General features: G+C 46.0%; 47 protein-coding genes and 2 pseudogenes (1 of these 49 running past the window's edge). 28 read left to right on the top strand and 21 right to left on the bottom strand.

Going from position 1 to position 57,671, the window contains the following annotated elements; genetic code table 11:
* From QUB16_RS11485 to QUB16_RS11470, 4 genes are all read right to left on the bottom strand, one after another.
* A protein-coding gene (locus QUB16_RS11485; RefSeq protein WP_333316065.1) for a hypothetical protein crosses the window boundary here: on the bottom strand, positions 1–39 show its beginning. 798 nt of this gene lie to the left of the window's left edge; only the first 39 of its 837 coding nucleotides appear in the window; its start codon is at positions 37–39; its stop codon lies off the left edge, out of view.
* Between the two features lie 29 nt (positions 40–68).
* Positions 69–992: an alpha-1,2-fucosyltransferase gene (locus QUB16_RS11480; RefSeq protein WP_333316063.1), complete on the bottom strand. Its 924-nt coding sequence runs from the start codon at positions 990–992 to the stop codon at positions 69–71.
* A 100-nt stretch (positions 993–1,092) separates the two neighbouring features.
* Entirely contained in the window at positions 1,093–2,094 is a 1,002-nt protein-coding gene (gene galE, locus QUB16_RS11475; RefSeq protein ID WP_333316061.1) for a UDP-glucose 4-epimerase GalE, read from the bottom strand.
* Between the two features lie 307 nt (positions 2,095–2,401).
* A complete protein-coding gene (locus tag QUB16_RS11470) occupies positions 2,402–2,605 on the bottom strand; it encodes a hypothetical protein (RefSeq protein WP_333144783.1) in 204 nt (67 codons plus the stop codon).
* Positions 2,606–2,840: 235 nt separating this feature from the next.
* On the opposite strand from QUB16_RS11470, the gene gloB reads away from it, so the two are divergent.
* The 5 genes from gloB to QUB16_RS11445 all read left to right on the top strand — a co-directional run bounded on the left by gloB (position 2,841) and on the right by QUB16_RS11445 (position 13,721).
* Positions 2,841–3,614, top strand: a complete 774-nt coding sequence (gloB, locus tag QUB16_RS11465; RefSeq protein WP_333316059.1) for a hydroxyacylglutathione hydrolase — start codon at positions 2,841–2,843, stop codon at positions 3,612–3,614.
* Between the two features lie 587 nt (positions 3,615–4,201).
* On the top strand, positions 4,202–4,501 hold the full coding sequence (locus QUB16_RS11460) for a hypothetical protein (protein WP_333316057.1): 300 nt from the start codon (positions 4,202–4,204) through the stop codon (positions 4,499–4,501).
* A 21-nt stretch (positions 4,502–4,522) separates the two neighbouring features.
* Complete coding sequence (locus QUB16_RS11455) at positions 4,523–8,581, top strand: PAS domain-containing protein (protein WP_333316055.1); 4,059 nt, start codon at positions 4,523–4,525, stop codon at positions 8,579–8,581.
* 191 nt (positions 8,582–8,772) lie between these two features.
* A complete protein-coding gene (gene rplI / locus QUB16_RS11450; protein WP_333108796.1) occupies positions 8,773–9,231 on the top strand; it encodes a 50S ribosomal protein L9 in 459 nt (152 codons plus the stop codon).
* 389 nt (positions 9,232–9,620) lie between these two features.
* Positions 9,621–13,721: a replicative DNA helicase gene (locus tag QUB16_RS11445; protein WP_333316053.1), complete on the top strand. Its 4,101-nt coding sequence runs from the start codon at positions 9,621–9,623 to the stop codon at positions 13,719–13,721.
* A 93-nt stretch (positions 13,722–13,814) separates the two neighbouring features.
* Here QUB16_RS11445 and QUB16_RS11440 read toward each other — a convergent pair whose 3' ends face one another.
* Together QUB16_RS11440 and QUB16_RS11435 are read right to left on the bottom strand one after the other, a co-directional pair.
* Positions 13,815–14,420 carry an FKBP-type peptidyl-prolyl cis-trans isomerase gene (locus QUB16_RS11440; RefSeq protein ID WP_333316051.1) on the bottom strand — a complete coding sequence of 202 codons (606 nt, stop codon included), beginning with the start codon at positions 14,418–14,420 and terminating at the stop codon, positions 13,815–13,817.
* Between the two features lie 279 nt (positions 14,421–14,699).
* Positions 14,700–15,026 carry a phasin family protein gene (locus tag QUB16_RS11435; protein WP_333108801.1) on the bottom strand — a complete coding sequence of 109 codons (327 nt, stop codon included), beginning with the start codon at positions 15,024–15,026 and terminating at the stop codon, positions 14,700–14,702.
* A gap of 215 nt (positions 15,027–15,241) precedes the next feature.
* Here QUB16_RS11435 and QUB16_RS11430 point away from each other — a divergent pair, with 215 nt between their 5' ends.
* From QUB16_RS11430 to QUB16_RS11415, 4 genes are all read left to right on the top strand, one after another.
* Positions 15,242–15,598 (top strand): zinc ribbon domain-containing protein, encoded by a 357-nt coding sequence (locus QUB16_RS11430; protein ID WP_333316050.1) that lies wholly within the window; start codon positions 15,242–15,244, stop codon positions 15,596–15,598.
* A gap of 203 nt (positions 15,599–15,801) precedes the next feature.
* Positions 15,802–16,767, top strand: a complete 966-nt coding sequence (locus QUB16_RS11425) for a BadF/BadG/BcrA/BcrD ATPase family protein (protein ID WP_333316048.1) — start codon at positions 15,802–15,804, stop codon at positions 16,765–16,767.
* Positions 16,768–17,048: 281 nt separating this feature from the next.
* On the top strand, positions 17,049–17,705 hold the full coding sequence (locus tag QUB16_RS11420) for a hypothetical protein (RefSeq protein WP_333316046.1): 657 nt from the start codon (positions 17,049–17,051) through the stop codon (positions 17,703–17,705).
* Between the two features lie 10 nt (positions 17,706–17,715).
* Complete coding sequence (locus QUB16_RS11415; protein ID WP_333316044.1) at positions 17,716–18,210, top strand: MgtC/SapB family protein; 495 nt, start codon at positions 17,716–17,718, stop codon at positions 18,208–18,210.
* Between the two features lie 576 nt (positions 18,211–18,786).
* Here the strand turns inward: QUB16_RS11415 and QUB16_RS11410 are convergent.
* The 3 genes from QUB16_RS11410 to QUB16_RS11400 all read right to left on the bottom strand — a co-directional run bounded on the left by QUB16_RS11410 (position 18,787) and on the right by QUB16_RS11400 (position 21,208).
* Entirely contained in the window at positions 18,787–19,674 is an 888-nt protein-coding gene (locus QUB16_RS11410) for a PEP-CTERM sorting domain-containing protein (RefSeq protein ID WP_333316042.1), read from the bottom strand.
* A gap of 1,040 nt (positions 19,675–20,714) precedes the next feature.
* The gene (locus QUB16_RS11405; RefSeq protein ID WP_333316040.1) at positions 20,715–20,927 is read right to left on the bottom strand and encodes a hypothetical protein; all 213 of its coding nucleotides are present in this window, start codon (positions 20,925–20,927) and stop codon (positions 20,715–20,717) included.
* Between the two features lie 50 nt (positions 20,928–20,977).
* Positions 20,978–21,208: a hypothetical protein gene (locus QUB16_RS11400; protein WP_333316038.1), complete on the bottom strand. Its 231-nt coding sequence runs from the start codon at positions 21,206–21,208 to the stop codon at positions 20,978–20,980.
* Between the two features lie 376 nt (positions 21,209–21,584).
* On the opposite strand from QUB16_RS11400, the gene QUB16_RS11395 reads away from it, so the two are divergent.
* Together QUB16_RS11395 and QUB16_RS11390 are read left to right on the top strand one after the other, a co-directional pair.
* Complete coding sequence (locus tag QUB16_RS11395) at positions 21,585–23,336, top strand: hypothetical protein (RefSeq protein WP_333316036.1); 1,752 nt, start codon at positions 21,585–21,587, stop codon at positions 23,334–23,336.
* A gap of 774 nt (positions 23,337–24,110) precedes the next feature.
* On the top strand, positions 24,111–24,737 hold the full coding sequence (locus tag QUB16_RS11390; RefSeq protein ID WP_333316035.1) for a hypothetical protein: 627 nt from the start codon (positions 24,111–24,113) through the stop codon (positions 24,735–24,737).
* Here QUB16_RS11390 and cobS read toward each other — a convergent pair.
* Positions 24,734–25,531, bottom strand: coding sequence for an adenosylcobinamide-GDP ribazoletransferase (cobS, locus tag QUB16_RS11385; RefSeq protein WP_333316034.1), 798 nt, complete (start codon positions 25,529–25,531; stop codon positions 24,734–24,736). The genes QUB16_RS11390 and cobS overlap by 4 nt on opposite strands.
* A 261-nt stretch (positions 25,532–25,792) precedes the next feature.
* Here cobS and QUB16_RS11380 point away from each other — a divergent pair, with 261 nt between their 5' ends.
* The 3 genes from QUB16_RS11380 (at position 25,793) to QUB16_RS11370 (ending at position 28,072) form a co-directional block, all read left to right on the top strand.
* Positions 25,793–26,242, top strand: coding sequence for a hypothetical protein (locus QUB16_RS11380; protein WP_333316033.1), 450 nt, complete (start codon positions 25,793–25,795; stop codon positions 26,240–26,242).
* Positions 26,243–26,743: 501 nt separating this feature from the next.
* The gene (gene tgt / locus QUB16_RS11375) at positions 26,744–27,874 is read left to right on the top strand and encodes a tRNA guanosine(34) transglycosylase Tgt (RefSeq protein WP_333316032.1); all 1,131 of its coding nucleotides are present in this window, start codon (positions 26,744–26,746) and stop codon (positions 27,872–27,874) included.
* Between the two features lie 60 nt (positions 27,875–27,934).
* The gene (locus QUB16_RS11370) at positions 27,935–28,072 is read left to right on the top strand and encodes a photosystem II reaction center protein K (RefSeq protein ID WP_006634808.1); all 138 of its coding nucleotides are present in this window, start codon (positions 27,935–27,937) and stop codon (positions 28,070–28,072) included.
* A 185-nt stretch (positions 28,073–28,257) separates the two neighbouring features.
* On the opposite strand, the gene QUB16_RS11365 is transcribed toward QUB16_RS11370, so the two are convergent.
* Both QUB16_RS11365 and QUB16_RS11360 read right to left on the bottom strand, forming a co-directional pair.
* On the bottom strand, positions 28,258–28,812 hold the full coding sequence (locus tag QUB16_RS11365; protein ID WP_333316031.1) for a glutathione S-transferase family protein: 555 nt from the start codon (positions 28,810–28,812) through the stop codon (positions 28,258–28,260).
* A 119-nt stretch (positions 28,813–28,931) separates the two neighbouring features.
* Positions 28,932–29,513 (bottom strand): manganese efflux pump MntP family protein, encoded by a 582-nt coding sequence (locus tag QUB16_RS11360; protein ID WP_333316030.1) that lies wholly within the window; start codon positions 29,511–29,513, stop codon positions 28,932–28,934.
* Between the two features lie 197 nt (positions 29,514–29,710).
* Between QUB16_RS11360 and QUB16_RS11355 the strand changes: the two genes are divergently transcribed.
* Positions 29,711–30,310, top strand: a complete 600-nt coding sequence (locus tag QUB16_RS11355; protein ID WP_333316029.1) for a cytochrome b/b6 domain-containing protein — start codon at positions 29,711–29,713, stop codon at positions 30,308–30,310.
* Positions 30,311–30,689: 379 nt separating this feature from the next.
* On the opposite strand, the gene QUB16_RS11350 is transcribed toward QUB16_RS11355, so the two are convergent.
* From QUB16_RS11350 to QUB16_RS11335, 4 genes are all read right to left on the bottom strand, one after another.
* Positions 30,690–32,996: a cache domain-containing protein gene (locus tag QUB16_RS11350; protein WP_333316028.1), complete on the bottom strand. Its 2,307-nt coding sequence runs from the start codon at positions 32,994–32,996 to the stop codon at positions 30,690–30,692.
* A gap of 920 nt (positions 32,997–33,916) precedes the next feature.
* Positions 33,917–34,381, bottom strand: a complete 465-nt coding sequence (locus tag QUB16_RS11345; RefSeq protein WP_333316027.1) for a hypothetical protein — start codon at positions 34,379–34,381, stop codon at positions 33,917–33,919.
* 189 nt (positions 34,382–34,570) lie between these two features.
* The gene (locus QUB16_RS11340) at positions 34,571–35,131 is read right to left on the bottom strand and encodes a sugar O-acetyltransferase (protein ID WP_333316026.1); all 561 of its coding nucleotides are present in this window, start codon (positions 35,129–35,131) and stop codon (positions 34,571–34,573) included.
* A 153-nt stretch (positions 35,132–35,284) separates the two neighbouring features.
* A complete protein-coding gene (locus tag QUB16_RS11335; protein WP_333316025.1) occupies positions 35,285–35,959 on the bottom strand; it encodes an MBL fold metallo-hydrolase in 675 nt (224 codons plus the stop codon).
* Positions 35,960–35,992: 33 nt separating this feature from the next.
* Here QUB16_RS11335 and QUB16_RS11330 point away from each other — a divergent pair, with 33 nt between their 5' ends.
* The 5 genes from QUB16_RS11330 (at position 35,993) to QUB16_RS11310 (ending at position 43,703) form a co-directional block, all read left to right on the top strand.
* Positions 35,993–37,465 carry a site-2 protease family protein gene (locus QUB16_RS11330; protein WP_333316024.1) on the top strand — a complete coding sequence of 491 codons (1,473 nt, stop codon included), beginning with the start codon at positions 35,993–35,995 and terminating at the stop codon, positions 37,463–37,465.
* Between the two features lie 343 nt (positions 37,466–37,808).
* Positions 37,809–38,408: a hypothetical protein gene (locus QUB16_RS11325; protein WP_333316023.1), complete on the top strand. Its 600-nt coding sequence runs from the start codon at positions 37,809–37,811 to the stop codon at positions 38,406–38,408.
* A gap of 135 nt (positions 38,409–38,543) precedes the next feature.
* Complete coding sequence (locus tag QUB16_RS11320; RefSeq protein ID WP_333316022.1) at positions 38,544–39,629, top strand: DUF6745 domain-containing protein; 1,086 nt, start codon at positions 38,544–38,546, stop codon at positions 39,627–39,629.
* Between the two features lie 510 nt (positions 39,630–40,139).
* Entirely contained in the window at positions 40,140–41,321 is a 1,182-nt protein-coding gene (gene sat / locus QUB16_RS11315) for a sulfate adenylyltransferase (protein WP_333316021.1), read from the top strand.
* A gap of 207 nt (positions 41,322–41,528) precedes the next feature.
* Positions 41,529–43,703, top strand: a complete 2,175-nt coding sequence (locus QUB16_RS11310; protein WP_333316020.1) for a caspase family protein — start codon at positions 41,529–41,531, stop codon at positions 43,701–43,703.
* Between the two features lie 48 nt (positions 43,704–43,751).
* Here QUB16_RS11310 and QUB16_RS11305 read toward each other — a convergent pair whose 3' ends face one another.
* Complete coding sequence (locus QUB16_RS11305) at positions 43,752–44,312, bottom strand: Uma2 family endonuclease (protein WP_333316019.1); 561 nt, start codon at positions 44,310–44,312, stop codon at positions 43,752–43,754.
* A 339-nt stretch (positions 44,313–44,651) separates the two neighbouring features.
* On the bottom strand, positions 44,652–45,929 hold the full coding sequence (locus QUB16_RS11300) for a valine--pyruvate transaminase (protein ID WP_333316018.1): 1,278 nt from the start codon (positions 45,927–45,929) through the stop codon (positions 44,652–44,654).
* Positions 45,930–45,945: 16 nt separating this feature from the next.
* Here QUB16_RS11300 and QUB16_RS11295 point away from each other — a divergent pair, with 16 nt between their 5' ends.
* The 6 genes and pseudogenes from QUB16_RS11295 (at position 45,946) to QUB16_RS11270 (ending at position 49,659) form a co-directional block, all read left to right on the top strand.
* A complete protein-coding gene (locus QUB16_RS11295; protein ID WP_333316017.1) occupies positions 45,946–46,155 on the top strand; it encodes a hypothetical protein in 210 nt (69 codons plus the stop codon).
* 363 nt (positions 46,156–46,518) lie between these two features.
* Positions 46,519–46,656, top strand: a complete 138-nt coding sequence (locus QUB16_RS11290) for a hypothetical protein (RefSeq protein ID WP_333316016.1) — start codon at positions 46,519–46,521, stop codon at positions 46,654–46,656.
* Positions 46,643–46,912: pseudogene (tnpA, locus tag QUB16_RS11285) on the top strand (IS200/IS605 family transposase); the annotation flags it as partial. The gene QUB16_RS11290 and the pseudogene tnpA, both read left to right, overlap by 14 nt.
* Positions 46,905–48,173: a transposase gene (locus QUB16_RS11280; RefSeq protein ID WP_333316015.1), complete on the top strand. Its 1,269-nt coding sequence runs from the start codon at positions 46,905–46,907 to the stop codon at positions 48,171–48,173. The pseudogene tnpA and the gene QUB16_RS11280, both read left to right, overlap by 8 nt.
* Before the next feature lie 25 nt (positions 48,174–48,198).
* Positions 48,199–48,525, top strand: a pseudogene (locus QUB16_RS11275) (adenylate/guanylate cyclase domain-containing protein); the annotation flags it as partial.
* A gap of 294 nt (positions 48,526–48,819) precedes the next feature.
* Positions 48,820–49,659, top strand: coding sequence for a Tab2/Atab2 family RNA-binding protein (locus QUB16_RS11270; protein ID WP_333316014.1), 840 nt, complete (start codon positions 48,820–48,822; stop codon positions 49,657–49,659).
* 283 nt (positions 49,660–49,942) lie between these two features.
* On the opposite strand, the gene QUB16_RS11265 is transcribed toward QUB16_RS11270, so the two are convergent.
* A complete protein-coding gene (locus QUB16_RS11265) occupies positions 49,943–50,152 on the bottom strand; it encodes a hypothetical protein (RefSeq protein ID WP_333247010.1) in 210 nt (69 codons plus the stop codon).
* A 542-nt stretch (positions 50,153–50,694) separates the two neighbouring features.
* Here QUB16_RS11265 and QUB16_RS11260 point away from each other — a divergent pair.
* Both QUB16_RS11260 and QUB16_RS11255 read left to right on the top strand, forming a co-directional pair.
* Positions 50,695–51,567, top strand: a complete 873-nt coding sequence (locus QUB16_RS11260; RefSeq protein WP_333316013.1) for an S-methyl-5'-thioadenosine phosphorylase — start codon at positions 50,695–50,697, stop codon at positions 51,565–51,567.
* A 279-nt stretch (positions 51,568–51,846) separates the two neighbouring features.
* A complete protein-coding gene (locus QUB16_RS11255; protein ID WP_333316012.1) occupies positions 51,847–53,484 on the top strand; it encodes an FAD-dependent oxidoreductase in 1,638 nt (545 codons plus the stop codon).
* A 252-nt stretch (positions 53,485–53,736) separates the two neighbouring features.
* Here the strand turns inward: QUB16_RS11255 and QUB16_RS11250 are convergent, their stop codons facing one another.
* The gene (locus tag QUB16_RS11250; RefSeq protein WP_333316011.1) at positions 53,737–55,143 is read right to left on the bottom strand and encodes a SagB family peptide dehydrogenase; all 1,407 of its coding nucleotides are present in this window, start codon (positions 55,141–55,143) and stop codon (positions 53,737–53,739) included.
* Positions 55,144–55,151: 8 nt separating this feature from the next.
* A complete protein-coding gene (locus QUB16_RS11245) occupies positions 55,152–57,395 on the bottom strand; it encodes a TOMM precursor leader peptide-binding protein (RefSeq protein WP_333316010.1) in 2,244 nt (747 codons plus the stop codon).
* Positions 57,396–57,671: the final 276 nt, after the last annotated feature.

Below are 57,671 nucleotides of genomic sequence, written 5' to 3'. Positions count from 1 at the left end.
AGTGATAAATCCCTTGACTGCTAATTTATTTGAATTCATTAATTTACTTATTGATTTACTTATTTCCCTCAGTGTGTCCACTCCCAAAAGCTCTCACTCCAGTCATCTCGTTCGTGAAAAAGCCCTTGCCATTCATAAAAATGTACAAAATCTTTCAGGTTAATTGTTTTATTGACATCGCGGATCATGTAAAGAGGTTTATCGCCATAAAAAGAAGCCCACATAGTATAACTGCTAGGCGGCCCGACAACATAGTCGCACTCAGCCAAAGCATACATATCTTCAATTAAATTACCGCTGCCAAATCCACAGTTAAAATCATCAAACAAACTCGGATTTGGCGGAATATTAGAACAAATCAAAAACTTGATAGTTTTGCCGTCAAATAGCCTTACCACAGAATTCATGACTTCTAAATATTGCTCAGTTGTGTAAAAGTATCTCCCCTTTTGATGCTGAGCATAATCCCCTTGACGGATGTGAATTCCGACGACGATATCAGAGTTATTTTTTAAATTCAATATCACACGCTCTACATTGATTCTATATCGCTCTAATGGCGCAAAGTATGCTCTAATCGGGTCGGCGTACTTGTGTAAATAGGGGATATCTCCTACAAACCAGCCATCTCGAAATAGCCAGCCTTGAAAAAAAACAATTGAACCCTGCTTGATTGGTTCGATGTCCTGATATTTGAGCCAACTAAAAGGTTGTTTTCGGGTTATTTCTTGCGTTTTGAAGATTTTTTTCTGGCTTAAATACTTAATAAAATTATAATATTTACTTCTGACCAACTTGTTGCCTGGTGCGGTAAAATATGGAGGAGGATAACAACACAAAAAATCCCCAGCGGTTCCCACAAAGAATTCTGCATATTCGTCAAAAGCAGGATTGAGAACAGTCAAATTATGCTCGATCGCCCAAGCAATGAAATTAGCAAAAAGCAGCAGTCGGTTGCCTAGCTGTCCCGATTTAGCAGATATTATTAGCATATTGTATTTTTGGGGCGGGCGGGACGCCCAACCCTACTCCCCACAATCATTTCCTCAAACTTGGCTGTAATGGTAAGGTGCGCCCAGCGCACCTTAAAGACTAAGAGTTGTGGCGTTTTTGGTGCCACTGCCAAGCATGGGAGATAATATTCTTAATGTCGGGATATTCAGGAGACCAACCCAAGGTTTCGATCGCCTTTTTGCTGCTACCAACTAAAGCAGGAGGGTCGCCCGGACGCCGATCGCACTCAACAGCCTTAATCTCTTTGCCCGTCACTTGACGAGCCGTTTCTATCACCTCTTTCACCGAAAACCCGCCGCCATTGCCCAAATTAAAGAAATCAGATTTGCCACCATTTAACAAATATTCTAATCCCAAAATGTGAGCAGATGCCAAATCGTTAACGTGAATGTAATCCCGAATGCAAGTACCGTCAGGAGTATCGTAATCCGTGCCAAAAATCGCGATCGAATCTCGTTTCCCCAAAGCCGCGAACAACACCAGCGGGATCAGGTGAGTTTCTGGATTGTGATCCTCTCCTAACAACCCGTTCGGGTCAGCCCCAGCCGCGTTAAAATAGCGGAAACAAACAGACTTGAAATCATACGCAGCGTCAAAATCCGACAAAATCCGTTCTACCATTAACTTAGTAGCACCGTAGGGATTGATCGGGTTTTGCGGGTGGTCTTCTGTGAGCGGAATTTTCTGCGGTACACCGTAAGTCGCGCAAGTAGAAGAAAACACAAATTTCTTCACCCCAGCAGCGATCATTGCTTCCAAAAGCGTAATAGTGCCGATGACATTGTTGCGATAATATTTAGCGGGGTCGGTAACAGATTCGCCCACGTAAGCGTAAGCAGAAAAGTGCATTACAGCATCAATCTTGTGCGTAGCAAACAAGTTGTCTAGAAGAGTGCGATCGTTCGTGTCGCCAACTACTAACTCCACCTGCAAAGCCCGATCTACTAAATCTCTGTGACCGTAAACTAAATTATCCAAAATCACCACACCGTAACCGGCGTTTTTCAGCGCTAATACCGCGTGAGAGCCAATATATCCAGCTCCGCCCGTCACCAAAATAGTTTGTTTGTCTGCACTCATTTTATTCTGCCTGTTTACTGTAGCTGCAAGAAGTCCGGTAGGGACACTCCAAAAGCCCATTGGTGTCAACTTAATACTAAAAACCTTGATAAATCGCCCTTTTACCTAAGTCTAGATCCCCCTAAATCCCCTGATTGTTGGGGGACGAAAGAGAAGGCTCTTGTCCCACCCCCCTACTCCCCTTCTTAAGGGGGGTTAGGGGGGAGCTAAGTTTAATGGTCAAACAGCAATCTGTGACTGGGTTTGAACTTAAGTTGTCACTAATGGGCTTTTGGAGTGTCCCTACTTATCCGGGGAGTTTACAAGTTCACTCGATAAACTTGAGGCGACCAATTTGGATATAATCAAATATCCGATTGATTTGATGTCGATCCTCTTCGGAAATTTTATCATCTGACAGGATAGCCGAAGTCAAAACTAAGTGTTCCCTGCGACTGATCTTGCCAGACGCTACAATCCGATCGACTTTTTGAGAAATTGTTAAGTTCGATTTGTTGTGAGATGTTCGCATTTATTCGATCGCTTTTATGCCAAAATAGTTAAAGCCGATTGCAGTTCTTGACTCAAAAATGGTGCGTACCCGACCGCAAATCAATTTGCTCAACAGCAGAAATAACGCATCAGAGTTTTATCAGAGTTTTACTTCCCAAGATAGATATGCGGACTTAATAAATCTGCAACCAGCCTTCGGATAGCGTTCCGAGTAACTTAATTATATAATATTTTTCCTAGAGAGGCACTTTTCTATGCAGGTTTATCGGCTTCCGGTACTGTCCGACAATTACATTTTCTTGCTGCACGACCCCGATCGCCACACAGCAGCAGTCGTCGATCCAGCCGCTTCAGAGCCGGTCTTGCAGCAACTGATCTCGCTCGGAGCCGAATTAACAGCAATTTTCAATACGCACCACCACAGCGACCACGTAGGCGGCAACCAGCAACTGATCGATCGCTTTCCCCAAATTAAAGTTTACGGCGGCGCAGAAGACCGAGGCAGAATACCCGGACAGCAAGTGTTTTTACAAGCGGGCGATCGCGTTTCTTTCGCCAACAGAAGCGCCGAAATCTTCTTCGTACCCGGCCACACAAAAGCTCACATCGCCTACTATTTCCCCCCCAGCAACCCAGGGGAAACCGGCGAATTGTTCTGCGGCGACACTTTATTTGCTGGAGGCTGCGGCAGACTATTTGAAGGCACTCCCGCCCAAATGTTAGCCTCTCTGGGGCAACTGCGAAACTTGCCCGATAGTACGAGAGTCTGGTGCGCCCACGAATACACGCTGAAAAACTTGCAATTTGCCTTGAGTGTGGATGGCGACAATCCCGATTTACAGCAGCGCTTCGCCGAAGTCAAGGAAGCGCGCAGTCGATCGCAACCTACAATACCATCATCGATCGGCCTCGAAAAAAGCACAAACCCATTTTTGCGCTGGGATTTTCCCAACCTCCAATCAGCCGCCAACACCTCCGATCCAGTGCAAACCTTCGCTCGATTGCGCGGCATGAAAGACCAATTTTGACTAAAAAAATGGGATACAAGCCCCGTCATTTTAGGACGGCTTTATGCTATAGTTTAATTGGTTGAAATCCCCACCTAAGATTGCAGCGATATATACTTATTTTGAGTTGAAACCGGGACTGATCCAGTAATAGGGAAAGACCCAAGGGCAATGGTTAAAATCCAACCTGGAAGCAAAACAAAGTATTGTTAATGTTTTTAAACAAAACGATACATAGTCGGGATGGGGAATCGCCACGACTCAAAATGGGCGCAGAGGGATTGTCAGACTAGCAACGGTTAGCAGAACCCGATGAAGCGTCAAGAATCACCGCTCCTTCAGGACGGTGAGTATTTCAACACTGCAAACAATAAATATCACAATATCGAGCCATAATTCATTGGGGGGGCTTTCCCACGGTTTCGGTATTGATAAGAAGGTGCATCACTTGAGTTGACATATAGCCTTTCTCAGTCACATGGGGTGTTCTTGGGCATTGGGCATTGACCCGCGCAGGGCATTGGAAGAGTGCCTTATATCGTTTCCCGTTGCATCGGAATGATTTAACCGCAGAGGGCGCAGAGAACGCAGAGGGAGAGAATACAGAGATGGATAATTCCGATGCAACCGGATTTGATATTACTTTCCTGAGAACCGCTATATCTTCAATATCGCGGTTTTTCTATACTTGCTCGGATTTGAAACAGCCAGAAAATTGCCTGTCGCCTGCGATCAAGCCCGCAAATGGTTCAGACGTGAGACTCTACGATAAAATAAATTGTCTAGATATTGATATTACCGCACAACGATCGACATCCATCGGAGGTTTGAATTGTCACCCCGCTCAAATCAAAAGTGCCTCTGGTTATTTCCCTATTATTGACCGCGATTGGCTTTGCCCAAAGTAAAATGAGCGTTGTTAGAAACCGATGCAAAACCCACGCAATACTGAACCCCAAGCAAAAATCGACCCATCTGTTTCAACGGATTCTAACAAAGCGTTCTACCCAGCCGCGCCTTTGTCAACTGATGTAGGGATGGTTCTGCAATTGGCAGATGGTAGCATTCAGGGCTGCAATTCTCACGCCCAGGAGCTGTTGGGGATGACAGCACAACAGATGCTCTTATGCACTTCAATCAACAGTCGGTGGCAGACTCTGCGTGAAGATGGCTCGGATTTTCCCAGCCAGACGCATCCGGCGATGGTGGCGTTGCAAACCGGGCAACCATGCTCAAATGTCATCATGGGCTTTGAGCGGCCACAGGGAGAATTGGTTTGGTTGACGCTCAATTCTCAACCTTTATTTCAGGGAGATCGATCGACTCCCTATGCGGTAGTAACCACCTTCACTCCTATCGCTCAACAAAAGCCTGAACCAGTCTGTAACGCGCCCGCGCCCCAACTGTCAGACACCCTCGAAAGTATTTCGGACGGGTTTTTTACTTTGGATCGAGATTGGCGATTTACCTACCTCAATTCGCAAGCAGCGCGGTGGCTAAATCGACCCTCGCAAGATTTGATTGGCAACAACATTTGGGAAGAGTTTCCCGAATCAGTGGGCAGTTTGTTTGAGCTCGCATCTTGCACCATTCTCAAGAACGGGCAAGATGCCCGTTCCACAAAAGATGAATTTTCTTCTTGTGGAACAGGCATCTTGCCTGTTCGGGAACAAATTACGGTTAGTTTTGAATCTTTTTATCCCCCGCTCAATGCTTGGTATGCGGTACGAGCCTATCCCATCCCATCGGGACTTGCCGTTTATTTTCAAGATGTGACCGAGGAGAAAGCGGAGCGGGCTATTGTTATTAAACAAGCGCCAACTGTGCAGCAACAACTAGCAGAAATCGAGGCGATTTATGCTAGTGCGCCGATCGGACTTTGCTTCCTCGATACCGAGTTGCGGTTTGTCCGCATCAACGATCGGCTAGCAGAAATTAACGGAGTTCCAGCCGCCGCCCACATCGGCAAAACATTGCGCGAAATCTTGCCAGAACAAGCAGATGAGTTAGAGCCGCTTTACCGACAAGTTATTGAAACTAAAGTTCCACTTCAACAGCTCGAACTTCGCAGGACGAACTCAGCACAGCCGGGAGTCGATCGCGATTGGCTGTTGAGTCTCTATCCGCTGAAAGCCGAGGACGATCGCGTCTTGGGAGTGAATGTGACGGTGCATGAAATTACCGATCGCAAAGCTACTAAAAAAGAAATTGAACGGCTCAACCAAGAACTAGAGCGACGAATTAATGAACTGGAATCGATACTTGATGCTGTACCCGTTGGCATTACGATCGCAGACGACCCACAGTGTAAAGTAATTCGCGCTAACCGATTTGCCCAGTCGATGTTGATAGTGCCGGCCGATACCAATGTTTCTGGAACCGGAGAGCAAGCCTGGGCCCTTCCGTTTAGACGATTCCGCAACGGAGAAGAAATTCCGGGAGAACAACTCCCAATGCAACTGGCCGTGGCTTCCGGCGTCGAAGTGCGAGATGTGGAAATTCAAATGGTGCGATCGGACGGGGTGGCCTTTGATTGGTTGGTGAATGCGGTGCCGTTGTTTGACGAACATGGCGCAGTTCGCGGCTGTGTGGCGGCCTTTATGGATATTAGCGATCGCAAACGCACGGAAGAAGAACTGCGGCAAAAGAATGCGATTTTGAACGTGATTAACGAGTCAGCACCCACGCCAATTTTTGTCAAAAATCGAGAAGGACAGATTATTTATGCCAATCCAGCCACGCTGGAAATAATGGGCAAATCTGCTTCTGAAGTAATTGGTGGTCGCGATATCGATTTATACCCAGTAACAGAACTTGCAGTCACAGTCACGGAAAACGATCGGCGTATTATGGAATCCGGCCAAACAGAAGTCCTCGAAGAATCTCACGATGGCATTCGGACATTTCTGGTAATGAAAGCTCCATACCGCAATCAGGCGGGAGAAGTCATCGGCTTGATTGGCATCTCCAGCGAAATCACCAATCGCAAACGAGCCGAAGTCGCCATGCAAGAACAAACTAAGTTACTGCAAGTCATCATTGACAGCATTGGTGATGGTTTAATTTTAGCAAACCAACAAGGGGAGCTTGTGCTGTTTAACCGAGCCGCCGTGGGGATATTCGGTCAGCTATCGAATGAAAAATCCCATCAGGAATGGTCGAGCACCTACGGACTATTTTTGGCAGACAAAAAAACCCTTTTCCCCGACGCTGAACTACCTCTAGCCAGAGCAATCAAAGGTGAATATGTCAATGATGTAGAGGTATTTGTCCGCCGCGAAGATGCCAAAGGTCGCTGGATCAGTATGAGCGGTTATCCGGTAGTTGATGCTAGCAGCGAAATCAAAGGCGGAGTGATTGTCTGTCGCGATATCACAGAACGCAAACAAGCTTTATCAGCGCTGCAAGAAAGCGAAGAACGATTCCGCAATATGGCTAACAACGCTCCATTTATGGTATGGGTAACAGACTCCACAGGCTATTGCACTTTCTTGAGCGAAAGCTGGTATGACTTCACAGGTCAAACTGAGGAAACAGGTTTGGGATTGGGTTGGGTAAACGCGGCGCATCCAGAAGACCTAGAACAGGCCAAAAATGTGTTCTTGACCGCCAACGATCGCCAGGAATCTTTCCGCGTGGAATATCGCCTCCGGCGCCAGGATGGCCGATATTCTTGGGTGATTGATGCGGCTGCTCCCAGATTTTCCGAAAGGGGACAATTTGAGGGTTATATCGGCTCTGTTATCGACATTACAGAGCGCAAACAAGTGGAAACCGAGCGCGATATGGTTCTCCAATTAGAACAAACTGCCCGCGCGGAAGCCGAGCGAGCTAACCGCATTAAAGACGAGTTTCTGGCGGTGCTTTCTCACGAGTTGCGATCGCCCCTGAATCCGATTTTAGGCTGGTCGCAACTGCTCGTCGGTGGCAAGCTAAACGCGAGTCAAAGTGCCAAAGCCTTTGAGACTATTGAGCGCAACGCCAGACTACAATCTCAATTAATCGAAGACTTGCTTGATGTGTCTCGGATTCTGCAAGGAAAACTCAGATTGAATGTGGTTCCGGTGAATCTGGCAACCATTATTCCATCTGCTGTGGAAACCGTGCAATTAGCAGCCGAAGCTAAAAAAATTCAAATCCAAACAATCTTAAATTCTGATGTCGGGCAAGTTCTCGGCGATACAAGTCGCTTGCAACAAATTGTGTGGAATTTGTTATCAAATGCGGTGAAATTTACGCCCGAAGGCGGTCGAGTAGAAGTTCGATTAGGGCAAATCGCACGCCAAGCTCAAATTCAAGTCACGGACACGGGTAAAGGTATTCTTCCCGATTTCTTGCCTTATGTTTTTGACCATTTCCGACAAGAAGATGGCGCGACAACTCGCAAATTTGGCGGCTTGGGACTGGGATTGGCGATCGTCCGCCAACTGATCGAACTTCACGGCGGAACGGTGTTTGCAGAAAGCGCAGGAGTTGGTCAAGGAGCGACGTTTACGGTGAGATTACCGCTATTAAATGATGATTCTAGAAGGCAGGAGGAGGAAGAACGTCATGGGGCTGCTAGTCCCGATCTCTCATCCTTGCCGCTAGCTGGATTGAGAATTTTGGTGGTAGATGATGAACTCGACTCGCGAGATTTTGTCGCTTTCGTGCTTGAGGAAGCGGGTGCAGAGGTGATTTCCCTGTCATCTGCTGCTGAGGCGCTACAGTCGATCGAACTAACTGCACCGGATTTGCTCGTCAGCGACATTGGAATGCCCGATATGGACGGCTATATGTTGATCGAGCGCATCCGCACTCAGCTTGCGCCTGAGTATCGGCAGTTGTTGGCGATCGCCTTAACGGCCTATGCTGGAGAAGCGAACGAGCGTCAAGTTTTGCAAGCCGGATTTGACAAACACTTAGCCAAGCCGATCGATCCGACCCAGTTAGTTGCTACTGTAGCGCGATCGATCGTCGCCGAGCGATCGCTCGCGACGCTTTGGTAGATAAGCTTCAAGACCAGCACCTCCCCGTTTGGCGAATTTCCAACTGAATTTGCCAGTTAATAGTATGCCTGTCAACCGTCAGCAGTCAACCGTCAGCAGTCAACCGTCAACCGTCAACCGTCTCCCTTGCGATCGCCCCTCAAACTTCGCTATTATAAAAAGTTGCAGTTAAAACCCCACAACCCACGATCATGGCCAAGCGCGTCCAATTAGTTTTAAATAAAGATGTCAGCAAACTCGGCAAAGCTGGCGACGTAGTAGAAGTAGCCCCAGGCTACGCCCGCAACTATCTAGTACCCCAAGGAATGGGATTTAAAGCCACTCCGGGCATTCTCAAGCAAGCAGAGCGCCGCCGTGAAGAAGAAAGACTGCGCCAGCTAGAGCTCAAGCAGCAAGCTGAAGTCCGCAAAACCGCCCTCCAATCGGCTGGGCCTTTCATCATCTCCAAGCAAGTTGGCGAAGCAGACGCGATTTTTGGTACTGTTACCAACCAAGAAGTAGCAGAACTGATTTTCAACTCTACCAGTCAAGAAGTCGATCGGCGCGGCATCACCCTACCCGAAATTCGCCAAACTGGTACATACAAAGCTGAAATCAAACTACACGCCGAAGTTACTGCCGAAGTTGATATTCAAGTTGTTCCGATGTAATTAAGAGTCATCAGCCATCAGTCATTAGTTGTTAGTTGTTAGTCATTAGCTAACAACTAAGCACTGCTAAGTAATGACTCAATAACGCTAACTTGCAGATTGAGAACGGGAGCATCTCTGCTGAGAGTAAGAAGCATTTTTTCAGGAGTGCGAGATCGAGAGAGCGTGAGTCGGGTATAAACGCGAGCTCGTAACAGATCGCACTCCTACAAAACCTTACACTGATAATAACTAATGACCCCGCCGGAAAAACGGACACAAGCCCCGACGCTCATGAGAGTCGAACCTAAAATTTTAGGATCTTGTTCAAGCTCCCAGATTCATCTGTAGAGTAAATCTAAAATCTAAAATCTAAAATCTAAAATCGACTGACTGAGGACTATTGACTAATGAGCGATTTGATGCCGACAAATATAGAGGCAGAAGAAGCAATTTTGGGCGGGATTTTAATTGACCCCGAAGCTATTTCCCGAATTGCCGAACTGCTGCGACCGGAGTTTTTTGCCATCACCGCTCATCAAGTCATTTATCGATCGGCATTAGGGCTATTTTTACAGGGTCAACCTACCGATTTAATGACGGTAACAACTTCGCTAACCGACCGCAACCAGTTAGAGCAAGTAGGAGGACTAACTAAATTAGCACAATTAGTCGATCGCACAGTTTCCGCAGTCAACATCGACCAATATGCAGTTTTAGTAGAAGACAAATATCAGCGCCGCAAATTAATCGAAGCTGGCAACAACATAGTACAATTAGGTTACGAGACAGCCGTACCGCTAGAAACAGTCTTAGACCGCGCCGAACAAGAAATTTTTAGCATAACTCAAGAACGCCCGCAACAAGATTTAGTATCGATCGGCGAAACACTAAACCAAACATTTCAAGACCTAGAAAATCGCAATGAAGGCCTCACACTTCCCGGTATTCCGTGCGGTTTTTACGACTTAGATGCTATGACAGGAGGCTTTCAGCGATCGGATTTAATCATCGTTGCAGCTAGGCCGGCGATGGGAAAGTGCCAAGCAGCCTCTACCGTAATAGTAGAAAGTGATGGAAGTGTTTCTAGTATAGAACAAATCTATCAAAAACGTCAAGCTGAATTACTAACATTAGGAGAAGATTGGCAATTTCACCTAACTAGACCATCAGCTTTTATAGATGATGGAATTAAGCCTGTATTTCGGGTAACAACAAGACTGGGACGCTTTATAGAAACTACAATTACACACCCATTTTTAACAATTAAGGGCTGGCGGCAGTTGAGGGAAATACAAGTAGGCGATAAGATTGCTGTTCCCCGCAGGATGAATGTTTTTGGTAAAGAAACCATCCGAAACTGTGAAGTTAAATTATTGGCTTATCTAATTGGCGATGGGTGTTTGACACGCAGCGCGCCTAAGTTCACCAATGGAAATACTGCTATACTACAAGATTTTGCTGAAGCTGCTACTAGCTTCGGAGGTCTTAAGCTGCGATTCAACGATAAAGGGAGACGCGCACCAGAATATTATGTCATGGGCGATCGAGAAAGTTACACAGATAGTATAAAAAACTTTGGTTATAATTTAGAAATAATCCTTTTAAAACGAAAGTTTGACTCTAAAAAATTAGCGCTAGAATTGGAAGTTCCACCGCGATTAGTCCGGTCTTGGGTGGAAGGAAGAGCATTTCCCAATCAAGAATTATTTAGTGGCATTTGCAGAGTTTTAAGAGTAGATCCAGAACACCTAGCCGATGAGGGAATGGATGTTATTAATACAAGTCATAAAAATCCCCTGAGAAATTGGTTAGAAAAGTTAGGTCTGATGGGAAAAAATGCTCATGAGAAAACTGTACCAGAAATAGTTTTTAAATTGGAGCGATCGCAAATTGCCCTTTTCCTCAACCGTCTCTTTTCCACTGATGGGTGGGCCACCCTACTTACCAGCGGTCAATCTCAACTAGGCTACTGTTCTGTCAGCGAAGGACTAGCCAGACACGTACAGCATCTACTGCTGAGATTTGGCATCATTGCCGCCCTCAAAAAGCGTTCTGTCAAATACAAAAATACTCGCAGACCAGCTTGGCAAATCGATATTACTGACGCAAAATCAATCAAAACATTCATATCAGAAATAGGCATTTTTGGCAAAGAGGTAGCATTATTCAAAGTAAAAGAAGCATTAGAAAATAAAGAATACCAAACTAACCGCGATTTGATTCCAGTGGAAGCTTGGGAATATCTAGCATTAGCAAAAGGCAACGAATCTTGGGCAGCCTTAGCAAAACGAGCAGGTATCAAAGGTCACTCAAATATCCACGTTGGTAAACGTGCGCTGTCCAGGGAAAGATTTTTAGTTTTAGCAACGGCTTTAGATAATTTATGGCTGAAACAACTGGCAGATAGCGAGGTTTACTGGGATGAAATAGTTTCTATAGAACCGATGGGAGACAAGCAAGTCTACGACTTAACTATCCCGGAGACGCACAATTTTGTGGCTAACGATATCTGCGTTCACAATACTGCTTTCTGTACCAACATCGCCCACCACATCGCCGCCGGACAGCAGAAATTGCCGGTTGCCGTTTTCAGCTTAGAAATGTCGAAAGAACAGCTAGTACAGCGCATCCTGTCCAGCGAAGCCAAAATAGAAAGTAATCGGTTGCGATCGGGTAGAATCAGTCAAAACGAATGGGAACCAATCAGTACAGCCATTGGCAATTTATCAGAACTACCACTATTTATTGACGATACTCCCAATATTACCGTCACAGAAATACGATCGAAAGTCCGCCGCCTCCAAGCAGAACAAGGCGGAACCCTAGGATTAGTCTTGCTAGATTACCTGCAATTAATGGAAGGCAGCAGCGACAACCGCGTGCAAGAACTATCTCGAATTACCAGAAGTCTTAAAGGTTTAGCCCGCGAACTCAACGTGCCGATTATTGCCTTATCTCAGTTGAGTCGGGGTGTGGAAGCAAGGACAAACAAGCGGCCGATGATGTCTGATTTACGCGAAAGCGGCTGTCTCGGTGGCGATAGTTTAGTTACCCTGGCGGATAGTGGATTAGAAGTCCCGATTCGTGATTTAGTCGGCAAATCTGGCTTTGCTGTTTGGGGGTTAAATTCAGATACCCTGAAACAGGAAAAAGCGATGGTGACTAATGCTTTTTGTACTGGAGTCAAGCCCGTCTGGGAGATGACGACTTGCTTGGGAAATTCGATTACAGCAACAGGCAATCATAAGTTCTTTACATCAGATGGTTGGAAGCGGTTAGATGAATTAAAAATAGGCGATCGAATTGCTACACCTCGCTCAATCCCTTGTACTGAAGTGCAGACGATGGGTAATGCTGAATTAGCTTTACTAGGACACTTAATTGGTGATGGTTGTACTTTACCCCGACATACCATTCAGTACACGACGCGAGAATTAGATTTAGCTGAATTAGTTGCACATTTGGCTAGAGAAGTATTTGGTGATAAAATTAATCCCCGCATTAAACGCGAACGCGATTGGTATCAAGTTTATCTCTCCGCTAGTTATCGTCTCGCTCCCAATATTAAAAATCCGATTACTAAATGGCTCGAACAATTAGAAATATTTGGTTTACGTTCCCATGAAAAATTTATTCCCAGTTTAGTATTTACCCAACCGCAAGAATCGATCGCTCTTTTCCTTCGACACCTATGGGCAACTGATGGTTGTATCCGCACGAGTAAAGACAATTCCCACTATCCCAGTGTTTACTATGGATCTAGTAGCGAAAAACTAGCGCGGGGAGTTCGAGCGTTATTATTAAAATTGAATATTAATGCCTCTTTAAAATCCATTGATCAAGGAAATAAAGGGCGAACTCAATATCAAGTATGGGTAGGTGGCAAGCAAGAGCTAGAAAAATTTGTATATCGGATTGGTGCGGTTGGCAATTATAAACAAGAAAGTTTAGTCGCCGTCAAAATATATCTAGAAAAATCTAGAGGGGCTAATACCAACCGAGATTTAATTCCCAACCAAGTTTGGCGAACCCAAGTTAATATGGCCAGAGAACGTTTGGGTTTAACAACTAAACAAATTCAAGCAATTTTGGGCGTGCGCTATTGTGGCGACAGTTCCTATCAATGTGATATCAGTAGAGAACGAGCTACGCAGTTAGCTACTCTTCTAGAATCTGAAGAAATTCTGAAAATTGCTGTTAGCGATATCTATTGGGATAAAATCAAAAAAATAGATTTTATCGGCGAAGAAATGGTTTACGATCTAACGGTAGAGAAAGTTGAAAACTTTGTTACACAAGGATTGTACGCTCATAATAGTATCGAGCAAGACGCGGATTTAGTAATTATGCTCTACCGCGATGAATATTACAACCCTGATTCCCCCGATCGCGGAATTGCAGAAGTAATTATTACCAAACACAGAAACGGGCCCACAGGAATCATCAAACTATTATTTGACGCCCAATATACCTGCTTTCGCAATCTCGCATCTCCGAAGCGATCGTAAATCAACCAGAACATACACAAAAACCCGGTTTCTTAAAAAAAAACCGGGTTTCTAAACACCGTAAAAGTTTTACGTTGAATGAGATTGAGCTACCTAGTCAGCGATTTTCAACAATTCCACATCAAAAATCAGCGTAGCATTAGGAGGAATCACCCCGCCCGCACCGCGAGCGCCGTAACCGAGTTCAGGGGGAATAATCAACTTGCGGCGCTCTCCAACTTTCATTGTACCGACACCTTCATCCCAACCCTTAATTACTTGACCCACGCCAATTTGGAACTGAAAAGGAGAATTGCGATCGCGCGAACTGTCAAACTTCGTGCCATCCTCCAAAGTTCCAGTGTAGTGCACCACAACCTTCTGCCCGGTTTTTGGAGTCGCCCCCTTACCCTCTGTCAATTCAACATATTTCAGACCTGAATCTGTGGTGACAGTTTTCTCAGTATTAACAGTTTTCTCAGTATTATCAGTCATGTTATTGCCAGCGATAGTAGCTGGTACCTCCGGTAAAGTAGCATCAGCTACTAGCAAGCTATTTTCATTCAAAGACTGCGCTGACAACTTCTCAATAGCAGTCTCGGGTAAAAGATTGTTCAATTCGGCTGCAACTGCTTGGGACCCAGAACCGCCCATTTGAGCGACTATCAAAAACAAAAAGCAAACCAGCATTACTCCCAAGCTGACTAGAACTCCTCGCAAAATTAATCCTCCTAATACTTTTAACCGCGATATCTCAGATATCTAAGACATCTAGTACAACAAGAACTACCAAATGTTATCTGAACTTTTCCACCAAAAAACGGCAGGTACCAGATAATTTTCAAGGCCAAAGTATGAAGTCAAAATGTTTGTAATTCTACATAAATGGCTTCTACATAAGTGCCTTTTTTAGCCTTCTGCCTTCGGGTGATAATCTTATCACAAGATAGCAGCGAACTTCTCGCGGGCGTTAGCGAAGCTTGCAGAAGAGGATCGAACTCAGCGCCAGTTACGGTTTTCTAAATCCCGCATCTGACGTTCCAAACGATCGAGCCTTCCGCGCAACTCATCCATTTCCGACTGTCGGGGAACTCCCATATCTTGCAGCATATTCCGTAGTTGCCGCTGCAACTGCGTCTCCCAATTGCCCTGTTCAGACTTGAGGTGCTCCGTCATGTCATCCACAAAGGTTTTGGCTTGCTCGGAATTGATTTTGCCATCTTTGACCCATTGCTCGCTGACTTCCTGCAATTTCTCGGCCACCAGGGAGGTAGTACCAATGCCCAGCATTACCAGTTGTTTGAGTAAGTTGCTATTGTTATCCATAGATTTTTCCTAATGTTTGCCCTTTCATACCCGATCGGCTCAGGTCGCCTGCTGTCGCTGCGAAACCATCTGTAAACTTAAAGTTACATCAGCGCACACCTACCTTTCTATTTTGGAGCATCCAGCCGCCTGATGGCGAGCCGATCGCGCTAATCGGCGTTCGGAAAACCCGCTAATGAGCCTACCCACCACATTACCCCATCACCCTGCTGTCTATGCCTGATTGCCCCCGCTGTCACCAACCTGTAGACGCCCAAGCGCTCGCCTGTCCACACTGCAAAATCCCCCTCAAAGCTTTCGGTCATCCGGGTATCCCTCTTTATCGATCGAAACCCGAAGAATTTCTGTGCACTACCTGTATTTATCACGAAGACGACACTTGCAACTACCCGCAGCGTCCCTTTGCCAAAGAATGCACGCTTTATCACGATCGAGCTGAGCCACTTGTGCCACAGACGATCCCTTACAGCAGCGGCGGCTGGCCACAATCAATCAAAAATTGGTGTCAGCGCCATCTGGTTTGGTTAGCATTATTAGGTTTAATTATTATTAGCATTGCTCTCTCGATTTAATCTCACATCTTGCACCATTCTGAAGAACAGGCTTTTCGGCCTGTTCCACAAAGAGTAGATTTTCTTGTGGAACAGGCCGAAAAGCCTGTTCATAAAAGGCTTATTGACAATGGTGCAACATCTCAGTTTAATCTGATTGTACAAAGCGTAGAATAGAGAGATATCTGTTAATCTGGGTTGCTCTATTATTCTCTAAATTATTCATGAGTTACGTATTCGGCATCGACGGCGGCGGCACTAAAACAATCTGCCTTTTAATGGATGACAACCACCTTGTTTTAGGACGCGGTGAAGCAGGGCCGTCAAATTATCAAACCCTGGGAATTGAGACAGCAAAACAATCCATCCAATTGGCGATCGAACGAGCAGTTCTGTCCGCTCAGGTCGAGGCTGTAGGCAATCTCAACATAGAAGCAATTGGTCTGGGACTAGCAGGCGTCGGGCGTCCAAAAGATCGTGAAATAGTGCAATTTGTAGTGCAGAACTTGCAGTTGACGAATACTTTACCAGTAACCCGATCGTTCCTGCCCAGGAATATAGTAATTTCCAGCGACTGCGCGATCGCACTTGCGGGCGGTACAGGCCATCCAGTAGGTATCGCCGTTATTTCAGGAACCGGTTCGATTGTTTTCGGGCAAAACCGTCACGGGAAAACTAAACGAGTCGGCGGTTGGGGATATATTTTAGGCGATGAAGGCAGCGGATATAACATCGCCCTTGAGGGTTTGCAAGCTGCTTTGAAGTTCTATGACGGACGCGAAGATTTTACCGTGCTTGCGGAAAAATTTCAAAAGCATTTAGGCCTCAATAACCTAGAAGAATTGGTAGAAGTCGTTTACGGGCGCGGTTGGGGAGTCAAAGAAATTGCAGCTTTAGCGCCGATTGTCGAGGGAGCCGCAGCAGAGGGCGATCGCGTCGCTGACAGCATTATCAACAATGCTGTGGCCGAATTAACCTATTCAACAAAAATAGCCATTTCAGCGCTATTTAACCAAACAGAAGAATTTGAAATTGTGATCGTAGGAGGTGTGTGGGGCGGAGAGGCAAATTGCCGAGGTCGGTTTGAAGATGCCATAAGTGCGATCGCCCCAAAAGCTAAGGTAATTTCGCCCCGATACGAACCAGCTTTCGGTGCTGGATTGCTAGCCTTAAACGCTCTCAACAATTAATCTCGTGTCCCCAGGCTTCATGCTGAGATTTCACCTTAACTAATTAGAGGCTAAGGGAGACGATGAACCGAAATCTCTCCTTTATCCTCCTTATCTTCCCACTCTTGCCGATTTTATCTATTTTTCCAAATTTTAAAATTCTGGATTATCTACCTTATCTTCCCAACTTCTAGAATTCCAGCCTGCCATAATCAAAACATCAGATGAATGCGAAACCAGAAACAAATTTAGCAGTAGTGCGTTCCTAAGTAAACAAAAACCGAAGCAAGGAGACAATTTATATGATTACTTCTCAAAAATGGCGTTCAGCAACAGCAGCAATCCTCGCACTGGGCATTACAGTTGGAACCAGCGTGCCGCTAGTGGTAGCTACTCCCGCAGAAGCCCAACAACGAATTTCCCAATTTGATAGCATCCGAATTCCGTCGGGCAGTGTAATTCCAGTTAGCTATGAAAAAGACAAAATAGTTGTCACCCGCGAAGAAACTGCACCTTTAACTTTAACAGTAGCGCAAGACATCCGCACAGCTCAAGGCAGAGTATTAATCCCCAGAGGCAGCGAGATAGTCGGGGTACTGCAACCTGTCAGGAGAGGCAATCAAATCGGTACTCAATTTGTTGCCAGAGAGTTAATTATCAGCCGCCGCCAACGCTATCGGATTGACGGAAATTCAGGAATTATTACCAGAACCGAAAGAGTCCAAAAAGGTGCTGGCACAGGTTCACTAGCGCAAGGTGCAGCCTTGGGTGCAGCAGCAGCAGCAGCACTCGCAGGCATTACCGGGGACAAAGCGATCGCGACTGAAGAAGTATTGGGAGGCGCTGGGATCGGCGCTTTAGCGGGAGTATTGTTGGGGCGGCGCAGCGTTGACGTGCTGGTGATTCGCCCGGAACAAGATTTGGCAGTGAGATTGCGATCGGACATCGTGCTCCGCTAATATTGGAATCTTGGGATTAATTATTTGCAGTAAAACATTGTCGATCGCTAACTTGTGGTCTCCCGATAATTGGCTAGGCATACTGTTAAGGTTGTGCCTAGCCATGTTTGTTGGCGGAATTATTGGATGGGAGCGCCAACTCAGAAACAAACCAGCGGGATTGAGAACTCATATGCTAGTAAGTATGGGTTGTGCGCTGTTTGTTTTAATGCCGCTGGCAATGGGGAAAAATGAAAACGGAGGAGATGCTGTAGCGCGCGTAATTCAAGGCATTGCTGCCGGGATTGGGTTTTTGGGAGGCGGAGAAATCCTGCGGCAAAATCACCAGGAAAGAGGCAAAGTTGAAGTTCACGGCCTCACCTCTGCCGCCGCTATTTGGGTGTCAGCAGCTTTAGGAACTGCTGCAGGATGCGGGTTGTGGCAACTGGCATTAATTGGCGCTTTAATGTCGCTGTTTGTTCTGAGAGTAATTAAAGAGTTAGAGCGTCGGAGTCGTAGGAAATAGTCTCAGTGATTATATAATAATACCAACTATCCCAAATCTGGGAACAGTTATAAGTTTTTGGTTTGTTTCCTGAAAGACTGTATGCACCGGTGCGGATCTGTGAGATAGTCGCTTTTTTTGATAATTTAAGGGTAGCGACGCACCCTACAGCTACTGTTGCATGATTTTTTAGAATTAGTATAAGGTATGGTAAAATAACCGTTATAACATTTTTAGTGAGCCTTCATTCCGAGGGACTTTTATGAGGAATAAAGTCCTCCTTACCAACAAATTTGATTGCGGTCGAGCCAAGTTACCTAATATTAGCTAAGCTGTTACGCATTTAAACCATTAACGCTCTAGGTAAGGTGCGTCACCTAGAACACTGACTATACATGGGAAACGCTTATTTACGCTCCGCACCCTACTATCTTTCCGGCCCGCACCACAAAATATATAATTCCCCTGTACTCAGAAATAATATAATTATCCTTAAATAGTTTCAGACTTCAGACTTCTGCTATAAAAAGTTAATCCCAAAAATGAAGTATCCCGCCCCAGCTTAAAGCTAAGGCGGGATTTTAGTCTAAGTGTCAGTTAGTTCTTTTTGTTTTGATGCCGGCGACGTGCGACCAGTGCGCCTAAACCTAAGCCCATACCTACCATTGTGATTGGTTCTGGAACTGGTACTGGTTCAGGCTCAGTTGCGGGTGATGGTGATGGCGCTGGTGCTGGCGCTGATGCTGGTGCTGGCGCTGGTGAGGGCGTTAGTGATATTGGCGCTGGTGCTGGTGCTGGCGCTGGTGCTGGTGCGCTGGCTGTGATAGTTGGTGCTGTTGCCACTGTCTTGCTACTACCATTACGACTAGGAGCAACACCTACGCTTTTTAAGCGAGTACCAAAATCTTGCTTAGAGAAAGAAGACAAGGTTAAACCAGGAGCAGTAATTTCAAAAACTGTTTCCTGATAATCATCACCGTCAGGAATACCACCAGAAACACCAATTCTTACGCCAACATCAAACGAATTATAACCACTGCCACCCTGCATGGTTACACCATCTCCCAGGTCGGTCACATTACCTGTCATAACATTAGTTACTGGGCCACTGCTTATGCTGTGAACAGTCACACTGCTAATACCATCAGGTAGGTTGAAAAATACACCATTAATATCACCTGTCATTTGCTTTGATGATAAAGACGGTACGGATACTTTGATTTGAAGTGTCCCTGGTGTGGTAGTTTCAGATAAAGTTAATGTAGTAGTAGGGGCGGCGCTCTCCGTTTTAGTGCTTAAGTCTATCGTCACACTTTGACCGGACGCCACTGAGGGGTTGGTAGTGGTGTATGAACTACTGCTTGTTGTAGTTGTTGTGGTTGTTGGTGTGGTTGATTTTTTAGGTGGTGCTGCGTTAGCTTGTTGTCCTACTAATGGCAGAGCGATCGCAGCGATACAGATTGATTTTAAAATTAAGTTTTTCATTGGATCAAAACCCCCTTTGTTGTGGGTCGAGTGACTTGAGATGAATTTGTTTGGAACCTTTTTTTATTCCACATTTTCACTGTAACAGTGGTACCAAAATTATGCAAGTACCTAAAGTTAATCTTTACAAGGGCAATATAAACACCCAGGATTTGTCAAGATTGTGTAAACTCAGTTCCCAGCGAACTCATACTCTTCATATAGAAAAAACTAAGCATAATCGAGGAGTTTAGAGATATTTAAGCCTAGAGTCCATTGGTGACAAGTTAAGACTTAATTGCATTTGTCAATCAGTAATATTACTCAAAAAAACTGCTTTTTTAAGAGTGGAAAATTCACGATTTGACAGGGAGTAAGTATAAATATCACCCTCGGCATGATTCCTCGCTCGCCCAAATCTCAGTTTTATGCCCAAAATCCGAGTAAATATTGAGCATAATTGCTGATTGACAAATGCTTTCTTAGCTTAACTGGTTACCAATGGATAAGGTATGGTAAAACAACCGTTCTAACGTTTTTACTGAGCCTTCAGTCCGAGGGACTTTTATGAGGAATAAAGTCCTTATTACCAACAAATTTGATTGCGATCGAGCCAAGTTACCTAATATTATAGCAATCCTAAATGATTATACTCGTTACCAGGAAGAGCCTGGTAACGCATATCCGGAGGAAGAGCCTCCATAGTCTGGGCCGAGGCAGAGCCTCGCTTACATCGGTTCCCAGGCAGAGCTTGGAAGTTAACCAGTTATTGAAACTGATGCGAGGATTGCTATAGCTGTTTCACAGCAAGTGTAGTTACTCCATTTTCATAAAATTGTTTGCAGTCATCCAACCATTGTCTTTTAGGACTTCAATTCTCACTACAAACTTAACTAATTTATTAAAAATGAGTAGATGTAAATTAACACCCCGCGCTCTAAATCTACCCCAATTTTAGCTCTAAACCGTATAAAATTTAGGAGAGAATTAAATTATCATCTAAGTATATTTTCGGATACAGGAGTTAAGATATATCCAGCCCGAAGAATGAATAAAGCTGATTAACTTTCTCCCGAAAAGTTGGGCAAATGGATCGATTCCAAAGACTCTTTTCTGACGCGACCCGCCATGGCAGCTAACTGCAAGCTCATAAAAGCATTCAAATCTTCCAAATCACACTTGGGTGAGGAAAAAATTTTATGCATTTCATTTTCCGCTTCCCAACTCAGAAAACCCGCCACCATAGCTTGTTTGACAACTTCACGAATCCGCATAATAGAAATGTTACTTACTAAATTTTAACTAATCAAAAGCCAACTAATTACTAACAGGAACTTTCGGAAGCCGTCTCGCCAAAGATTTCAAATTTTTTCAGCTCGCGAGACTCTTGTTTCACTCCTCCGGACATAGCTGCTAGTTGCAAAGCCATAAAAGCATTTAAGTCTTCCAAGTCATACTTGGTGGTAGTTAACATCCGCCGCAGTTGATTTTCGGCTTCAAGGGTTAGATAGCCCAGAGCCAGAGCTTGCTGGGCGAGGTCGCGAATTAGCACCATAACACTTCGGGATTTTATTGGTTCAAGCCTAAGTATCAACTGTTTTCACAGAATCAGCAGTGACGGCTATTGCTCGATAGGTGTGACATTGTTACGGGCCACTCGTGACAGCCGGAGTCGCAGAGTGTGACTAATTATTTGCACGGTTGTGACGGAGATCACGTGGGGGATGCCAGAGGAGGAGTCGGAGTGTGGGGAGTCGGAGAGTGTCCGGGTGTCTGGGTGGGGGAGTCGGAGAGTGTCCGAGTGGGGGAGTCGGAGAGTGGGAGCATTTTTCTTCTTCCCTGGGACTAATGACTGATGACTACTGCCTTCTACCTTCAGAAGACGCTCAACGTCTATAATCAGCAAGTTAAATATTTACTGCAAGACCCATATGGAACTAGCTCATAAAGATTTGCTACAACAAATAGCCCGACTATCTGAAACTTATGCTAATTTGGCCGATCGCCTATCAATGGCAGCAAAACAACTGCAAGACTCCGGCCTTCCTCCCTCTGACAGTTTGCTGCAAGAAGTAGCCGCCTACAGCCGCAACTTTGCCGCAGTCCAAAAACAAGCTCTCGAAGCAAACAAATCCGCGATCGCCCCAGGAGAAATTACTTCCCTCAAAGACATTCAAAACTTAGTCGAGACTGTCGCAGCTTCTGAAGGTAAAGCAGAAATTCGCGATGCAGCATTGAAAGTGATCGATCGAGTATTGGCGATCGCCCACCGCGAACAAAGCGACTTCGCGCCCTTACAATCAGTTCATGCCAGAGCCCGCGAACTGCAGCGCGCAATTTCCGAATCAACCCCAACTCAACTGCATTCAGACGCAGAATCCTTAGTCAGCGGCAAACACCCAGTTTCAGCAGTGCTCGCCCTGGTGGAACAGCAAGACAAATTAGACGACGAACAGTGGGTAATCCTCGAAGAAACAGTCAGCGCCGCTTTTGGCAAACAAATAGCCGTAGCCATTTCCAGAGGCAAATTAACCATTGCTGAGATGGTAAAAGCAGCACCTGCAAAAGTCGAACCCGCATTTAAACCAGCGCCAGAACAAAAAATCAGCGCCGAACCTTTGCCAGAAGTGATTGTCATCCCGTCAGGAAATGTGGCACCGAAACAAGTTACAGTTGCGCCACAGATCCAGATTTTGGAATCCCCCGCACCTTCTGCCCCCATGCACGAGGTGATTATTGTTCCCAGCGTGGAAGTACCTAAGTCCCTCCAGACAACCGGTTCGGGGAACATTGTTTTTGGGGCACCCCGGAACCTTCAACCAGCGGTAGCAGTAGAGGGCGCTTTGGGAATCAAAGTTTTGGTGCACATTCAGGGAATTGGCGATCGAACTTTCGGTGCTCAAGAATACGCGGGTACTAAAGCTCAAGGGCGCCGCGTCGAAGGATTTCAAATTAGTATCGATCCCCCAATTCCCGGCTTAAATGTCGAGTACATGGCTCACGTCGAAGGTGTTGGCGATACTCCTTGGCTCAGCCAGGGAGAATTGGCCGGTTTTCGGGGTCAAGCGAAACGAATTGAAGGATTTGCGGTTCGGTTGAGCGGGCCGCAAGCTGATAAATACGACGTATTTTATAACGCTCACATTCAGAATATCGGCGACACCGACGTGTCCTCCAATGGCGAATATTGCGGTACTCGCGGCAAAGCTTTGAGAATAGAGGGCATCAAAGTTTGGATCGCGCCGTCTGCGAGTTCCCAAGCTGCGGCCCCTGTGGGTTTAAAAGTGTTGGCGCATATTCAAGGAATTGGCGATCGAACTTTTAGCGATCGAGAATATGCGGGTACTAAAGCTCAAGGCCGCCGCGTCGAAGGATTTCAAATTAAAATAGAGCCTCCCGTTGCCGATTTAAATTTGCAGTACATGGCTCACGTTGAAGGAGTTGGCGACACTGCTTGGATCTCGGAAGGGGAGTTAGCTGGATTCCGGGGCAAAGCCAAGCGCATTGAGGGAATTGCCGCGCGGCTGACAGGGCCGCAAGCTGATAAGTATGACGTATTTTATACTGCTCACATCCAGAATGTGGGCGATACTCCGGTTACTGCTAACGGTCAATATTGCGGCACTCGCGGCAAAGGTTTGAGGGTTGAGGGGATGACGATTTGGGTTGAGCCGAAAGCCTAAAAAGTGAGAATGAATGGAAAATTTGCATGGGATTTTCCCTTCATTTAAAACCGGGTTTTTTAACCAAAATATGCCATCACAGTCCGGGGTATTAGGTGAAAAAATCCGGTTTCTCGCCACCCAACGACAGGAATTAGAGCGCACGCTAATCTCAGAAACCGGGTTTCTGAGTGTATTTTTCGTCCTCAACCGAAATTTGTCGTATAAACCCGGTTTCTCGTCACCTGCAAAGTCTTGGCGCACGCTAATCTCACTACTATTTGTAAAATTGGTTGAAAATAATGCTTGAACAATAGGTAAAAGCTTCAAAAACAAGAGTTAAGTTTAATTAAATTTTGTATATTAAACTGGTCGGAGTTGCTTAAGCAGGGTATGAAAAAAATCAGTTAAAAATCCAGAAGCTTTGTGGATAGTGGTTTCTATGATATCATTTCCGGTTACACCGGAATGATGTTGACTGTTGACTGTTGACTGTTGACTGTTGACTGTTGACTGTTGACTCGAATTTACTATTCCGATGCTAACGGATTTGATATGACTTGCATATTTAGCCTTTTATACCGTAAATCAGCAACGCCTGTTTTTGTTGGGTAGAGTTTCGATTCGCAATGTACTCGACAAAACTGGACAACCCGACAAATAATCCGTCACTCAACTCGATGACTTATTTTCCTTGCAACACGGTGCCGTTCGAGGAGAATTGTAGCCGCGATTAATATCATTTACAGTAATTAATAGCGAAACAAAACCTATAATGGTCAACTAGAAAAAATTATGCCATACAGTCAATTTACTACGATCGCCAAAGCGAAACAAGCTTTCGGTCTCACAGTCCAAGAGGGATCTCGCTTTATACCTCCGCTAAACCCGATCGCACCCTCAGACATTCTCAGCGGTACTCTCAAAGATAGCCTCCCCATCGTCGCCACATCGGGAAGTGAAAAAGCGCGATCGGAAGGAATTATCTATCCCGTACTGCTGGAAGTGAGGCGGATTCTCGATCGCCAAATTAGCCTTTTTTCCGGCGAAGATTTCACCATCGACGAAGCTGTCGGACTGAATGGAGTGTTTGATTTTCTGCTAGCGCGATCGTCCGAAGTCCTAGAAATTGAAGCCCCCGCCGTTGTAATTGTCGAAGCTAAAAAGACCGACATCAAAAGCGGATTGGGTCAGTGTATTGCCGAAATGGTTGCCGTTCAACGCTTCAATCAAGCCAAAGAAAAAAACATCCCCATCATTTATGGGAGTGTGAGTAATGGCATTCAATGGCAATTTATCAAACTCGAAAACCAAACTGTGACGATCGACTTATCCGTCTATCCTCTGCCCCCTGTCGAGCAAATCCTCAGCTTTTTCGTTTGGATGATGCAGAATGATGCCGTTAACTCAGAAACAATTTAACCTTCCAAAGCAGCCAAAAGACACAGCAACAAAGCCTCCGTCCACTCGACTACAGCACCGTAAGTATCGCCCGTGTGGCCGCCCAAACGGTGGTTAAACCAGGCTCCGGCAAAAATTCCGATCGCACTTCCCCCCAAAGCCATCCCCACCGCCAACAGCCACCGATCGCCCTCCAAGACAACTTGCACCACGCTCAAACTCAGCAGCAACAGCACTCCGGGGATAAAATCAAAAGGAGAATAAATCGATTCCTTGTGAAAAGCTCCCTTACCCTCGGCCCGGAGATAGGGATAGCGGGCGATCGCCACCAGTTGGGCCCACCTCCCCCAACCCGCGACACCCATCAAAGCCAGCCAGCGATAGTTATTCAAGTCCGAGAGAGCGGCAGTTTTCAGCAGCACGATCGCGATCGCAGCCATCGCCCCAAAAGCCCCTGTAACGCTGTCCCGCATGACTTCCAGCCTGCGTACCGGGTCGGGTACAGCCAGCCCGTCCGCCGCGTCCATTGCGCCGTCTAGGTGCAGCCCCCCAGTCACGGCGATGCCCAAAACTACCACCAAGGCCGATCGAGTCAGAGCAGGCATTCCCAACAACTGCAACCCAACATCCCCCAGCCCCAGCATCCCCCCAATCAAAAGCCCGATCGCTGGTGCCAAGCGGGCAATGCCCCGAAACTCCAAAGTCCAAGACACCGGTACCGGCAAACAAGTATAAAAAGCGACTGCGCCTGCGATGGCAGCCCCTTGATTCCGGAAAAAGTCGCTCGTAGACCGAACCCATTTATCATCCACCATAAGATAGAAAGTTTTTCATCAGGTATGCAGTTGTCAATCGATTAGTGTGTGCCAGAATTGGACTGTAACACCCTAGTTTTTTGGATCGAGCATTCCTCCTGTCGCCCGCTCTTTTCCCCGGAAAACCTCTGTCGGCAGCGATCCCCAAGCTCCCTATCTAAAAAGACTAAACTCCAGATCCGCGTTTCCCTTCCCAAAAATTCTAGCTAACTCCCTGATTTTCAAGACGGGAACATACACTACAACAGAGGCTTTTACTCCATGAGTCACGATCAATTGAATAACAGGGTAGTTGCTCCTTGCATCATCGATACAGGGATTGTCGTCAACAAACGCGATATCAAAAGATTGCTGTTTGATTTAGGACGTGTCCGCTACCTTCACATACAAGATGGCCAGATTTATAGCGAAGGGGAAGGTTATGTACTCGAAGTCTTCGCCAACCCCCACCGTTCTACCCTGATTGCCAACCATGCGCTTTATCTGAACGTGTATAGTTTTGATTACCTGGAACTGAAACAGTCCCCGGTGGATGGTGCTTATTTTGACCTGATTCAAGATGGACGGCAGTTGCGGTTAATTCCCCTCTCCAATCCTTTGCAAGAGCAATTCGCCCGGAATTTAAATGCCGCGGCTTTGGATGCGGTTGTCGATCAGGTTCTCTCCGGGAACTGGGATCTGCAATTGGATGAGGATGATTCCCCGTTTTAATCGTCAGTCAGTCGATTTTAGATTTTAGATTTTAGATTTTAGATTTACTTGCAGCGCCGTGAATCTGGGAGTTAGAACTAAGGTCTAAAATTTTTTGCCCTCCACGACGATTGTCGGAAACTTGTCTCCGTTTTTAGGCGGGGTCATTCGATTTTAGATTTTCGATTGTCGATTTTGGATTGACTTGCGCGAGATAAATTCGGGGGCTTGAGGATTTTCGATTGTCGGTTTTGGATTGATTCCACGGATAAATCACGTGGCGGGTACCATCTAGAAATTCTCGGTCATGGTTTTTTTTGTCGCGATGTCATCAACAATAGATTAAATAACACTCACATCTTGCACCATTCTCGCTTAACAGGCTTTTCGGCCTGTTCCACAAAGAGTGAATTTTCTTGTGGAACAGGCCGAAAAGCCTGTTCCTAAACAAGTAATTGAGAATGGTGCAACATCTCAAATAACACGGACGGCCGAGTAGCGGTTAACGAGCATCGAGGACTAATGACTGAGGACAAGGCGAAATTTTCTTTTAAATGTCAGGCTAATTGCAGCCATACCCAAGCGCGTGCAGGGGTTTTTGCCACTCCCCACGGTGTTGTGGAAACGCCTAAATTTATGCCAGTGGGGACGCTAGCTAATGTCAAAACTTTGACACCTGCACATCTTGAGGCGGCGGGTTCTCAAATGGTTTTGGCAAATACTTATCACTTGCACTTGCAGCCGGGGGAAGCAATTGTCGCAGGCGCGGGCGGATTGCATAAATTTATGGCTTGGCCAGGCCCGATGCTGACGGATTCGGGCGGCTTTCAGGTGTTTAGCTTGAGCCAAATGCGGACTATTTCTGAGAATGGGGTGACTTTTCGCTCTCCCCGCGATGGCCGAATGATTAATTTGACGCCGGAACGATCGATCGAAATTCAGAATGAGTTGGGCGCTGATGTGATTATGGCCTTTGACGAGTGTCCCCCTTACCCCGCTACGCGGGAGGAGGTGGAGGCTGCCACAAATCGTACTTACCGCTGGCTGCAACGCTGCATTCAAGCTCACTCGCGCCCGGATCAAGCTTTGTTTGGAATCGTGCAGGGGGGCGTTTTCCCCGATTTGCGATCGCGCGCGGCGAACCAGTTGGTAGATTTGGATTTACCAGGCTACGCCATCGGCGGCGTTAGTGTGGGGGAATCGGGGGATTTGATCGCAGAGATTGTGAAGGTGACTGCGCCCCTGTTGCCGGCCAATAAACCGCGTTATTTGATGGGGATTGGGACTTATCGGGAAATGGCGCTGGCTGTGGCGAGTGGGGTAGATATGTTTGACTGCGTGATTCCGACTCGGCTGGCCCGCCACGGGACGGCTTTTGTTGGTGGGGAACGCTGGAGTTTGAAAAATGCTCGGTTCCGGGAGGATTTTGCTCCGCTGGATGAGTCTTGTCCTTGTTATACCTGCCAAAAATTCAGTCGGGCTTATTTGGCCCATTTGGCGCGCGCTAACGAAGTGCTGGGCTATACTTTGCTGGCTATTCACAATGTGACGGAGTTGATTCGCTTTACTGGGAGGATGCGGGAGGCGATTTTTGCCGATCGATTTACTGAAGAGTTTGCCCACTGGCTTGCACCGACAGTCGATCGATCGTGATTGCCTTGGGTGAAGATATGCGACAATTATGAAAATTGTGTTGGATAGGTAGGTTGATTCATGGAAGCTGCATTACTCTTAGCAAAACTGCCCGAAGCTTATTCGATTTTTGAGCCTTTGGTTAATGTTTTGCCGGTCATTCCCGTATTTTTCTTGCTGCTGGCTTTTGTTTGGCAGGCGGCTGTAGGATTCAGATAAGTTTGATTTTAATAAAAGCAGGGGCAATTCCAGAATTGCCCCTGCTTTTAGATGTTAAGTTTTATGACTCTGCCCTCTGACTCCTGACTCCTGACTCCTGACTCCTGCTGTCTGACTCCTGACTCCTGAGTCACCCTCAATAATTCATCCGTGTATCCGTGTCAAAATCCGTGTAGTGCCTTCCTTCAGCTACCGCCGATCGCACTTTTGAAAGCCGGCCTTTCCGAGATCCGCTTGATGTAATCTACAACGGCCGGATAAGCACTGAGGTCTAGTTTTAGCATCATCGGAATGTAGGCCAACATTGACCCGACTGCTGCGTCAGCGACGCCGAATTCATCACCCATTAAAAACGGCTGTTTCTCGAAGATTTCATTTAACGGTTTTAACAACTTGGGAGTTTCGCGATCGCGAGTTGCTTCTGTAAATATTCCCGGCCCCAGGGTGGCGTTAGCAAACGTTACCCACTGCACGATTTGAGCTTGCTGCTCCAAAGTGTCTGGCATTTTACCATATTTTTGAGCTAAATACAGCAGAATTGCGCCGGATTCCCAAAGTTTAAAATCTCCGTCGGCGATCGCGGGTACTTTGCCGATCGGGTTAATTTCGAGATACTCTGGCTGCAGGTGTGCCCCTGCTTGCATATCCAGGGTGACGAATTCGTAGGGAACCGCTATTTCTTCTAGATACCACTGGACAATTGAGGCCCTGCTGCGACCTGGGCCGTAAAGTTTCAGCACGAAATTTTATCCTTTAACGCAATATTGCTGTTATAGCATTTTTTGGGAATGGGTAATTGGAAATTGCAGCCACCCGATACTTTGATGTCACTGTTCGACTAATGACTACTGACTAATGACTAATTGCCCATAACTAATGGCAGTTCTGTCAAGTGCAGAAACAAGATTCTGCTGCCAATGAAAATCAAAATTGCTCCGCCCAATATCTCAATTTTATTGGCAAACAAGTTGCCGAACTTGTGCCCGATAAAAACGCCGGCAAAGGTTAAAAAGAAAGTAATAAATCCGATCGCAGTCACCGCAAGAGCAATAGAATCTTTCAGGACAGCAAATCCGAGCCCAACTGCAAGAGCATCGATACTCGTCGCCACCGACAGCGTTATCAAAGTCCCCGTATCTAAGGGATTGAACTTTTTCTCGCATTCTTCGCTTTGCAGCGATTCATAAATCATTCTCCCGCCAATGAAACTCAACAGCCCAAAAGCTATCCAATGGTCGATCGGTGTTATCAAAAAACTAAAACTAAGACCGATTAACCATCCTATTACGGGCATTAAAGCTTGAAAACCTCCGAAAAATAAGGCAATTTTTAAAGCTTTATTGACCTTCATGTGTTTGATTGCTAAGCCGCTTGAAACAGCGACAGCAAAAGCATCTGCTGCTAGTCCCAAGGAAAGTAAGATGGTAGTGGCTGCATCCATTTTTGTAAAGTGTTAGGTGTTATAAATAAAGTGTTCCTCTTGACTGTTTTAGTTTACACTTAATTTTGATAAAATTGCGTTTTTATCATAATGTTTTCATTTTTCTTTCAGATTTATTTCACAATTGGCGAGGCTTGAAAAAATTGGCGCTTAGCTGTATTATGTAAAAGATTATTTATCAACTAGCAGAATTAACGATGCCACCATCTAGATTGTACCAGCCACTGCTGCTCAGGTTACTGCACGGGGCTAACGCTGCGATCGCCCTTTTAGCAATTTTGAGCGCATTTCTGGTTTACAACACCTACGATGGGCGGTTGGGCAAAGTCCCCGTGCCTCAGATTGAAGATATTATCGGGATTCACGGCACTTTTGGCAAGATGTTGCTGTTAGGAATAATGCCGGCTTTTGCATTGTACAGTTTCCACGCAGGTCAAAAACGCTTGGTGCAGCCGGATTCTTTTGGGAAACTAACGCAGTTGGGAAAACCGATTTGGTGGTACAGTTTGCACCGGATTGTGAATACGTTGATGTTGCTGGCACTGACTTGGGCGATCGCTTCTGGCAGTATGGTTAAGGAAGAATGGCTGCCGGCTGGGGAATTGACGCAGGTTTGGTATTACTTACACGCTTCTGGTTGGGTGGTATTGGTATTTTGTCTGGCAATGCACTTGTTGATGAGTGCGAAGGTGGGGGGTTTGCCGCTAATTTTGTCGATGTTTGATGCCGCGTATCGCCCGGAGGATTCGCCGGCTGCTTGGTGGAAGAAAATTCGCTCTTTGGTCGATCGCTCTTAATGTGAAAATGCTTAATTTGAAAATGAACAGAAATAATTTATTAATTGTTGCGGAAGTCTTGGTAATGGGAGGCTGGTTGTTTGCTGTGGTTGCACCTTTATTATTTCCCTAATCCTATCATATAGCAATCCTAAATCATTTGCGAATTTCTTACTCCCTCCCCTTGGCAAGGGGAGGGTTGGGGTGGGGTAAAAAATTTATGACTCCTGCAAGGATTGCTATAGCAATTTGGGTTAAAAAATGATCGTTAGGTTTGTAGTGAGGACTTCAGCCCTCCGTTTTATGAGGACTAAAGTCTTGACTACGAAGCCAAATTAAGCTTTTCGCGCAGCTTGCTAGCCAGATTTGCGACGGGTTTCTCTGGCGGCCAAATGCGATATCAAACGATCGGCAATTTTACCCTAAATTCAGCACCGCCCCCAGTTTGAGATTTAATTTGAGGTTGAACCGGAGATTCAACTGTCAGGCTGCCACTGTGCAATTCTACAATAATTTTATAGCACACCGACAGAGCCAATCCTGTAAAATTTTTAAAGGATTTAGTAGGGCCACACTCCTCAAATATTCTGTGTTGAATTTCCGGCGGAATTTTTGAGCCATTGTGGGATATCGATACAACAATAAACCTGCCTGTATAATCATCGACAATATCGGTTTTGATGGTAATAATTTGAGCGGAATTTTCAATATTTTTAACTGCATCAATAGCATGGATTATCAGACTCGCGAATACCTGGCTCAGTTGACCGGGATAACACAAAATTGGTGGCAGGTTGTTGTACTCCTTGACTACTAATATTTTTTGCTCCAGTCTGTGAGCCAGCAACAGCAAAAGATTGTCGATGCTCTCATTAACGTTGGCGTGTTCTTTGTTGGCTTCGTCAGGAAGTGAAAATTTCCTCAAAGCCAGGACTATCTGGCGAATGCCATCGGCTCCTATTTTCAAAAAATTGAGGATTTGTGGCAACTCTTTGCTGATAAAATCTAGGTCGCAACGCTCTATTTTTTTGGCAATTCGTGGCACAGGTTCGGGATATTGTTCTCGATAGAGGCGAATTATACTAAGCAAATCTTTGATATAATCATTGAGGTGAATCAGGCGACCGTAAATAAAGTTAATGGGGTTATTAATTTCCTGGGCAACTTCGGCGGCTAGTTGACCCACAATTGTATTTTTTTCGCTTTGTACTAAAAGCTCTTCGGTGATTCTGAGTTTGGCTAATACTTCTTCCAAAAGTTGGATTTCTTCTTGAATTTGCCCGTGGAGTTGGGATTGGGAAATTGCGATCGCCAGCGAGTCTGCAATTGCTTCCAAAACTTCCACCTCGTCGGGAGTCGCAAACCGGCGCTTTGCACAGGCAAACAGATATCCAAGCCGATGATTCTGAGTTAGTACGGGTACTGCTGCGTAGTGACGATTTGTGAGTTCGATATGGGCGTGTTCCTCAGACGCTGTGGCATCAGGGGCGGCGGTTTTATGTAGCACTATCGTTTCGCAGCGGTGAAGCCGTGCAGCTAAATCTCCAGAGGGCCCTCCTGGAACACCAAAGATTCCCAAGCGCCCCGGCAAACCTTCCCGGCAATATTCCCAGCCAAATTCTAAAGTATCTTGTCGGGGGTCGTACCATGCGAAAATTGCTCGATCGAGCTTCAGTAAAGTACCGAGTTCGTCTACTGTAGTTTGGAGGATGCGATCGAGGCCCAAGCAAGCGCGAATGCGGCCGGTCAAGCGGTGGAGAAGGGCTTCTGTGCGACTGCGAATGCCATTTAGGACAAACAGCTTGAGCGCCACCATTGTTGCGAAAATAGCTGCGGCGGCAAGTACGCCGGCGGCTACTGCTAGTATCTTGAAAGGAAGGAGTTCTTTTTCGAGATTGTCGCGGGGAATTACGACGGCGATCGACCATTCAGCTTGTTCTAAAGGAAGATAGGCAACATAAACTCTGGCGTCGTGGATTTGAGTCAGCACAATGCCCGTTTTTTGATAAACCATCTGCCGGGCTACATTCGCCAAATTAGTATCTGCGGACTCTAAAAGACTCGGAGCCGGCTTGTCGATATTTCCGATTAATCGAGCGTCGGGATGGACAATTGGCACTCCTTGAGAATTGAGAACAAAAGCGTAAGTTCCTGCCCCATATTCCAGCTTTCCTACTACTTCGGCAATTCGATCCATGCTAATGACGCCGTTCATTACTCCGATCGGCTTTTCGGTTGTTTTATCAAGAGAATTTACCGAACTTGACCACACTGGAGCCGAAATGGGAACAATCCTTCTTGGTTTTTTGAGCGTGCGAGAAATGGTAGGATCTGAAACATAGACTTCCCCAGCCATTGCCTTTTTGAAGTGTTGGCGGTCGCTAACATTAATCAAGGATCTGCCCACTTTGGTGGTGAAATAAGAACCGTCGGGATCAATTAATGCCAAGTGCTGGAATTCTTGCAGTCGATTTACTTCCGATTTTAAATAAGGCTCTGCCACTGACCAATTCATCGAACGAACCGGAGGAGTGTGGGCGAGGATTTCGATCTCAGCCTTTCTAGTGCCGAGCCAGCGATCGATCTTATTGGCCCGCTCCCTAACTTCTAACAAAGCATTTCGCTCGCTTTTGGTGATAATCAAGCGGCGAACGCTTTGATAGCTGATACAACCAGTGATGCTAGCTGCCAGAATTGTTACGCCCAAAATTAAGAGCGCAGTTTGGTACCCAAGATGGTATTCGCCCTTTAATCCCGCTGGCAATAGTCTAGTTAATTTCCACCACTTTACTCTCGCAAAGCTTCGCATGATTTGACCAATTTGTGAGATTGAAATCCTTAGCTCACCTACGATCTACTCGCGCGCCTGCCAGTAGTCTTAAACTACTAGCATTCAATAATTGCGGGGATTTTTTTATTTTTTCCCGCCGAGCGGCTCCTATCGTTTCCGGTTGCACGGGAATGATATAAAGGACACGGCACTGCCGTTTCCATACCCAGATTAATTGTAGGGACACGGCACTGCCGTGTCCAGGGGGTGGGTAATATTAATTCCGATGCTACCCGATTTGATATCACTTTGTTAAACAGGAATAATATTATACCACATTTTTGACAAATTAAAAAATTTCATCAACTATTTAATTATTTTTTACAGTCGTTAATAATTTATGTTATTTAGGTGATGTGAGCAGTAAGCTGTGTTGCATCTAGATTGCCTATGGTATTAGAGAGGGAGAGGGTTCGATGGGGATCGGGGGAGGGGATTTGACGATTTTTTATCGGGACTCGAAATATACAATTTAAATGCACAACAGCTTAGACTTTTTAGGTTGAGATGTTGGGTGTGTGTCTTAATCAATAGTCCAGACTGTTTTTAGTTCCTAGTCTGAAACCCTTGATTTTCGGTTGGTATTTCGAGTACGCAATCGCCGTGAAACTCTTATTTTACGGTTGGTAATCCCAAACAGTATGCAGTATTGCTTAATAACGAAATATTAAAAGTTTTTCCTTCATTAATGAACGAAAAACTTATTAAATCTTTAATTTACATCTCAACACTCAAAATAATTTTCGGTGCAGCCGCTGGCTGAGGCACTGCTAAATTGCCCCAGTTGCGGGATTTGTTTAAAGAACCTTGTGAGTGTGTTCGTGCTGTTTCACATTGTCTTCTGTGCGAATGATGCGCTCGGAGTTGAGCACCCTTTTGCGTTCTAAGGAATAAGTAAAGTCGTTGCGAACTGTTCCCAAGGGAATGTGAAGTTGAGCTTGGGGGCGGATTTTGTAAGTGCGGGCAGCGGCGATCGCCCGAAAGCCAAATTCTTCGCTAAACTGAGCTGATGTCGGGAATTCTGGCAACATTTTGGGTGTTTCGCCGTCGAGCACTGCTCCCAAAGTCGTCCCGCAAACCATTAAATAAGATGTGGGTATTCCCTTCACAATTGCTTCTAAAGCTGCTGAGGGAATAGCTTCGATTACTTGCACTTCAAAAACTTCGCCTTCTTCTTTGATGAAGCAGGTAGCTACACCGACTGCTATGTAGTCGTCGGTGCAGAGGTCGGGAGCGTTGGGATAAACTGTTGCAGTCGTCATAAGAAAAGCTTGGTAGTGTGGAAACCGGGAACGAGAAATTAAGGGATTTTAGATTTTAGATTTTAGATTTATTCCACGGTTTTTTTCGGGGATTTTACGTGAAAAATCTCAAACCGGCTGTTCTAATACCTAAAATTTTTTGGTTAAGCTCCAAGGAGCCGATCGCACGATTGTGTCGATCGTACCACATCAAGGTAGATGCCGGATGATTCGGCAAGGATTCCCCGCCGCCACGACGTTTGCGGGAATATCTTTGACAACAACACTGCCTGCGCCGATCGTGCTATTGTCCCCAATAGTGACTCCTGGACAAATAATACTGCCACCGCCAATCCAAACATTATTGCCAATATTAATTTCAGCGGCGAGTTCTTGGCCAGAAAGCCTCATTTCCGGGTCTGTGGGGTGAAAAGCGGTGTAAATTTGTACGTTGGGGCCGCACAGCAAATTCTCGCCAATGTTAACTCGATTGCAGTCGAGAATCACGCAGCCAAAATTCATGTACAATCCGTTTCCCGCATAAATATTACTGCCGTAGTCGCAGTAGAAAGGTGGCTCGATTTCAACTTTTGGGCCAACTGCACCGAACCATTCTGCGAGAATTTCTAACCGTTTGTCTGGTTCGTCTTCGCGGGTTGAATTGTAGGTTCTGGCGATGCGGCGGGCTCGCTGGCGATCTAAAATTAATTGCTCATCGGCAGCTAAATACAATTCGCCGGCGAGCATTTTTTGTTTTTCGGTTTTTTCCACAGTTTTTTCCACGGTAAGAATCGGCGGTTTCAACCGCTACTTCACCAACGAACTTCCTTTCTAAGAGACTGAAGAATAATGTAGGGTGCGTAAGGGCGCACCTTACCGCTATAATTAGCGCGTCAGATCGTTTTTTGATGTTGTAGCATACATTTAGGGTTCAGGTTTTGACTGCAAACAAACAGCTAAATCAAGATTGGCTAATTTCTCAAAAGCTCGATCGATCGATCCTTTTCCCCGCAAAAAACCAGTATTTGCACCGGGACAAATATACTGTAAAGTTTCCGGCGAAAATCGATCGATAATTGACTTCACGCTGTTAATTTGCCGGGGCCAGTGAAAAGTTTTTGCCGTCCACAGCGGTACTGGGGCGGCTTCTCGGTTGGGGAGCAAGTGCCTACCCGAAAACAGCACTCCACCGCTGCCACTATGATAAAGGCAAGAGGAACCAGGAGAATGGCCGGGAGTCCAAAATGCTTTCATTCGATCGCTCACAACAAATTCTCGCTCAAAAACCGTCACCTTCACACCCGGCAGTAAATAAGCTTCCTGCTCTTGAATCAGGATCTCGCACCCCGTGGCTTCCTGAATCTCCCGCGCCTTGGCGATAGCGCCACGGTGGGTGAGAAACAGCAGTCGCACGCCGCCGTGTTCCCGCAAAAATGTTTGGTTAATCTCATCCCAAGCGGGACAATCCACCAGGATGTTAGTTTGGTTTTCTACAATGAAATAGGCTGTTGCACCCAGGGTATCCCGGTTAGGGGGGAAAGCCAGGATATTGTCGAGCACGGGCCTGGGTTGTTTGGAGACTGAACTCTGTTGTTTCAAGGAAGTATTTCAGAAGGGAATGGGATAAATATTATGTTCTTTTTACTATGGTTGTTCGTATTGGGGCTGATATCGTACTTCTTGTTGCAGAACGGCACCAGCCGCATCACCAGGACTCCGATATGGCTGCTGTGGCTGGTAATGATGGCGCCCGCGCTGATTTGGAGTGGTTGGATTTTAGTTTACGGCACGAGCAAAACTGTACCGCCGGAGTTGGTAATTATACCTTTTCTGGTTTGCCCTTTTTTGTATTGGTTTTTGGTACAGTTGGGGCGCAAGAAAATTACCGCCGAAACTGCACAGCAGTTACCAGACTCGGAGACTGAACCTGTAAAGCCAAAACCGCCCGTGCGCCCGATCAATCAAGAAGAAGAAGCGAGTTTGCGCGATTGTTTTCCTTGGTCAATTTACTTTTTGCGAGATTTGGAATTTCGGCCGCAGGCTGTAATTTGTCGCGGACAGTTGCGGACGAACCCGGAGGCGGCTTATCAGGCGATTCGGGAGAATGTGGAGAGGCTTTTTGGCGATCGCTTTTTAGTAGTATTTCAAAACAGCTTGAGCGGTCAACCTTTTTTTGCTATAGTTCCCAATCCCAGCCACCAATCAGGGGAAACTCCTGTCACAACCGAATCTGTAACCCGGCCATTTTTCGCCTTAGCTTTGCTGCTGATCACGGTGTTTACGACTACGCTTGTCGGGGCGCGACTTGCCGGAGTTACTGAACAAGCTTTGCAGTCCAACCCATCAATGTTGCTGCAGGGTTTGCCTTACTCGCTGGCTCTAATTACTTTTTTGGGAATTCACGAATCCGGCCACTATTTAGCTGCCCGATTTTACCAAATTCGCACGACTTTGCCTTATTTTATTCCGATTCCTTTTTTCTTGGGAACTTTTGGCGCCTTCATTCAAATACGGAGTCCAATTCCCAACCGCCGAGCTTTATTTGATGTTAGTATTGCCGGGCCCCTGGCGGGTTTAGTTGCGGCAGTGCCATTATTAATTTGGGGTTTGGATCATTCGACAATTGTACCGCTGTCAGACAAGTCGGGAATGTTAAATTTTGACTCTTTCAAACCCAATTTTTCGCTGCTGATGAGTCTCTTGAGCAAGTTAACCTTGGGTGGTGCTTTCAATGCGGAAACTGCGATCGATTTGCATCCGGTAGCGGTGGCGGGTTATTTGGGTTTGATCGTGACGGCGTTTAATTTGATGCCGGTGGGACAACTCGACGGCGGGCACATTGTACACGCGATGTTCGGTCAGCGAGCGAGTATGGCGATCGGGCAAGTTGCTAGACTTTGTATGCTGCTGCTTTCTTTTTTGGAACAGGGTTTGCTGCTGTGGGCGATTATTTTGTTTTTCACGCCGCTAAACGACGAACCGGCGTTGAATGATGTCAGTGAATTGGATAATCGGCGGGATTTTTTGGGGTTGGTGGCGATCGGGCTTTTGTTAATGATTTTGTTGCCGGCGCCCAGGGTACTCCTTGAGTGGTTAAATGTTTAGAGGGAAGTTCGGCAACGAGCAATGTACGGGATGTAACGGATAGAAGAAAGAAGAAACAAGAAAGAGGGCAGAAAAAAGACGGTAGAAGGATTGAGCGATCGGGCGAAAGAAAGAAGAGGGAATAAGGAAGAAAAGAGAGGTTTACCAATTCTGCAAGGGTTGCTATATTAGGACTTACGCGGTGAGAAACCGGGTTTCTTCCTAGAGACTTCGCTACCAAACCAAGATTTTTCGCAGAACCCAGGTTTCTTTGGTGGAAGTTTTTCTACAATCCTATTTAGGATTTCTCTACTCGCTTTCTATCTCGAAGTAATCTTTATTTTCACCTAGGTATTAGAGAAATATGCCTTACAAATCCTTTACTTTCCAACAATTAAATGAGCTGTTTGGATTGGATCTATCACTCAGTCCTATTTTGAGTGCCAAGGTTGTTCCTGTAGAACCCTCCGAATGGCTTTGGAGAACCATCGAAATTAGTTCTAATACTGCTGTTACAACTGCCAAAGAACGTTCCGAACGGATTATTTCACCAATCATGTTAGATTTGAGAGAAAGGAACAACAGACAATTTTCTCTTTTTTCGGGTTGGTCATTTGATGTAGATGCTGAGCTGGGATTGAATGGGGAATGCGACTTTCTATTGTCTTCCGTGCCGTTGGATTTTGAAATTAAAGTGCCGATTTTTGCATTGAGAGAAACGAAAAGCGGAGAAATAGAATCTTGTCTGCCCCAGTGTGCAGCACAAATGGTAGCGGCTCAGCTATTTAACGAACGCGAACACAATTCCATACCTGCAGTATATGGCTGCGTAACTACTGGCGTTGTCTGGCGGTTTCTTAAATTAGAAGGAAATAATTTAATTATTGATGTTGATGTTTATTGTCTCGATAATGTTCCTATGATTTTAGGTGTTTTGCAAACAATCGTTAATTTATACGAATAATTTGACGCCTCTCATAAAATAGGTTGGTAGGGAAAATTACGTTGTTATTACAAACTTACTGATATTTTTTTACCAGAGGCGAGAGCGAAAAAAATTGAGCGTAAATCAAATAATATATCTGTACCAATAATCGCAATGACTCCAGAACAAACAGCGCTAATTCCGATTTATCGCCAGAAGTGGCGACAAATTGGACTTTCGATAATACCGATCGATCGCCCGCAAGCGACAGCGGCCATCAACACCGCCTACAACATCATCGGCTGTCGTGAACCGGAAATTATTTTCTGTGACAGCCCTTACATAGCTTTGCAAGCAGTTGAACCGCTAAGGATACGCGATTCGGGTCTGGGAATGGCCAGCGAAATCAGAAACAAAATTCATAATGAATTGTACGATATATTAAGAATTCAACTCGGCAGGGAATTAGAAAATAAGATTTACAGCCAACTATATAATCCGCTGTACGCTCAACTGATGAATCAACTGCACCTTCATGTTAAAGACGAAGTTTACGTCAAATTAGCAAGGAAGTTGGGCGGGAGATTTCAGAAATTCCCGATCGATCGGGCTTATCATAATAACAGCATAGTTTCCGAACTGTCAGCCTGTCACGGAAGTTGGGTGGATTTTTGTATTGGCGTGTTAAATTTGGAGTACGATCGCCCTTTATACTCAGCCTTTAAATCTTTAGTGGAAAACTGCGGCTGGATTTACCCGTTTGAGAAAATGTGCTTTGTGTGCGATCGCCCGATCCAACTTCATTTTGATAGCGAATATTTGCTCCACGCAGAAGGTCAACCAGTGGTTGAATTTGCTGACAAGTTCAGTGTATACTCTTATCGTGGCATCCGACTGCCGGAAATAATCGGTCAAGTTCCGCCGCAGTCTTGGCAAGCTTCATGGCTGTTAACAGAACATAATGCCGAAGTGCGGCGAGTTTTGATTCAGGCGATCGGCTATCGGAGAATTTGTCATGAATTGCAAGCAACTGAATTGGATAAGTGGGTAGCCACGGGGGGCTACCCCTACCAAGAATATACTTTGTTGAAAATTGAGAATAATATTGACATAGAGCCAATTTATTTGTTAAAGATGACTTGTCCGAGTACGGGACACCTTCATGCTTTGCGAGTGCCGCCAAAAGTGCGATCGGCTAAAGAAGCGATTAGCTGGGTAAATTGGGGAATAGATCCCGAAGAATTTCAAGTCCAGACTTGAGGGGAAAGTTTAGAGTTTTGAGCGCGCCAGTTGACAGTTCAAGAATGACAGCGCCCCCAAAGTAGCGTTCTGCATAAGTCCAGAACAATTAAAAAATGTAGAATTGCAGCCACCGCTTGATACTATGTACTCTGGCAGCTAAAACCCACAACTTCAAATCGACGTCAGGAACCTCAGCCCTGACGGCATGAGGCTTGAAAGAGAAATCTAACAAGCCATCCTGACGGGCCTAAGTCTTAACTGACTACGTTTTTTGAGTCACGACACCAGGCGAATGCGAAGCTAGTTCCCTGCTCTGTCGCTAGTAGTTAAACAACTTTAAGGTAACAGAAGTAGTGCTGCTAGCCTAACAAGCTCAGAAAACCTTGGCGAAGCTAACTTTACCCCAGAAATGGGAGTTTGAGGCAACCATACCTCATCGGAGGGGCAACGATACCCCTCCACCCCGCGAGGGGATTTAAATTAATGTAAAGCCGTGCTAAAAGCACGGGGTTTCTACCCATTTTTCTGATGAGCCAGCATTCAGACCGCATTGCCCCTCACGGCGGCATCCTGGTCAACCGCATTGCCACACTAGACCAAAGACAAGAATTTTTCGACAAAGCAGAGTCCCTGGCGCGAGTCCAGTTGTCGGATCGATCGATCTCCGACCTGCAAATGATCGCCATCGGCGCCCTGAGTCCCCTCAAAGGGTTCATGAACGAAGCTGATTATCGATCGGTCGTTAAACAAATGCGCCTCTCCAACGGCCTCCCTTGGTCGGTTCCCATCACCCTCTCGGTAACAGAAGAAGTCGCCGCCCCCCTGAAAGCAGGAACTTTAGTGCGCCTCGACTCGCCGGCGGGCAAATTTGTCGGGCTCTTGGAACTTGCAGAAAAATATCACTACAGTAAAGAAGAAGAAGCCCTCAACGTCTACCGCACCGACGACCTCAAACACCCGGGTGTCCAGGTAGTAGACAAATCAGGGCCTGTTAACCTCGCAGGCGACATTTGGCTGCTGGAACGCGAACTAGATGTCCGCTTTCCCCAATACCAAATTGACCCGGCGAAATCGAGAATGCTGTTCACAGAAAAAGGATGGAAAACCATAGTCGGTTTCCAAACCCGAAACCCCATCCACCGGGCCCACGAATACATCCAAAAATGCGCCTTAGAAACAGTAGACGGCTTGTTCCTGCACCCGCTAGTCGGGACGACAAAAGAAGACGACATCCCGGCTGATGTGCGGATGCGCTGCTACGAAATTCTGCTAGAAAAATACTATCCAAAAGATCGCGTAATTTTGGCAATTAATCCGGCGGCGATGCGCTACGCCGGGCCGCGAGAAGCAATTTTTCATGCTTTAATCCGCAAAAACTACGGCTGCACTCACTTTATCGTGGGGCGCGATCACGCTGGAGTTGGCGATTATTACGGCACTTACGATGCCCAATATATTTTTGACGAATTTGAGCCGGGAGAATTGGGAATTGTGCCGATGAAATTCGAGCACGCTTTCTATTGCACGCTGACGGAACAAATGGCTACAACTAAAACAAGCCCAAGCACTCCCGAACAACGGGTGCATTTGTCGGGAACCAAAGTTCGGGAAATGCTGCGCGCTGGAAAATTGCCGCCACCGCAGTTTTCCCGGCCGGAAGTCGCCGCAGAATTAGCCAAGGCCATGAATATTTTCAATTACGAGATTTAAATCTTGAACATTGGTGGGGGCGACATTCTGCATAGTTTTGAATTTTGAGTTTTGAGTTTTAAATGGGAAAATTTAAACTTAAAGCTCAAAAGTTAAAACTTAAAAACTCCCTTAATCCTAAACAGTCACAATCTAATTAATTCCCCTAAAATTAGTGAGGGGAATTTAACTTAAAATTCAACGCTTAAAATTCAAAGCTATTTAAAAATGGGACTCAAGCGGCGGGAATTTTTGCAGCAAGCTGGCCGGGTGCTGGCCGCCATCGGCATCAGCGAGGCTTTGTGGCTGCCGTTGGGCTCGCGCTACCTCCAAGCCTTAGCGCAGCCGACAGCCAGGAAATTGGCTTTGTTGGTTGGCGTTGACAAATATCCAGACTCGCCCCTGCACGGCTGCGTCACGGATGTGGAAATGCAGCGGGAACTGCTGATATATCGGTTTGGGTTTGTGCCGTCGGACATTTTGACTTTGACTGACGCTCAAGCTACCAGGGAAAATATCGAGACGGCTTTTGTAACTCACTTGGGCGAACAAGCAAAACCCGGTGACGTGGTAGTTTTTCACTTTAGCGGCTGCGGTAGTCGAGTCAGTTTGGGCGAGTCTCCCGGAAAAATACAAAACAGTTTGGTGCCGGCGGATGATGTTTTGCCGCTGTTAGCAAACCGGGCGGTGAACGATATTTTAGAGGAAACGCTGTTGCTGTTGGTGCGATCGCTCGCGACAGAAAATGCGATCGCCATCCTCGACACCAGCTACACCTATCCGGGTTTCCCCAAAAACGGCAACTTTCGCATTCGCTCCCGCCCCCGCCCCACCATCGGGCAGCCGGGCCTCGCAGAATTAACGTTTGCCCAAGACCTCCGCTCCCGCCCAAATCTCCGTCCTGCGGCCGCCGTACTTGCTGCGGGCGCTAATTCCGCACTCGCCGCCGAACAAGAGTGGAACGGATTTACCGCAGGTTTGTTTACCTACGCCCTCACCCAAACTTTGTGGTGGGCAACTCCCGCTAGCAGCTTCAGCGTCAGTTTCAGCCGCGCGGCGGGCAATGTTTACAGCAAGCTGGCGGGGTTATCGCAGCAACCGCAAATTCTCAATCACGATTTAACAACCGCGCCGGCGGTAAATTTTTCAAATTTAATCTTCAATTCCCCTGCATCTGACGGCGCTGTGACGGCGGTGGAAGAGGGGGGCAAAACTGTGCAGTTGTGGCTGGGGGGGTTGTCGCCCTCGGTTTTGGAGTGCTCCGGGGGTTCTGTGTTTGCAGTGGATTCTTCGGAGGGCGCGAGGCTTTTGCTGCGGGGACGCACGGGCCTCTTTGCTAAAGCCCAAGTTTTAGACGGGTTCGATCGAACTTTCGGCCAATTAACAGTCGGCCAACTGGTGAGGGAAGAAGTTCGGGTATTGCCGCGAAACATCGGTTTGACAGTAGCTTTGGACTCAGGTTTGGAACGCATCGAGCGCGTGGACGCTACCAGTGCCTTTGCGACTTTGCCACAAGTTTCGGCGGTAGGCAGCGAGCAATTGGCTGACTGTCGGTTCGGCCGACTCCCGGAAACAACTTTAGCCGAAACAGTCTCGCCTCACGAGCCTGCTTCGTATCCCAGCCGTTACGGTTTGTTTTCTTTGGCTCAAATGCTGATTCCCGATACTCAGGGCGACGGGGGAGAAGCAGTTAAGGTGGCGGTGCAGCGCTTGACTCCGCAGTTGAAAGCGCTGCAGGCGGGGAAGTTGCTGCGGCTGACAGTCAATGAGGGGTCTTCGCGCCTGAAGGTGCGGGCGGTTCTGGCAACTCTCGCACCGCAAGCGCGGGCTGTGGCGCAGCGAGAGCCGGTGCGGGCCGGCGGTGATTATCGGCTGGAACCGCTGAGCGGGGAAAGTGAGAAATCTGCAAGCGCTCATATACTAAGTTTGGCAGAGGGCAGCCGACTTCGCTACAGATTGTATAACGACAGCGATCGCCCGGTTTACTTTGCGGTGTTTTGCTCGGACAGCGCGGGACGGCTGTCAGTGCTCGGCGCTGAGGGCAAAGATGCTGTGGGGGGGATGTCGCGGGCGATCGCTCCTGGGGAGAATTTGACCGTGCCGGCGGCTGGGGCGATGGGGTGGGCGGTATCGGGGCCGATCGGACTTGCGGAAACTTTTATTATATTTAGTGAGACTCCCTTCGATCGAACTCTGGCTGCAATAGAAGCCGAAATGCAGCAAACGAGGGAGGCCCTGCCAATTCGAGTGTTGTTGAATCCTTTAAATGTGGCGCGGGCGGTACTCGAAGATTTGCACGCCGCTAGCATTCCGGGGGTGCAGAAAGTGGGGATATCGACGGATGATTTGGCTTTGGATGTGAATGTTTGGGCAACTCTGAGTTTTGTTTATCGGGTAGTTTAAGTGAAAAATGGGGACTTGGGAATGTTTTCCATAACCTATAATCTGAATCTATCCCAGTACGAAATCGATATTCACTTCCAAATCAGGAAAGGCGAGCGACGCAACTTGTTGACCCCGCCAAAATTTTTGGATTAAACTGTAACCATTCGGAGTTGGCTGGCGGTAAACTTCTAAACATTGTGCCTCTATATCTACTAGCCAGACTTCTGGAATTAGCGATCGAGCGTAAATCAGAACTTTCACATCTCGATCGTAATCAACCGTGCTATCGGATACTTCTACCAACAGCAAAACTTCTGACGGTACTGGATGTGCTGTTGAATAGTAATCAGCCCGGGGTTGCAGCAATACTATATCAGGTTGAGGTTCGGTTCGCTCGCTCAACTGGATGGGGTTTTGCACATCCAGAAAAGCCCGGTTACTGGGAATTTCGCTGAACAGTCCGATGAATCGTCTCACACAGGAAGCATGACGAGTTCCAATTGCTGCCATTTGGATAAGTTCTCCTTCTATCAGTTCTACCCGATCGCCCTCGGAAAGAATACCAGCTTTGCCCATTAAATGATATTCTTCTACGGTCAACAACCTTTTGAGTAATTGCACTGCCATAACCCACCGCGCTGCTAATTATTATTTTTTAAATTGTAGTCGATCTGCCAAGGAAAAAGTCAATCGATTTTAGATTTTAGATTTTAGATTTTAGATTAAAGCATTGACCCCACAGATCAATTCGGGGGGCAAGTTTCATCGGATACAGGTTTTTTATTTCTGGACGGATGAATCACGTGGCGGGTATCCTGGATGCTTTCGGTCATTATCATCGGTAACTGATAATTGGTAATTGGTCACTTGTAATGCCCTTCGACTTACTCCGGCTACGCTCAGCACGAGTCGCTCAGGAACCGCGTACCCGAAGTATTGGGAATGTTAACAGTCAACTGTCAACTGTCAACTGTCAACTGACTGATAAAGCTTTTCAACCATTTGAGCCAAGCGTTTCATAGCATTTTCAATCTCATCATTTGTCGCAGTCAAACTGATGCGTATACACTCATGTTTGTGCTGCCAATCTTCGCGCAAACCGGGGAAGAAAGAACTTCCAGGCACGACAATTACGCCGACTTTTTTCAACTCTTGATACAGTTCCCAATCAGTCATTGGCAAATCTTTCAGCCACAACCATGCGAAAATTGCTCCTTCGCCCCGGTGCAAAAACCAGGGCAAATCTTTCGGCATTGCTTGTTCTAGAGTGCTTTCTACGATCGCAAATTTGCTTTGATAGTACGGGCGAATTACGTTGATGGAGATGTCCGCAAGAGCGCCGGAAGCAATGGCACGAGTTGCGATCGCCTGTCCGTATCTTGGCGAATGAATGCACATATTGGTCTGAAAACATTCTAATATTTGAATGATTTTTTCATCGCCGATCGCAATTCCGATTCTTTCTCCCGGTAATCCGGCTTTCGACAAACTCATGCAGTGCACGATATTGCCGCCAAAAATCGGCGTCATTTCGGTAAAATTCAAGGACGGGAAGGGAGGGCCGTAGGCGGAATCTACGAACACCGGCACGTCGAAAGCGGCTGCTAAATCGGCAATTTTCTTAACTTCGTCGTCGGTGAGAACGTTGCCGGTGGGGTTGCAGGGACGGGAAAAAATGACGCAACCGGTGGTTTGGTCGATCGACAATTGGCTGAAATCCGGGCGGTATTTGAACCTGTGGGCGGCTGCATCAATATCGAGGGTGGGTTTGCAGGCGACTACCGCTTCGGGAATCAAGCTAACGCCGCCGTAACCCGTGTAGTCTGGGCTCAGCGGTAAAACAATATTTTTAAGCTGCTTGCTGGTAGTGTAGCCGCCGAAAGCGTTGGCTGCGTAGAAGTAAATCGATTGACTTCCGGGAGTAATTAGGATATTGCGATCGGTCAAATTCAGTCCGTAACGCTGGTTAAAATCCGTCCGCACCGCATCAATCAACGGCTGATAACCTTGACTGGAACCGTAGCGACAAACCACCTCGCCGTATTCCGGGCTCGCCAAAAGTTCCGCAGTGCAGTCGCGCCACAACTGCTCGACTTCCGGCAAAATCACCGGGTTTCCGGCGCTCAAATTGATAAACTCCTGCCCGCTGCCGGCTCTGAGAGTTTCAATAATATCTTTCATAATTGCCCGAACTCCCGTGAGGTGGGACATCTGAGCGCCAAATTGAGTCAGGGCAGGGTTCATAGCAAATGCAGCGACAATGATAGAAGTTTACAGTTTACCCATAATAACTCCAGTCGCAGGCGTTAGCCTAGCTTATCTGGGGCATGGGTTGTCGATCGAGCTTCTGATTAATTCAATAAACTCGATCGCACAGCATTTTGTTTTTTCCCCTGTGCGCCCGCCGGAGTATAAGATTCAGGGCATTTGTGGAGCCGGAGCGATCGATCGAACAGTGTTTTTTGCCTAAAAATTAGCGAACGGAACAGCATTATCTAATTCAAGAGTTTGGGTAAGATTTCACACCGCCACGCCCCATCAATTGCCCATACTTGACAGCCGCCAATGGAAACCTCTAAAATTAGCACTATAACCCGATCGCAACATAACTTTCTTGGCTCCGGTTACTGCTCTAATTGCAGGTTTAATCCAGCCTCAATAATCAGATTTGTTGCTAGCTCATTTTCATGATTCGCGGTTTGCTGACAGCGGTGCATTTTATCATCAATCCGACTAAAGGCCAGATAGCTCGTCACCTCGCCCTTTGAGTGGTGTTACATAACAAACACGTAAATTCCAACCCAAATTAACTGCCGTCAAGTTCAACACAACAATGACACACTTTCCACTTATAGAATACGAGCAACTTACCGATCCTAAAGCCAAAGCAGTGTACGAAGAAATCTTGACTGACTTGGGGTTTGGCATCGTCCCCAACCTGTTCAAGTCAATTGTTAGAGGTTGCGACTGAGTTTGGTAGTGAATTAATAGAAATGGAAGTAATGCCAGATCATGTTCATCTCTTGATAGAATGCGACCCTCAATTTGGGATTGCCAAGCTGATTCGGTACATGAAAGGGCGTTCTTCTCGATATCTTCGTCAAGAATTTCCTTGGCTTAAAAGTCGATTGCCAACCCTGTGGACTAATAGCTACTTTATTGCAACTGTTGGCGGTGCGCCTATTTCAGTAATCAAGCAATACATTGAGAATCAAAAAAATGTCTAATTATGGATGCCAGCAAAATCTAATCAGTCCAAGTCGGGAATTGAGAAGCGTTCTGGAGTTTATATGCGAAGAGTCAAACAAATTAGCTAATTGCGGAACTTACTACTCTCGACAACTGTATTTCAAAACTGGAAAGATTCCCGGCAAGTACGACTTGCACAAATTATTCAAAGAAAATATTCACTTCAAAGCACTATATTCCCATGTTGCTCAACAGACGTTGACTGGCGTTGCGGAGTCTTTTAAATCGTACATTGGACTACTTAAGGGAGTTGCCAGTGGCACAGTGACACAACATCCTAAACTGCCAAAATATCGCAAGAACAGCTTGAAACTTGTAACGTATCCAAAGGCAGACGTAAAATTAAAAAATGGCCATTTGAGGTTCCCATTGGGAAGCAAGGTTAAACTATGGTTTGGAATTGGTGAATTTTATTTACCAATTCCATCTAACCTAGACTACAAGGCAATGAGAGAGATTCGCATTTTGCCAAGAAACGGACAATTTTATGTCGAGTTTGTCTACCAACTTCAATCAACCGCCGTTAAACTAGATGCGAGTAAAGCTCTGGGTATCGATCCAGGACTAAATAATTGGTTGACTTGTGTTTCTAATATAGGAACCGGTTTTATCGTAGATGGACGGCATTTAAAGTCATTAAATCAATGGTATAACAAACGGGTTGCAGCGATTAAAGAGTATAGACCTCAAGGCTTTTGGTCTAACAAATTGGCAAAAATTACGGAAAAGCGGAATAAGCGGGTCAGAGATGCCGTTAATAAAGCAGCTAGATTAGTGTTGAATCATTGCCTTGAAAACCAAATAGGTACAGTCGTTTTTGGCTGGAACAAAGGGATGCGTCAAGAAATAAATCTTGGCAGTAAAACGAATCAAAACTTTGTGCAAATTCCTACCGCTCGATTGAAGGATAGGATTTCTCAGCTTTGTGAACAGTACGGTATTCGATTTGTTGAAACCGAAGAAAGTTATACGAGTAAGGCGAGTTTTTTAGATTCAGATGAGCTACCAAAGTTCGGTGAAAAAACTGAAGGGTGGAAAGAATCTGGAAAGCGCGTTAATCGTGGATTGTATCGTTCAAAAGATGGAAGCAAAATTAATGCAGACGGCAATGGCGCTGCGAATATTTTGCGAAAAGTAGCGGCAACTTTAGGGCTATGCCTAAGAGGAGTCAGTAGGGGCGCTTTGATTTCGCCTTTGAAAGTTCGTATCTGGACTCTTCAAGAATCCCCGTCCCTTTAGGGCTGGGGAGTATCAAGCTGTACTTGCTGCCATAGAAATTCGACAGTTCATGGATTTGAGAAAAATACAGAAAGCTCAACAAAATATTCCTTATTGGGATATCCGCATTGGCATTCATTCAGGCCCAATACTTGCTGGGGTAATTGGCAATAAAAAGTTTTCCTATGATGTCTGGGGAGATACAGTTAATACTGCATCTCGGATGGAATCTTCCGGCGTACCTGGAAATATCAATATCTCTCAGGAAACGTTTGAATTAGTTAGAGATTTTTTTGAAGGCGAATACCGAGGCAAAATTTATGCTAAAAATAAAGGCGACTTGGATATGTATTTGGTTCACCATCTTAAATAAATTTGGTAAGGGCTAATTGCTAAGGAAAAATGGCTAAGCGAGCCGTTATTCTATTTTAGATTTTGGATTTTAGATTTTAGATTTTAGAAGGGGGAATTACTGATTATTAGCACGGTTTGGATCGCTGGCCTACAGTTGCAGTTTTTTTCACGGGTGTTAGATATTGAAATAACACTCAAGTATGAACTGAGAATATATCGCTCGAAGTTTTTTCTCAGGGGAGCGGTATTGTATCGCAGTGCCCCCAAGCTATATTAAAATTATGGAGTTGTAGATTTTATTTTTAAATTATTTATGCGTATTTGGCAAGCCGATTTTTACCGCCGCCCTCTCCAAGACGAAACTGGCAAACCATTGTGGGAACTCTTAATTTGCGACTCTGAAGGCAGTTTTCAATTTAGCGCTGTTTGTAGCCAGGGGGACGCAAATTCTAATTGGCTAGCCTCGCAGTTGCAGCAGCAAGCTCACACTCAGAATTTGCCAGATTTGATTGAAGTATTTAGGCCTCAGTCTCTGGGCTTAATCGAAGCTGCGGGCAAAGTTTTGGGTGTCAAGGTGGAAGCGACTCGGCGCACTGCGACTCTGAAATTGTTGCTGCAACAACGCGCCAAAGAATATTCGAGTATGCCTAATTATACAGGTGAAACTTACAGTGCGATCGCCCTTGACTCGCCGCCGCCCGTACCCTTACCCGAAAACCTCTGGGGCGATGGCTGGCGTTTTGCTTCCCTACCCGCCGGCGACATTGAAGAGGCTTTCCAAGGGCGTCCCCTGCCAATTTTGGAAATGCCAGAATTGCTGTTACCGCTGAATTTAGGCTTGGCCTCAACAGTACCCGTACCGGGAGTGGTGATTGACGGCGGGCGCCAGTCTATGCGGTTGGCTAGATGGCTTCAGGATGCCAAACCTTTTGCTTTGAATTATATTGCTGGAGAACCAGACGGATTGATATTGGAAGCTGGGTTAGTAGATAGGTGGGTTGTGGCTACTTTTGAAGATAGCGAGGTGAAAGCCGCGGCCCAAATTTACCAACAGCGCAAGCAATTAAGTAAAGGATTACATTTTTTGTTAGTGCAGCCCGATGATAGTGGGATGACTTATACAGGCTTTTGGCTGTTGAATTTTGATCGATAAGATGTAATATCAATTCCGGTTGCACGAGGGAAATGATTGTTGACTGTTGACTGCTAACTGTAGAAGGAGGGGTCGCAAAACTGAATGGTTGAATGTTAACTGTTGACTCGATTTTATTAATTCCGATGCAACCGGAAACGATATAAATAATTTTATTTGTGAGGTTGATAAATCGCGCGCCGAAAAATAGTAAAACAGCGCTCGAACGCAGTTTTAGCAGATACAGACTCAGACACAAATTTTAAAACACCTTCTTGAGCTCGCAAGAGATAGTGCTGCAAATTTACTCTACAACTAAAATCAAGCCGTTTTGGATGCCCTGGCACACTCGGTTGATGTGACACTGGTCTTTTTCGTTCAGACCTTTCTGGGCGAGCATTGCTGATTTCAGCAGTCGTCTGTCAAGGGGGGTAATTTGGCGAAAAGCAAAGATGCGCTGGACGATCGCCTCGATCGAGATTTTGGGGAGGTTAGCAGAGCTGACTGTCATCATAAAAATGGGTAGAAACCCCGTGCTTTGAGCACGGCTTTACATTAATTTAAATCCCTCGCGGGGTGGAGGGGTATGGTTGCCCCTCCGATGAAGTATGGTTGCCTCAAACTCCCATTTCTGGGGTAAAGTTAGCTTCGCCAAGGTTTTCTGAGCTTGCGCCGGCTAGCAGCACTACTTCTGTTACCTTAAAGTTGTTTAACTACTAGCGACAGAGCAGGGGACTAGCTTCGCATTCGCCTGGTGTCGTGACTCAAAAAACGTAGTCAGTTAAGACTGAGGCCCGTCAGGACGGCTTGTTAGATTTCTCTTTCAAGCCTCATGCCGTCAGGGCTGAGGTTCCTGACGCTAAAAATAAGTAACAGAACTGTGTACCTTTATTTTTAAAGATTTTGTGAAGCTACTTTGTGATTAATATCACATGATTTTGGTGACAAAATAGTGTATGTGGGGTGACTGTTGTCACCAAATCTTAAATTATCTTTACGCCAACTTAACGATGGCCCGATAGAATCACTGTGGTAAAACTCAAGCAGAGGGTAAAAATGGCACAAGCAAAAATCGGAATTATCGGCGGCAGCGGTTTGTATAAAATGGAGGCCCTCAAGGATATTGAAGAGGTGAAAATTGATACACCTTTTGGATCGCCATCGGATGCAGCCATTGTGGGAACATTGGACGGTACGCCGGTAGCATTTCTGGCTAGACACGGCCGCAACCACACTTTTTTGCCCTCAGAAGTGCCGTATCGCGCAAATATTTATGCCATGAAGAGTTTGGGAGTTGAGTATTTAATCTCAGCGTCGGCGGTTGGTTCCCTGAAAACAGAGGCGAAACCTTTAGATATGGTAGTGCCGGATCAGTTTATCGATCGCACAAAAAATCGAGTTTCTACTTTTTTTGGAGAAGGAATAGTCGGTCACATCACATTCGGCGATCCGGTTTGCGGCGAATTGGCTAAAGTATTGGCAAGTGCGATCGAATCTTTGAATCTTCCCGACGTTACCCTGCACCGGGGCGGTACTTACGTCTGCATGGAAGGCCCCGCATTTTCCACAAAAGCAGAATCAAACCTTTACCGCAGTTGGGGGGCGACAGTCATTGGGATGACAAATTTGCCCGAAGCAAAATTAGCCAGAGAAGCAGAAATTGCCTACGCAACTTTAGCATTAGTCACCGATTATGACTGCTGGCACGAGGATCACGACAGCGTAACAGTAGAAATGGTAATAGCAAATTTGCACCGCAATGCAGAGAATGCTCAAAAAGTCATTCAAGAAACAGTCCGTAGACTAACAGAAAATCCCCCAATATCTGATGCACATTCAGCTTTGAAATATGCAATTCTGACTCGGCTGGATCAAGTGCCGGCCGCCACTAAGGAGAAAATGGGTTTGTTGTTGCAGAAATATTTGTAGTTGAAAGTGAGGCGTTGCATATTTGCGGGATGATTGTGAATTTTATCAAAGCTGAAAACCCTTATTTTTCGGCGTGGCTATAAGAGTCGTCCCAAAATTATGCAATGCCGTAAAAGCCCTATCAAATTGAGGCGCATTACTATTTGCCAATGACTGATTATATTACGAGGGTTTTTTCTATTTATGTAATTTTAGGCTAAGTTGACGCTAATGGGCTCTTGGAGTGTCCTGACGCCGATCGATAAGTAAATTTTTAGGTGGGAATTTTACTAGGAACTTATGAGTAATAGTGCAGTTAAGCCAAATCAAATGATTGATGTTGCAGTTGTGGGTGGTGGCGTTTCTGGGGCCTACGCTGCTTGGCGGTTAGCATCTCATCACAAATCTTCTAAGATTCGTCTCTATGAATTGAGCGATCGCATTGGTGGCCGGTTACTATCAATGACAATGCCGGGGATGCCTCACATTCAGGCTGAGTTGGGTGGGATGTATGTGACGGAATCTCAGGCTATTGTCTGGGAATTGATTAAGTTGCTGAACCTGAAGACAACGGTTGTTGACTTTAGCAGTCCGGGAGTACGGGCATATGTTCGCGATCGGCATTTGTTGATGAGTGAATTTAACCAACCGGATAAAGTACCTTATAATTTACGGCCTGATGAAGAAGGTAAAAAATATGAGGAATTGTTCGATTTGGCTGTTGGGCGGGCGATTCCAGGGAAACATTTAACTCCTGCTTATTTTGCTTCACAAGAGTGGAAGCGCGATCGCGAAACGCTGACAATTGACGGTCAACACTTGTATGATTTGAGTATTTGGGAAGTGTTGCTGAAGGAAATTAGCAACGAGGCTTACAATCTCTGTTTGGATACGGGCTTTTTCTATTCGGATTTGGGTACTTGGAATGCGGCTAGTGCGATCGCAACCAGTATGTCTCTTCCCTACAGCGATACTTGGTACATGATGGCTGAGGGCTACCAAACATTACCGAAAACCCTCGCGACAGAATTTGAGAGAGAGGGTGGAGAAGTTTGCCTAAATCATCGCTTAAAAACCTTCGATCGCACCTCTGAAGGGCTGATTAGGTTAAATTTTGTCGATCGCGCTGGCCATTCCCTCCCGCCTGTATTCGCGAAACATCTGATTTTGGCAATGCCGAAGCGATCGCTAGAACTGTTGGCCGTAGAAAATCAGCAGAATTTCCTATTTAGCAATTCCACTTTTCAGGATAATATCCAAACCGTTAGCGGCGATCCCGCTTACAAACTTTTCCTCGGCTATCATACTCCTTGGTGGCACGCACTAGATATTCATGGTGGTACTTCAGCTACAGATTTGCCGATGCAAAAGTGTTACTACTTCGGTACAGAAAGCGCCCAAGGGGGCGATCCCAACAATCACAACTCCCTATTATTAAGCCTGTTTCCTGATAATATTGCTGCGGGTTTTTGGCGAACGATGGCTTATAATCCAGATAACCCAGAAAAACGTCCAGCTTTTCGCGGAGAACTACCCGAAACACAGGAATTGAGAGCTTTTCTGAAAAGTGATGGTTCTATTACGACAGACCCCTTAGTTCCTTCTCAGGATATGGTACGGACGGCCCAGCAACAACTCAAAGCCCTACACAATTTAGCAGATATTCCAGAACCTTATACCGCCCTTTATATCGACTGGCAAAAAGATCCCTACGGGGGAGGATGGCACTCTTGGAACCCCCGCTGTCAGCCCTGGGAAGTGATGAAACAGATGCGGCATCCGATTCATGCTGCTAATGTTTATGTCTGCGGCGAAGCCTATTCAAATATGCAAGGATGGGTGCAAGGAGCGCTAAATAGTGCAGAATTAATGTTAGAGGAAAACTTTAACTTGAGTAGGCCTGCATGGTTGCCACCCAGTTATGATTTGGGGTCGTAAAATTCATTTTACTGTTTCCCAGACCGCCAGGGACTTAAGTCCCTGGCTAATAGCTAAAGTCCTCTGAAGAGGACTGAAAAACTCATTCTACCTCGACCATATTTCTTGTGGAACAGGCATCTTGCCTGTTCAAAAATCGCTTTTTTGGAGATGTCTATTAGTCCTCTTTGAGAGGACTTTCGCTTTGAGACAGGGGTTTTAACCCCTGTCGGACTAATGGTTTGACGTTAAGTTGACATCAATGGAAACTAATCACCGACTCCCCAAGATAAACTCTCCCACTGAGGATTCGGCAAAATAATCGCATCCTGCCGCTGCTGCAAATAACTCGGAATTTCCCCCGCCCACCCCCGACGGCGCGAGATTCATTGCTGTTGCCACTAAATACATGGTTTGATACAAAATCCCAACGTGCTTTAATATTAGACTATAGGCCATTGATTCATAGCCCCAAGTTACTCTCGAAAACCGAGAGGATAGCAGAATTAAAATCTGTGGTTCTACCTCTATCTGTACTGACAAACCTGCACTTTTTAGCAATGCTTCTACCTGCTTTGTTTTCCCAGAAATTTTACAAAGTTGGTGTTCTTGGGGTGCATAATAATACAAGCCAGCATCAATATTTTCACAGCGATTGATAGCAGTATAAATCTCTAAATCGTAGCAAGCGCCTCCGGTTGGATAAGGTCTATTGCTGCAATCCATGTTATCTCTGGGGACAATCTCGCGCAATCTCGCGGAACGATAGAGGAATTCTCCCAATTGTTCGACAGTAATCGGCTTTTCTCCCTGTTGCCGAATGGATTTTCTTGATTCTAAAATTGCTGTAAAAGGTCTATCTGTTTGTTTCAAACTGTCTATGTCGGGTTTATAAAGATTAATAATCTCGTTGGATGGTTTGTCTTTGAGCACAGGTGTTGGTTCTATTTGCCCTAAAAATCGAAAGGTTTTACCAATCTGATTGGAATGTCTGCCACCTCGACTGCGGGAGTGAAATAATAAATCGTGAAATTCCCATTGAGTTAGAGTTTCACTTTGTTCTAAGCTGCTATTGTTGTTAACAGATGATAGCACTTCAGTCGCTAACAAAAAGCTGATAAATAATCGGGCCGTGGCTTCAGAAATCCCCGGAATTTGGGTTAAATCCGAGATGGCTTTAGGTTGCGAGAGTTCATTGATTAAAGCTGCACTGCGCCAATCTTCGAGGATAATTTTAGCTTTGGAAAGGGGGGATTCGACAACTAAATGGGATTTTTCTGAGTGGCAATAGGCAAAGCGTGAAAGTTGATAGTTATTATCAGTAATTGTCTCTGATAATAGCCATTTATAGGGTGTGGCTATGGGGACGGCTGTAGCGATCGCACTGCCGTCTATTTCTAAGGTATGGTAAACTAAACCCAGGATGACAAATTGTTCTAGGTAGTAGTAGAATTTAGCGAGGGCGGAACTGCCATCGGTAGCAACTACCACTTGAGTTAGGGCTGTTTCGGTTGCGCCTGCGGCAGAAAGAATTTTAATCGCGGCGACAATTCCGGGGGAGAGTTTGTTGAGGTTAAAGTCGATGTAGGGGGCTTTTAAGATTAAGCCTTTTTCGGTATCCTCAATTAGAGAAATCTCTGGCTTAAAAGTTAGGATAATTTGGGGGATGGTTTCACTCATAATTAACATTAAAAGAATATCGGAAATGGGTTGATTTGGTGTTCAGGGATTGGTGCATCTAGCCAGCCTAATTTCACGGGAATGTCATAAAGTCGCCCTGCTGCTAAGCGCTTCCAAAAGTGCCGCATTCCTGGTACTATAACTTTGACGACATTTAAGCCAATGTCGGGCCGGGTTTGATCTAAAACAAAGGTTTCTAAGCCTAATGTTTCAGCTATTTTTACGCAATTTTCAACGTCGGCTTTCAAATCATCGCTGGCTAAGGGGGGATAGTCAGATAGTAATTTTAAAGGTTGGGAAGTATGGGGCGTTAAATAAGATTTATTTTCTAGGGTGGCGGTTTTGTACCACTCAACGCTGAGACCGTCGGAAACGCCGTAATTTGTGCTACCATCGCTGTTAAAGGTTAATACTGCGGGTAAAGATTGATTGACTTCTGTTAAGGCGCGAGACAGGGCAATTTTGGGGTCAAAATGTGCGCCAAAACCAAAAATAATGTCTTCGATTTCTCTGTCGATGCGGTGAGAAAGGGCGGCAAAAACGGGGATGTTAAAATCGCTGGTGAGGTCTAAAACCCACAGAGTGCGGTCTATACTTTGATAATAGTTTCTGAGTTCTTGAATGTAGGAATCGTTAAAGCTATCTAAATCAACGGCGGGGACTTTAAGCCGATTGTACCACCACAAGGCAACGCTATCTCGCTCGACTAATTCCATAAAGCCTTGCAAAATTGCCTCTTCTTTGGTACTGCCGGCGGCGCTACCGTTGGAGTCTGCCCAACAGTCGGGTTTTTCGGGTTTGGGATAGCCGTAGTAACAGTAAGCTGTGGGTAAATATTTGACTCGTTGATGAGTTAATGACCAAATTGGTGTCCAGTCAATTTCTCGGCTGGTATCGAAGGGTTCGGGGACTCTTTGAAAGAAGTTTTTACAGGTTTTATTCCAGTCGTGGCGAGTGCTATATTGCGCTTCACTAAATCCCATGCAATCATTGGGGTGAATGGCGGTTTCTCCCATTGTTTGATAGCTGCCTTTTTTTCGGATTTCGTCGCCTTGAAATACGCCGGAATATCTCTCAATGGCTTCTCCCAAGGCGCTGGCTTTGGCTTGTTCGTCGGTTTTGCCTTTGCCGGCACTTCTTCCCCGCAAGTTTTCTTTGAGGAAGTACAAATCATCGAACATGGTAGCGAAATTGTGGCCGGCTAAGTAGTTTGGTGTTAAAACATTGGTTGTTTGGGGAACTTTGAGTAAACCGCGCACAACTCCGGTTATGGGACTGATTTGGCTGTCAAATTTTTGCAGGGTTTCGGTTGGGGAAAAGCCGCGATGGCCGCCATCGGCGGTAAAGGTTTTTTTCTGGCTTTGGAGGACAAATGGCTGGATTTCTTGCGGCGGAAGTTGACCGCATTCGGGGCATTGGGGGCGTTTAGTTATGGTGTGGTTGGTGGTTTTGAGGGTTTTGGTGTCAAAGGTAATTATGGTATTTTCTAAGGTTTTATTGTTGCCTTGGACAATCCATTTGGCGAGTTCTGTGGCGGCTAAATTTAAACCCATTTGTAATGTGGAATGTAGGTAAGCTGGGGGATTTAATAAGGGTGTTGAGTAGTTTTTTTGACGCTGGATGAAGCTTTGGGTGGGGCGATTTGCTCTCAGGCGTTGGGCGAGACATTCCCAGCAGGCGGTGGTTTCGGGGTGGAAAATCGGGCCAACCCAAATTGTGGAACTTGTAGGTTTTACGAGTAGCCAAGGTTTGCCTGTTTGAAGGGAATTTTGGTTGAATTCGCCCAGTTCTGGTTGCAGGTAATCGTCGGCTAGGATGACGGTAATATCTGCGGTGGCCGAGGTTTGAATGCCGAGGGTTTCTAGGGCGCTGACACAAGCTTCGGCTGGGATTTGGCTGTAGGAAATGACGGCTACTTTGAGGGATTTTAGGCGCGAGGTGGCTTGTTGGGGGGAGATGTTTAAAAAGGTGTAGAAGGCGGCGGTTTCTTCGGGGAGGGATGTGTCGTTTTCGATCAGGTAGCCTTGTTTTTCTAGCAGGGCTAGGATATAGTAAATTTCTGGCGGTGAGGCTTGACCTCGCAGTTGGTTGACGATTTCGTCGGCGGTGTTGTTACCGTTAATTAAGGGGGTTAATAGTTCGTAAAGGTGGCCTGAGAGGACGAAGGAATCTGACTCGGAGATCAGGAATACTCCGACTGATTTGATGATTTCGACTGTGAAGCAATTTTTAAACTTTGGTTGGTTGAGCATCCTGAATGGTGTTTAATATAATTTGTGAATTGATTTTAGTATAGAGTTAAGCGAGTAATATTAAAGCCGGGGCGGGTTTAGTGACTTTCTAGTTTTCTTTGTAGATATTTGGTGAACCCGCCCCTACAGGAACTATGGTCGATCAATTGGATACGATCTGATATCATTTCCGTTTGATTCGGCCTTATATCATAATAATTTTTGTAGATACTGTCTTGATCTGTCAAGGGGTAGCGAGTAAATAATTGGGGTCGAAAGGCTTTTGGGACTTTAAAA

It is taken from the genome of Microcoleus sp. D3_18a_C4 (genome assembly GCF_036702415.1).
Taxonomy (GTDB): domain Bacteria; phylum Cyanobacteriota; class Cyanobacteriia; order Cyanobacteriales; family Microcoleaceae; genus Microcoleus.
The sequence above is the reverse complement of the archived record's forward strand: the minus strand, read 5'-3'. Positions and strand labels throughout refer to the sequence as shown.

Bases quoted from the DNA above. Each gene is read 5' to 3' on its own strand.
- QUB16_RS11480 (WP_333316063.1), bottom strand. From the start codon at position 992: ATGCTAATAATATCTGCTAAATCGGGACAGCTAGGCAACCGACTGCTG.
- galE (WP_333316061.1), bottom strand. From the start codon at position 2,094: ATGAGTGCAGACAAACAAACTATTTTGGTGACGGGCGGAGCTGGATAT.
- QUB16_RS11470 (WP_333144783.1), bottom strand. From the start codon at position 2,605: ATGCGAACATCTCACAACAAATCGAACTTAACAATTTCTCAAAAAGTC.
- gloB (WP_333316059.1), top strand. From the start codon at position 2,841: ATGCAGGTTTATCGGCTTCCGGTACTGTCCGACAATTACATTTTCTTG.
- QUB16_RS11460 (WP_333316057.1), top strand. From the start codon at position 4,202: ATGGATAATTCCGATGCAACCGGATTTGATATTACTTTCCTGAGAACC.
- QUB16_RS11455 (WP_333316055.1), top strand. From the start codon at position 4,523: ATGCAAAACCCACGCAATACTGAACCCCAAGCAAAAATCGACCCATCT.
- rplI (WP_333108796.1), top strand. From the start codon at position 8,773: ATGGCCAAGCGCGTCCAATTAGTTTTAAATAAAGATGTCAGCAAACTC.
- QUB16_RS11445 (WP_333316053.1), top strand. From the start codon at position 9,621: ATGAGCGATTTGATGCCGACAAATATAGAGGCAGAAGAAGCAATTTTG.
- QUB16_RS11435 (WP_333108801.1), bottom strand. From the start codon at position 15,026: ATGGATAACAATAGCAACTTACTCAAACAACTGGTAATGCTGGGCATT.
- QUB16_RS11430 (WP_333316050.1), top strand. From the start codon at position 15,242: ATGCCTGATTGCCCCCGCTGTCACCAACCTGTAGACGCCCAAGCGCTC.
- QUB16_RS11425 (WP_333316048.1), top strand. From the start codon at position 15,802: ATGAGTTACGTATTCGGCATCGACGGCGGCGGCACTAAAACAATCTGC.
- QUB16_RS11420 (WP_333316046.1), top strand. From the start codon at position 17,049: ATGATTACTTCTCAAAAATGGCGTTCAGCAACAGCAGCAATCCTCGCA.
- QUB16_RS11410 (WP_333316042.1), bottom strand. From the start codon at position 19,674: ATGAAAAACTTAATTTTAAAATCAATCTGTATCGCTGCGATCGCTCTG.
- QUB16_RS11405 (WP_333316040.1), bottom strand. From the start codon at position 20,927: ATGCGGATTCGTGAAGTTGTCAAACAAGCTATGGTGGCGGGTTTTCTG.
- QUB16_RS11400 (WP_333316038.1), bottom strand. From the start codon at position 21,208: ATGGTGCTAATTCGCGACCTCGCCCAGCAAGCTCTGGCTCTGGGCTAT.
- QUB16_RS11395 (WP_333316036.1), top strand. From the start codon at position 21,585: ATGGAACTAGCTCATAAAGATTTGCTACAACAAATAGCCCGACTATCT.
- QUB16_RS11390 (WP_333316035.1), top strand. From the start codon at position 24,111: ATGCCATACAGTCAATTTACTACGATCGCCAAAGCGAAACAAGCTTTC.
- cobS (WP_333316034.1), bottom strand. From the start codon at position 25,531: ATGGTGGATGATAAATGGGTTCGGTCTACGAGCGACTTTTTCCGGAAT.
- QUB16_RS11380 (WP_333316033.1), top strand. From the start codon at position 25,793: ATGAGTCACGATCAATTGAATAACAGGGTAGTTGCTCCTTGCATCATC.
- tgt (WP_333316032.1), top strand. From the start codon at position 26,744: ATGACTGAGGACAAGGCGAAATTTTCTTTTAAATGTCAGGCTAATTGC.
- QUB16_RS11370 (WP_006634808.1), top strand. From the start codon at position 27,935: ATGGAAGCTGCATTACTCTTAGCAAAACTGCCCGAAGCTTATTCGATT.
- QUB16_RS11360 (WP_333316030.1), bottom strand. From the start codon at position 29,513: ATGGATGCAGCCACTACCATCTTACTTTCCTTGGGACTAGCAGCAGAT.
- QUB16_RS11355 (WP_333316029.1), top strand. From the start codon at position 29,711: ATGCCACCATCTAGATTGTACCAGCCACTGCTGCTCAGGTTACTGCAC.
- QUB16_RS11345 (WP_333316027.1), bottom strand. From the start codon at position 34,381: ATGACGACTGCAACAGTTTATCCCAACGCTCCCGACCTCTGCACCGAC.
- QUB16_RS11330 (WP_333316024.1), top strand. From the start codon at position 35,993: ATGTTCTTTTTACTATGGTTGTTCGTATTGGGGCTGATATCGTACTTC.
- QUB16_RS11325 (WP_333316023.1), top strand. From the start codon at position 37,809: ATGCCTTACAAATCCTTTACTTTCCAACAATTAAATGAGCTGTTTGGA.
- QUB16_RS11320 (WP_333316022.1), top strand. From the start codon at position 38,544: ATGACTCCAGAACAAACAGCGCTAATTCCGATTTATCGCCAGAAGTGG.
- sat (WP_333316021.1), top strand. From the start codon at position 40,140: ATGAGCCAGCATTCAGACCGCATTGCCCCTCACGGCGGCATCCTGGTC.
- QUB16_RS11310 (WP_333316020.1), top strand. From the start codon at position 41,529: ATGGGACTCAAGCGGCGGGAATTTTTGCAGCAAGCTGGCCGGGTGCTG.
- QUB16_RS11305 (WP_333316019.1), bottom strand. From the start codon at position 44,312: ATGGCAGTGCAATTACTCAAAAGGTTGTTGACCGTAGAAGAATATCAT.
- QUB16_RS11300 (WP_333316018.1), bottom strand. From the start codon at position 45,929: ATGAACCCTGCCCTGACTCAATTTGGCGCTCAGATGTCCCACCTCACG.
- QUB16_RS11295 (WP_333316017.1), top strand. From the start codon at position 45,946: ATGATAGAAGTTTACAGTTTACCCATAATAACTCCAGTCGCAGGCGTT.
- QUB16_RS11290 (WP_333316016.1), top strand. From the start codon at position 46,519: ATGACACACTTTCCACTTATAGAATACGAGCAACTTACCGATCCTAAA.
- QUB16_RS11280 (WP_333316015.1), top strand. From the start codon at position 46,905: ATGTCTAATTATGGATGCCAGCAAAATCTAATCAGTCCAAGTCGGGAA.
- QUB16_RS11270 (WP_333316014.1), top strand. From the start codon at position 48,820: ATGCGTATTTGGCAAGCCGATTTTTACCGCCGCCCTCTCCAAGACGAA.
- QUB16_RS11265 (WP_333247010.1), bottom strand. From the start codon at position 50,152: ATGATGACAGTCAGCTCTGCTAACCTCCCCAAAATCTCGATCGAGGCG.
- QUB16_RS11260 (WP_333316013.1), top strand. From the start codon at position 50,695: ATGGCACAAGCAAAAATCGGAATTATCGGCGGCAGCGGTTTGTATAAA.
- QUB16_RS11255 (WP_333316012.1), top strand. From the start codon at position 51,847: ATGAGTAATAGTGCAGTTAAGCCAAATCAAATGATTGATGTTGCAGTT.
- QUB16_RS11250 (WP_333316011.1), bottom strand. From the start codon at position 55,143: ATGAGTGAAACCATCCCCCAAATTATCCTAACTTTTAAGCCAGAGATT.
- QUB16_RS11245 (WP_333316010.1), bottom strand. From the start codon at position 57,395: ATGCTCAACCAACCAAAGTTTAAAAATTGCTTCACAGTCGAAATCATC.